This window comes from Rhodococcus sp. D-46, from assembly GCF_011290655.1.
In the GTDB taxonomy this organism is placed as follows: Bacteria; Actinomycetota; Actinomycetes; order Mycobacteriales; family Mycobacteriaceae; genus Rhodococcus_F; species Rhodococcus_F qingshengii.
Map to the genome: position 1 here is coordinate 346030 of NZ_JAANTF010000009.1, position 41737 is coordinate 387766.

The 41737-nt window shown below is 62.4% G+C and carries 40 protein-coding genes, 1 tRNA gene and 1 rRNA gene (1 of these 42 cut by a window edge); 14 read left to right on the forward strand and 28 right to left on the reverse strand.

The annotated features are described in order from the left end of the window. A protein-coding gene (locus G9U53_RS24440) for a CDP-alcohol phosphatidyltransferase family protein (RefSeq protein ID WP_030537518.1) crosses the window boundary here: on the reverse strand, nt 1-149 show its start. The gene continues 451 nt to the left of window position 1, outside the view; 149 of the gene's 600 nt are visible here — the first part of the coding sequence; it begins with the start codon at nt 147-149; its stop codon lies off the left edge, out of view. 109 nt (nt 150-258) lie between these two features. Next, entirely contained in the window at nt 259-873 is a 615-nt protein-coding gene (locus G9U53_RS24445) for a CoA pyrophosphatase (RefSeq protein WP_070161064.1), read from the reverse strand. A gap of 139 nt (nt 874-1012) precedes the next feature. Here G9U53_RS24445 and G9U53_RS24450 point away from each other — a divergent pair, with 139 nt between their 5' ends. Both G9U53_RS24450 and G9U53_RS24455 read left to right on the forward strand, forming a co-directional pair. Further along, complete coding sequence (locus G9U53_RS24450) at nt 1013-3148, forward strand: DUF2156 domain-containing protein (protein ID WP_165639293.1); 2136 nt, start codon at nt 1013-1015, stop codon at nt 3146-3148. Between the two features lie 4 nt (nt 3149-3152). Continuing rightward, the gene (locus tag G9U53_RS24455) at nt 3153-5420 is read left to right on the forward strand and encodes a DUF2254 family protein (protein WP_165639294.1); all 2268 of its coding nucleotides are present in this window, start codon (nt 3153-3155) and stop codon (nt 5418-5420) included. Here G9U53_RS24455 and G9U53_RS24460 read toward each other — a convergent pair. From G9U53_RS24460 to G9U53_RS24480, 5 genes are all read right to left on the reverse strand, one after another. Further along, nucleotides 5382-6671 (reverse strand): alpha/beta hydrolase-fold protein, encoded by a 1290-nt coding sequence (locus G9U53_RS24460; RefSeq protein WP_165639295.1) that lies wholly within the window; start codon nt 6669-6671, stop codon nt 5382-5384. The two genes, G9U53_RS24455 and G9U53_RS24460, sit on opposite strands and share 39 nt — an antisense overlap. Before the next feature lie 65 nt (nt 6672-6736). Beyond that, nucleotides 6737-9220 carry an aminopeptidase N gene (gene pepN, locus G9U53_RS24465; RefSeq protein ID WP_165639296.1) on the reverse strand — a complete coding sequence of 828 codons (2484 nt, stop codon included), beginning with the start codon at nt 9218-9220 and terminating at the stop codon, nt 6737-6739. Nucleotides 9221-9268: 48 nt separating this feature from the next. Next, nucleotides 9269-10069 carry a bifunctional hydroxymethylpyrimidine kinase/phosphomethylpyrimidine kinase gene (thiD, locus tag G9U53_RS24470; RefSeq protein WP_003946192.1) on the reverse strand — a complete coding sequence of 267 codons (801 nt, stop codon included), beginning with the start codon at nt 10067-10069 and terminating at the stop codon, nt 9269-9271. Between the two features lie 93 nt (nt 10070-10162). Continuing rightward, on the reverse strand, nt 10163-10777 hold the full coding sequence (locus G9U53_RS24475) for a class F sortase (RefSeq protein WP_347570824.1): 615 nt from the start codon (nt 10775-10777) through the stop codon (nt 10163-10165). Beyond that, nucleotides 10774-11502, reverse strand: coding sequence for a hypothetical protein (locus tag G9U53_RS24480; protein WP_165639297.1), 729 nt, complete (start codon nt 11500-11502; stop codon nt 10774-10776). The genes G9U53_RS24475 and G9U53_RS24480 overlap by 4 nt, the downstream gene beginning before the upstream one ends. Nucleotides 11503-11845: 343 nt before the next feature. On the opposite strand from G9U53_RS24480, the gene G9U53_RS24485 reads away from it, so the two are divergent. Then, the gene (locus tag G9U53_RS24485) at nt 11846-12289 is read left to right on the forward strand and encodes a hypothetical protein (RefSeq protein WP_165639298.1); all 444 of its coding nucleotides are present in this window, start codon (nt 11846-11848) and stop codon (nt 12287-12289) included. Between the two features lie 21 nt (nt 12290-12310). Then, nucleotides 12311-13132 carry a class II glutamine amidotransferase gene (locus G9U53_RS24490; protein ID WP_165639299.1) on the forward strand — a complete coding sequence of 274 codons (822 nt, stop codon included), beginning with the start codon at nt 12311-12313 and terminating at the stop codon, nt 13130-13132. Between the two features lie 85 nt (nt 13133-13217). Here G9U53_RS24490 and G9U53_RS24495 read toward each other — a convergent pair whose 3' ends face one another. Further along, on the reverse strand, nt 13218-13775 hold the full coding sequence (locus G9U53_RS24495; RefSeq protein ID WP_021333511.1) for a QsdR family transcriptional regulator: 558 nt from the start codon (nt 13773-13775) through the stop codon (nt 13218-13220). 275 nt (nt 13776-14050) lie between these two features. Between G9U53_RS24495 and G9U53_RS24500 the strand changes: the two genes are divergently transcribed. From G9U53_RS24500 to G9U53_RS24535, 8 genes are all read left to right on the forward strand, one after another. Next, nucleotides 14051-14962: an ABC transporter ATP-binding protein gene (locus G9U53_RS24500; RefSeq protein WP_253741446.1), complete on the forward strand. Its 912-nt coding sequence runs from the start codon at nt 14051-14053 to the stop codon at nt 14960-14962. Next, nucleotides 14962-15936, forward strand: coding sequence for an ABC transporter ATP-binding protein (locus G9U53_RS24505; RefSeq protein ID WP_165639300.1), 975 nt, complete (start codon nt 14962-14964; stop codon nt 15934-15936). The genes G9U53_RS24500 and G9U53_RS24505 overlap by 1 nt, the downstream gene beginning before the upstream one ends. A 130-nt stretch (nt 15937-16066) precedes the next feature. Then, a complete protein-coding gene (locus G9U53_RS24510) occupies nt 16067-17599 on the forward strand; it encodes an ABC transporter substrate-binding protein (RefSeq protein WP_058038827.1) in 1533 nt (510 codons plus the stop codon). 80 nt (nt 17600-17679) lie between these two features. Further along, a complete protein-coding gene (locus tag G9U53_RS24515) occupies nt 17680-18642 on the forward strand; it encodes an ABC transporter permease (protein ID WP_158171306.1) in 963 nt (320 codons plus the stop codon). Beyond that, nucleotides 18639-19499 carry an ABC transporter permease gene (locus G9U53_RS34240; protein WP_020969703.1) on the forward strand — a complete coding sequence of 287 codons (861 nt, stop codon included), beginning with the start codon at nt 18639-18641 and terminating at the stop codon, nt 19497-19499. Before G9U53_RS24515 ends, G9U53_RS34240 begins: the two co-directional genes overlap by 4 nt. Before the next feature lie 65 nt (nt 19500-19564). Beyond that, nucleotides 19565-20449, forward strand: a complete 885-nt coding sequence (locus G9U53_RS24525) for a hypothetical protein (RefSeq protein WP_030537506.1) — start codon at nt 19565-19567, stop codon at nt 20447-20449. A gap of 175 nt (nt 20450-20624) precedes the next feature. Next, a complete protein-coding gene (locus G9U53_RS24530; protein ID WP_030537505.1) occupies nt 20625-21305 on the forward strand; it encodes a hypothetical protein in 681 nt (226 codons plus the stop codon). Nucleotides 21306-21340: 35 nt separating this feature from the next. Beyond that, nucleotides 21341-21682, forward strand: a complete 342-nt coding sequence (locus G9U53_RS24535) for a hypothetical protein (RefSeq protein WP_030537504.1) — start codon at nt 21341-21343, stop codon at nt 21680-21682. Here the strand turns inward: G9U53_RS24535 and G9U53_RS24540 are convergent, their stop codons facing one another. Then, complete coding sequence (locus G9U53_RS24540) at nt 21683-22138, reverse strand: hypothetical protein (protein ID WP_165639301.1); 456 nt, start codon at nt 22136-22138, stop codon at nt 21683-21685. Nucleotides 22139-22605: 467 nt separating this feature from the next. Here G9U53_RS24540 and G9U53_RS24545 point away from each other — a divergent pair, with 467 nt between their 5' ends. Both G9U53_RS24545 and G9U53_RS24550 read left to right on the forward strand, forming a co-directional pair. Beyond that, on the forward strand, nt 22606-23031 hold the full coding sequence (locus tag G9U53_RS24545) for a hypothetical protein (RefSeq protein WP_054828053.1): 426 nt from the start codon (nt 22606-22608) through the stop codon (nt 23029-23031). A gap of 15 nt (nt 23032-23046) precedes the next feature. Beyond that, nucleotides 23047-23412, forward strand: a complete 366-nt coding sequence (locus tag G9U53_RS24550; RefSeq protein ID WP_058038830.1) for a hypothetical protein — start codon at nt 23047-23049, stop codon at nt 23410-23412. A gap of 61 nt (nt 23413-23473) precedes the next feature. On the opposite strand, the gene G9U53_RS24555 is transcribed toward G9U53_RS24550, so the two are convergent. From G9U53_RS24555 to rrf, 19 genes are all read right to left on the reverse strand, one after another. Continuing rightward, nucleotides 23474-23547 (reverse strand) — tRNA-Pro (locus tag G9U53_RS24555). A gap of 102 nt (nt 23548-23649) precedes the next feature. Next, a complete protein-coding gene (gene der, locus G9U53_RS24560) occupies nt 23650-25077 on the reverse strand; it encodes a ribosome biogenesis GTPase Der (RefSeq protein WP_003946199.1) in 1428 nt (475 codons plus the stop codon). After that, nucleotides 25074-25754 carry a (d)CMP kinase gene (gene cmk, locus G9U53_RS24565; RefSeq protein ID WP_172827088.1) on the reverse strand — a complete coding sequence of 227 codons (681 nt, stop codon included), beginning with the start codon at nt 25752-25754 and terminating at the stop codon, nt 25074-25076. Before cmk ends, der begins: the two co-directional genes overlap by 4 nt. Before the next feature lie 11 nt (nt 25755-25765). Beyond that, nucleotides 25766-27211 (reverse strand): pseudouridine synthase, encoded by a 1446-nt coding sequence (locus G9U53_RS24570; RefSeq protein WP_165639302.1) that lies wholly within the window; start codon nt 27209-27211, stop codon nt 25766-25768. A gap of 77 nt (nt 27212-27288) precedes the next feature. Beyond that, complete coding sequence (gene scpB / locus G9U53_RS24575) at nt 27289-27972, reverse strand: SMC-Scp complex subunit ScpB (RefSeq protein ID WP_037127047.1); 684 nt, start codon at nt 27970-27972, stop codon at nt 27289-27291. A gap of 41 nt (nt 27973-28013) precedes the next feature. After that, nucleotides 28014-28835 (reverse strand): segregation/condensation protein A, encoded by an 822-nt coding sequence (locus tag G9U53_RS24580; protein WP_046379919.1) that lies wholly within the window; start codon nt 28833-28835, stop codon nt 28014-28016. A gap of 50 nt (nt 28836-28885) precedes the next feature. Then, nucleotides 28886-29899 carry a ParA family protein gene (locus G9U53_RS24585; RefSeq protein ID WP_003946138.1) on the reverse strand — a complete coding sequence of 338 codons (1014 nt, stop codon included), beginning with the start codon at nt 29897-29899 and terminating at the stop codon, nt 28886-28888. A 143-nt stretch (nt 29900-30042) separates the two neighbouring features. Then, nucleotides 30043-30966: a site-specific tyrosine recombinase XerD gene (gene xerD / locus G9U53_RS24590; RefSeq protein ID WP_165639303.1), complete on the reverse strand. Its 924-nt coding sequence runs from the start codon at nt 30964-30966 to the stop codon at nt 30043-30045. 1 nt (nt 30967) lies between these two features. After that, nucleotides 30968-31600, reverse strand: coding sequence for an NUDIX hydrolase (locus G9U53_RS24595; RefSeq protein ID WP_019748589.1), 633 nt, complete (start codon nt 31598-31600; stop codon nt 30968-30970). 6 nt (nt 31601-31606) lie between these two features. Next, nucleotides 31607-33367, reverse strand: a complete 1761-nt coding sequence (locus G9U53_RS24600; protein WP_003946139.1) for a CTP synthase — start codon at nt 33365-33367, stop codon at nt 31607-31609. Between the two features lie 156 nt (nt 33368-33523). Beyond that, complete coding sequence (locus tag G9U53_RS24605; RefSeq protein ID WP_007731900.1) at nt 33524-34477, reverse strand: copper transporter; 954 nt, start codon at nt 34475-34477, stop codon at nt 33524-33526. Further along, the gene (gene steA, locus G9U53_RS24610) at nt 34474-35658 is read right to left on the reverse strand and encodes a putative cytokinetic ring protein SteA (protein WP_007731902.1); all 1185 of its coding nucleotides are present in this window, start codon (nt 35656-35658) and stop codon (nt 34474-34476) included. Before steA ends, G9U53_RS24605 begins: the two co-directional genes overlap by 4 nt. A gap of 86 nt (nt 35659-35744) precedes the next feature. Further along, the gene (gene recN / locus G9U53_RS24615) at nt 35745-37523 is read right to left on the reverse strand and encodes a DNA repair protein RecN (RefSeq protein WP_165639304.1); all 1779 of its coding nucleotides are present in this window, start codon (nt 37521-37523) and stop codon (nt 35745-35747) included. Nucleotides 37524-37525: 2 nt separating this feature from the next. Then, on the reverse strand, nt 37526-38473 hold the full coding sequence (locus G9U53_RS24620) for an NAD kinase (RefSeq protein ID WP_003946132.1): 948 nt from the start codon (nt 38471-38473) through the stop codon (nt 37526-37528). Further along, a complete protein-coding gene (locus G9U53_RS24625) occupies nt 38470-39309 on the reverse strand; it encodes a TlyA family RNA methyltransferase (RefSeq protein WP_003946142.1) in 840 nt (279 codons plus the stop codon). The genes G9U53_RS24620 and G9U53_RS24625 overlap by 4 nt, the downstream gene beginning before the upstream one ends. A gap of 1 nt (nt 39310) precedes the next feature. Further along, on the reverse strand, nt 39311-39553 hold the full coding sequence (locus tag G9U53_RS24630; RefSeq protein ID WP_003946140.1) for a hypothetical protein: 243 nt from the start codon (nt 39551-39553) through the stop codon (nt 39311-39313). A gap of 76 nt (nt 39554-39629) precedes the next feature. Beyond that, nucleotides 39630-40613, reverse strand: coding sequence for an HAD-IIA family hydrolase (locus G9U53_RS24635; protein ID WP_007731903.1), 984 nt, complete (start codon nt 40611-40613; stop codon nt 39630-39632). Further along, nucleotides 40610-41551, reverse strand: a complete 942-nt coding sequence (locus G9U53_RS24640) for a hypothetical protein (protein WP_080961175.1) — start codon at nt 41549-41551, stop codon at nt 40610-40612. Before G9U53_RS24640 ends, G9U53_RS24635 begins: the two co-directional genes overlap by 4 nt. A 61-nt stretch (nt 41552-41612) precedes the next feature. After that, nucleotides 41613-41729: ribosomal RNA gene (gene rrf / locus G9U53_RS24645) — 5S ribosomal RNA — on the reverse strand. Nucleotides 41730-41737: the final 8 nt, after the last annotated feature.

Here is a 41737-nt window from a genome sequence, read left to right on the forward strand (position 1 = left end):
ATCAGCAGCGCCAATGCCCAGCCGTCCGAGTGCGTGACGAGCAGCAGGTAGGCGAACAGTGGCAGAGCGAGTAGACGCACGATACTGAGCACGTTGGGAACAGTGAGAATCCGATCCGTGGGGATCGGTTCTTGTTCGCCAGAGTTCACTGCACACACCTCGCGTCGTTCGATTGCCGTGCGGCCAGCTTTCCACAGCACGACGGACTATTCGCCGAGGCGCCGTAGCCTGAACTGTCCCGAGCGTGTCGAGCTGCCCTTATCTCCAGGCGAACACCGGCTGCTCGAGCTTGTCGATGCGCGTGTGCCGTCCGTTCAGCACTTCGCGGAACTGATAGATGACGGCTCCGGTCGGCGCATGGATCAAGCTCGTTCGGAACGGCCATTGGATCACCGGGTTCGGTGACTCCTCGATGGTGACGAAGCGCGAGTCCACGTCGAGCTCCTCCGACGTGACGGCATACACCTGGGCCACCTCGTCGGGATTGGGTACCAGTCCCCCGATGTCGTCGCCCGACCACATGACGAACGGCCGGATCACGAATCCCGAACGAGTGACGTAGTCGTCGAGCCGGCCGATGATCTTCGACTCGGGAACGTCGACACCCAGCTCCTCGGAAAGTTCCCGAACCGCTGCCTGTTCGGACGACTCGCCCGGGTCGACGCTTCCGCCCGGCAACGCGAATTGACCGGGGTGGGCGCGCATCTTGCTCGGCCGCTTCGTCACCGGGAACACTGGTGTTCCGTCCGCAGTCCGCATGACGACGATGACCACCGACGCCGAGCGCCTTCCGTCCAATTCGACCGACCGAGGTTCGAAAGCGGCAAGTGAGGCGACCACGTGGTCCCGATTCAGTAAATCTCCGTTCACCATGGCTCGACAGTAGCGCCACGAGACTGAGACCCTCAGCCAGTCTGGTCCATTTTGGCCGCTTCGCCTGATTATCGGTCTGTATTCCTGTCATGCTGAACAGGCAGAATCCACCGTGCGGCATGGCGAGAAGAGAACCTCGATGGCTGAGCAGTCCCAGACCCCCACCCCGCAGACCGACCAGAGCGCGCCGGGCGCGTCGAATCGGGCCTCTCGCTTTGCCTCCGACACGCTGAGCGTCCTGCGGCGTGTGCCGTTCACCGCGAGCGTCGTGCTCACCATCACCGTCGTCGGGATCGCGACCGGCGCCCTGTGGAATCACGTCCGTACCTACTCGTGGTTCAACGACATCGCCTACGGAGTTCCTGCCTTGCAGGAAGGCAAGTGGTGGACTCTCGTCACGGGGTGGTTCTTCGGATTGACGCCGGGTCAGTATGTTTCGATCATCGTCGTTTTTGCCTTCGCGGTCGGCTGGTGCGAATGGCGCCTGGGAACCAAGAACGCGGCCATCGTCACGATCAGCGGTCAGTTGGCGGGCGAACTCGGTGCATCGCTCCTCCTCTGGGCGGGCAGCCACACCGACTGGGATTGGGCTCGCAACCTCGCCACCCACCGCGACGTCGGCGTGACCACCGCAATCATCGCCGCACTCGCCGCGACCACAGCAACACTCCGCTCGCCCTGGCGAATGCGAGTCCGCGCCATTCTGTGTGCGTACATTGCGATCGCGTTCCTCTTCGAAGGCCGCCTCGCCGACGTGCAGCACCTCATCGCGGTCGCGATATTCCTGCCGGTGGGCGAGAAGTTCTTCGGCGACGGAGCGCGCGGGTTCATCCCCCGAACGCGACGCGAGATCCGCCTGCTCGGATTCATCGGCCTGCTCCTGATCGGCGTGGTCGAGATCGCCGTCTGGCTGTTCCCCGGAAGCGGACCGTTCGGGCCGACGGAAGCCGAAACCGGTTCGGGCTGGACGGCATTGATCGACGTGGTCATCGTTGCCCTGATCGCGGACCAGTTGCGACGAGGTCGCCGCTGGGCCTGGTGGGTTGCCGTGGTGTTCGGTTCACTGACGGTCTTGGCCACCGCCCTCGTCCTCGTCTCGGTCATCTTCTTCGACTACGAGAGCGCCGGCGCCGTCACGGTCGGTACCGCGCTGCTCTGGCTTCTCGAACTCATCTTGTTGATCAAGGGCCGCCACGCTTTTCACGTACCGATGCGGCGCAAGATTCGAGGCGGGCCGTTGTCCGGGAACGATCCGCGCGCCGCCGCTCGGGAACTGCTCAAACGACACGGCGGCGGAACCATGTCGTGGATGACGACGTGGGACGGCAACAGTTACTACTTCGGCGAGTCGGGTGAGAGCGTCGTTGCATTCCAACGGCATGTCGGTGTCGTCGTGGTCCTGGCCGATCCGATAGCGAGCCCCGACCGACTTGCCGCAGCGGTCGACGAATTCACGACGATGTCCGAAGCCAACGGCCTCACTCCCTGCTTGTTCTCCGTGGGGAAGGAGACAGCCGACGCCGCCACCCGGCGTGGCTGGCGCACCGTTCAGGTCGCCGAAGACACGATCGTCGACCTACCAGAACTGCAGTTCACCGGTAAATCCTGGCAGGACATCCGCTCGGCGCTCAACAAGGCCAAGAAGGACGACATCACCTTCCGGATGACAACATTGGCCGACGAGCCGTTCTCCGTATTGGCTCAGGTGCGCGCCATCTCCGAGGAATGGGTGGGCGACAAGGGGCTACCCGAGATGGGGTTCACCCTCGGAAGCGTCGAGGAGGCGCTCGACCGCGACGTCCGGGTCGGCTTGGCCGTCGACCCGACCGGAAGCATTCACGGCGTCACCTCGTGGTTGCCGGTGTACGGCGAAGGCGGCGTGGTTCAGGGTTGGACACTCGACGTCATGCGTCGACGTCCCGACGGGTTCCGTCCGGTGGTCGAGTTCCTCATCGCATCGTCGGCCCTCGAGTTCAAAGAACAAGGTGCCCAATTCGTCTCACTGTCCGGAGCACCGCTCGCCCGCAGCGACGACGGCGCCGACGCCGCATCGATGGACCGCCTGCTGGACATGCTCGGAGCCGCGATGGAACCGCTCTACGGCTTCCGGTCTCTTCACGCGTTCAAGAAGAAGTTCAAGCCGAGGTACGAACCCGTTTTCCTGTGTTTCCGCGACGAGGCCGACCTGCCTCGGATCGGAATCGCACTGACGCGTGCCTACCTGCCCGACGCAACGGCTCCTCAGCTGATCAAGCTCGCCACCAGCAAGAGTTGACGCCGTGCGGTCCTGGTTCGAGCACACGGTCGTCGACACCGGCAGGCTCCCGCTGTTCTTCCTCCTACTCGCCTTTGTCCTGACGTTCCTGTTCATCCGCTTCAGCGTCCGGATGATCCGGGCCGAGGTCTCGTGGTGGCCAGGCAACGTCACGCCCGGTGGAATGCACATCCACCACATGGTTTTCGGTTTGATGATGATGCTCGTGTCCGGCTTCGCCTTCATCGCTCTGGCCGACTATCACACCCCGATCGCCAATTGTGTTCTCGCGTCGGTGTTCGGTATCGGCAGCGCGTTGGTCCTCGACGAGTACGCGCTCGTGTTGCATCTGCGCGATGTCTACTGGGCCGAGGAGGGTCGCTCGTCCATCGACGCGGTGTTCGTTGCCATCGCGATCTCGTTCCTTTTCCTTCTCGGGGTCCACCCGATCGGGTTCGCGGGAGAGTTCGACCCGTACGAGCAGGACCGTAGCCTGGCGACGTTGATCGGCGTTGTCGTCGCGATCGTCATCCAACTCGGACTCGCCGTGATCACGTTGATGAAGGGCAAACTCTGGACCGGCTCGATCGGGCTGTTCTTCACCCCACTTCTGTTGATCGGAGCAATTCGGTTGAGTCGCCCGGGTGCCCCGTGGGCGCGCTCGCGTTACCGCGACAAGCCGGCGAAGATGAGCCGGGCAGTGGCCCGTGAACAGCGTTATCGCGAGCCGATGATCCACGCGAAGATCTACGTTCAGGAAACGGTGTCGGGAAGTTTCGGTTCCACTCCCCCGCCCCCACCACCGCTCCCCGTCGTCGACACCACAACCCCCACGTCGAAGGTCGGATTGTCGCGGCGGCTCTCGGACAGAATTCGCTGGCGTCGAACTCGCCGACGACTACGAACAGTCCCCGTCTGGCGTCTCCCCGTGATCCTCGTCGTCCTGTCCGTCGTCACCGCGAACATCCTCGTCGGGATCGACGGAGACCTGGTCAGCGACGGCGACGTCGGTACCATTTCCGAGGGCGTCGACGCCGGGGCCACCGCGACGCTGCTCAGCGTCATCGCCGGCGGGATGATCACTCTCACCGGTCTGGTGTTCACCGCCATCACCCTCGCAATGCAGTTCGGCGCCTCGCAGATTTCGGTGCGGGTGGTCCCGATGCTTGCGCAACAGCGAGTGATGCGGTGGTCGATCGGCATGTTTCTGGCCACGTTCGTCTTCTCGTTGATCATTGCGCTCGATCTGGCGCTCGATTCGGAGAATTCCTCACCGACCATCTCCACGGCGATCGCACTGCTTCTGGCATTGGCCAGTGCGATCCTGTTCATCGCGTTGGTGGCGAAGGTCGGGTCGATTCTCAATTCCAGTCGGTTGCTGCGTTGGATAGCGGCCCAGGGCCGGAGCGCGACGATTCGTGCCTATCCGCTATACGAGGACCTGCCCTCTGGCGCACCGAAACCCAGTCAGCCGCTCCCCCTACCCCAACCGCGCGAGTCCGAGAACTCCGAGAGCGCCGACGCACTGGTGATTCGCCTGCGCCACCTCTCACCCGACGGCCGGATTCTGCTGGCGATCGATCTCGCACGACTGCAGCGGTTGGCCGGCCGCTGGGACGTCTCGGTCGAAGTCGTCCCCAGCATCGGCGAGTTCGTCGCCCAGAACGCGCCCCTCTTCGAGGTACGCGGACCCTCGCTGAAGGTACGCCCGGACACCTTGATGTCGTGCTTGATCTTCGGTGACACGCACAGCCCGGTCGTCAGCCCCGGTGCAGCGCTGCAGTCGATCGTGGACATCGCGCTCAAGGCACTGTCACCCGCCATCAACGACCCGGGCCGAGCCGTCCAGGCTCTCGACCACATCGAAGATCTTCTGGTACTTCTCGCCCCGCGGGTCCGCTTCGACACATCAACCTCGGATCTCACGCTGATCAGAGGGCAGCAACGCACCTGGACCGATTACGTGTCCGTCGCCACCGACGAGATCCGGCACTTCAGTACCAATTCCGCGCAGGTCCAGCGTCGTCTACGCGCGGTATTCGCAACCTTGCTCGAAGCCTGCCCGCCGGACCAGCACCCTCCGCTACTCGAGCGCGTCGACGCACTCGATGCGCAATTGACCCGAGAATGGACCGGCGCACTCGACCTTCGGCTCGCGAGTGTGGCGGATCCGCAGGGATTGGGCTCCGAAGCCGGGGCGACCGGAAGAATTCACCCGCTGATCATCGGGTCTTCGGAACTTCCGGACGATCGTTCATCCGGGCAGGCCGAGTCGCGTTCCCAGCCAACCTAATTGACTCGCCAATCCAGCCGACCACACCTGGAAGCTGTGCCCTCCGTCGACCTCGGCGTACTGGACGTCCATCCCTGCGGCCTTTGCGGCTTCGTAGAGCGTTTGAAGACCTGGGCGGTAGTCGTTGTCCTGTTTGCCGACCACGAACACCCCGGCGCTGTCGGGGAACTTCTTCTCCCGGAGCAGATCCTGCGGATTCACTGCCACGAACGCGGCTTCATTGCCGCCGAACGCTGCATCGACCGTCTGCTTGCGATCGCCGAGTGTGGGTTCGATCTGACCGGACAGATCCAGGAACGTCGGATAGACCGCGGGGAAGTTAGTCGCCATCTGGAACGCGCAGGTACCGCCGTAGGAAAGTCCCCCGATCGCCCACTTCCTCGGGTCGGGATCCACCTGGAGGTTCCCGCGCACCCAGTCGGGAACATCGCGCGAAAGGTACGTCGCGACGTTCCCGAGTTGAGAATCGACGCAGAGCGGATTCGCCAGTTCCGACCCGGTCCCGTCAGCAACGACGACAACGGGAGCCAAGCCCGAATGCGCAGCGGCGTAGGCGTCCATGGTCTGGACGAGACGTCCGCCCTGTAGCCAGTCCTCGGGCGCGCCTGGTTGGCCGGCCAGCAGGACCAACACCGGCAACTCCGGTCGTGGGTTGGTGAAATACGCGGGCGGTAGGTAGATCTCGGCGTCGCGGGCGCTGAATCCGGAGACCGTCCCCGCAATCGTGACCGTGCTGACCTTGCCCGCCGACGGCATGTCCGCGGGATCCTTCCATTGCGAAACCGGTACCGCCCCGTCCTTGCCGTCGTCCAGGTCGGCGAGTGAAACCTTCTCCGCGTCCGAGAGTCCCAGCGCTGTTCCCAACGTCGGATACGACTGGAACTGCAGATTCACGTGAGCCGCGCTCGACACGACCACCAGGAGCACCGAGACCACGGTGAGCACGCGACCGTCGATCCGCGTCGCCGCAAATACCCGCGAAACACCCAGCAGCACGCCGAGAATGCCCAACCCGATCCACACGTAGACCGGACGGGCAATCGGATCGGGGAACGGGTGCCACACCTTCTCGATCAGCCAGTACAGCACGAGAGTGATCGCGATTGCCGCGACGATGCAGACCGGAATCGAGATCAGCACGTGACGCCTCGATCTCGAGAAGATCAGCCAGAGAAGTGCCAGAATTCCGAGCACCGTCACCGCGGGCGGAACCGGGCCCGTGACCAGCGACAGATCCGTGATCGTGTGCACGTCGTCTCCCGTCGCAGCCCTGTTTAGACAATATCCAAGAACAGGACATTTCGGAGCTGATGGCGTCAGATCACTGCGTTCGATGCCTGGGCACGTAGGTCTCGGGCCAGGTGATCCCGGCGCTCGAGAACAAGCCTCCGCAGCGACGCGGGCGCCTCCGCATTGGCCTGGATCCAGGAATCGGCAGCAGAGGTGTCTTCAGCTGCCGGGAAGAGCCCGTTCACCAACCGTCGCGCGATCTCGATGCTGCGTTCGGACCACCACTTCCCCAGGGACGAGAAGTACTCTGCCGCATATCCCTCGATCAACGACGGGTCCGTGCCCGAACGGAATCCGGCGATCGTCGCATCCAGGCGGTCGTTCGAGAGTGAGCCGTCAGTGGTCGCCGACGCCCAGGCAGCCGCCTTGGTCTCGACATCGGGAATCGACGCCGCGGCGCGGACGTACGCCGTTCGACCCGCTGACGTGCTGTCCTTGCTCAGCTCACCATCGAAGTCGCTCACACTCGCATGGCCGGTCGCCGACAGGGCGATCCACAATGCCCACCGCAGATCAGGATCGAGAGCCAGTCCGACCGGCCCCGGGCAGGTGCCGTCGAGTATCGACCGCACCTCGTCGGCGCGAGCATCGTTGACCGCTGCAGCGGCCGACAGAGCCCGTGCCCATGCCAGCTGTCTTCCGGACTCCGGTTCGGCTTCGAACACCGCCTTCCAGGTCGTTTCCAACCAGCCTGCACTTACATTGGGCCGCAAGCTTTTCGGAACGTAGTGAAGAACCGCGTATTGGGCATCGGTCAGGATCGAGCTGAGAATCGCAAGATCTGTCTCCGCGGGAGCGAATCGTTCCACCATGTCGAGGTACCGGAACACCGAGAGCTGCGCATCACGCACCGAGTTCCACAGCGACGACCAGATCACCCCGCGCGCAAGCGGATCGCTCACGCGGTCCAGGGATGCCTCGACAGTGGACAGAGATTCCGCGTCCAATCGCACCTTGGCGTAGGTGAGGTCTTCGTCGTTGAGCAGTGTGAGTGCTCCGGGCGGAAGGTCGACCGACGTGCGTGATTCGGTGATGTCGAGTTCGACACGTTCGGTGCGAACAAGGTCTCCGGACTCGTTGTAGTCGTAGATTCCGACTGCGAGCCGATGCGGCCTCGGGTCCGTCTGGACCAGGTCTGTTCCGTCGAGCGACAGCGTGGACACTCCGGTGGTCTGCAACCAGATTCGGGCCCATTCGCGCACATCACGTCCGGAAGTCTCCGCGAGCACGTCGAGCAGATCAACCAGCGTGGTGTTCCCGAAGGCGTGGGCCTTGAAGTACCGTCGTGCCGCTTCGAAGAACGCGTCACGGCCGACGAACGCCACGAGTTGCTTGAGGACACTGGCGCCCTTGGCGTAGGTGATTCCGTCGAAGTTCAGCTTCGCAGCTTCGAGATCGACGATGTCGGCGACGATAGGATGCGTGGTCTGCAGCTGATCTTGGAGGTACGCCCACGCCTTCCGCTTGATGGCGAATGCCACCCAGGCATCGGTGAAGCGAGTAGCTTCGGCGCTGACCAGCGATCCCATGAAGTCGGCGAAGGATTCCTTGAGCCACAGGTCGTCCCACCAGACCATGGTCACGAGATCGCCGAACCACATGTGCGCCATTTCGTGCAGGATCGTGTTGGCGCGGCGCTGATGCTGCTCGTCGGTTGCGGTGCCGCGGAACACGTATGCCTCGGTGAAGGTCACCAGTCCCGGGTTCTCCATGGCGCCGAGGTTGTACTCGGGGACAAAGATCTGGTCGTACTTGCCGAACGGATACGGATAGTCGAAGTACTCGGCGTAGAAGTCCAACCCCTGACGGGTGATGTCGAAAACGTTCTCCGCATCGAGGTACGGAGCCAACGACGCCCGGCACAGCGCACCCAACTCGACAGTGAGTTCGCCGCGACTCCACGACGACGCCACGCGGTGATACGGCCCGGCCGCGATCGCGGTGATGTAGGTCGAGATCGGCAGCGTCGGGGCGAAAGTGACGCGTTGTGCACCGTCCACGGAGAGAGTCTGGGTCGCGGGCTGATTCGACAGGACTTCCCAGCCGTCAGGTACTGTCACCTCGAATGTGAAGGGCGCCTTGAGGTCCGGCTGCTCGAAGCAGGCGAAAACACGCCTGGCATCGGCAGGCTCGTATTGCGTGTACAGATACGTCTGATCGTCAGCGTCGTCGACAAATCGGTGCAGCCCTTCACCGGAACGGCTGTAGTTGCCGTGAGCTGCCACCCGAACGACGTTCGATCCGCCGAGTCCGCGCAGCACGATCCGGGATCCGTCGTACTCCACCGGAATCGACGCACCGTCGACGTCCACGGAATCGACTGCAGCACCGATGAAATCGAGCCACGTGGACTCCACCGAGGACGTCAGATCAATTGTCGTGACCGTCGAAAAGGTCTTCACGGCGGAGTCGACCGCCGATCGCAGATCCAACTCCACCCGGTAACCGGCGACGGAGATGGCTCGAGATCGTTCGGCGACTTCGCTTCGATTCAGGTTCGCAGTACTCACGCACTCGATCCTGCCAGGCCGCGCGCGGCGATGTGAGCCGCCGTGCGCCTATCCCTTGAACGCGCCCTGCCAGACGGTGTCGAACGGCGTGTGTGCCGAGACGCGGCCTTCGATGCCCGCCGTGACGAACTTCTTTGCCAGAGCGACGGCTTCTCCCACGTCGGCGCCTTTTGCCAGCTCCGCGGTCACTGCGGCGGCCAGCGTGCAACCGGCACCCGAGACGCGCTCTTCGCCGACCTTGGGGGCGGAGAGAACAGTCACGTCGGTCCCGTCGAACAACACGTCGACGGCGTCGCCACCGGCGAGTTCGACACCGCCCTTTGCGAGCACGTACTTGGGTCCGAGGTCGTGGATACGACGTGCGGCCTCGATGAGGTCGTCGACGCTTTCGATGCTGTCCATTCCGGCGAGGGTGCGTGCCTCGAACAGGTTGGGTGTGACGACTGTGGCGAGCGGGAGGATCGAATCACGAAGTGCTGTATCGGTATCGAGAGCCGCGCCGGGCTCCTGGCCCTTGCAGATCAGGACCGGGTCGAGGACGACGTGGCGCCAGGACTGCCGACGCAGGCCCTCTGCCACAACCTCGATGGTGGCGGGCGTGCCCAACATGCCGATCTTGACGACGTCCAGATCGTGAGCCGCAGTCGCAGCCTCGATCTGATCAGCGATCACGTCAGGAGCGATCGGTACGAAGCGATGACCCCAGTTGTTCTTGGGATCGAACGAGACGATACATGTGGTGGTCGCTACGCCGTAGACGTCCAATGCCTGGAACGTCTTCAGGTCGACCTGCAGGCCGGCACCGCCAGTCGCTTCGGACCCAGCGATGACATAGGCGAGGTCAACCACAGCACAATCTCCTTCTTCGGACTTTCGAAACGTGCGTGGATGGCCACGAACGCGGGACCCAGTTTATCAACCGTTCCGACGTCTGGTTTTCGGCTATGCGGGCACCGGACTTCCCCACGCGACGTCGTTGTCCTCGTATCCGAACGGCGGACCGACGAACTCGCCGCCGCAGGTGATCAGCGCGAGGGTTTCGGGTCCGTCGAGGCTGTTCAATCGCTCGACCGGCAGCTCGCCGTCCTTGCCGTAGTGATCGACCGCATCGATACGGTAGTTCCAGGTCTGTCCCCCGGCGCCCGCCACGGTCACGACCGAGCCGATTTCCAGTGTCGAGAACTTCTTTCCGAAACCGTCACCCTGATAGATGTCGTTGATGTGTCCGGTGATCACCACGGTGCCCGCGCCGGAGCCGGGAAATGCCGAATCTGCCCACCATCCGATCTCACTGACATCCTCGGGCGGAATGAGCGAGCCGTCCGTCGTCGTCTTGATCGGCAGGATGTCAGCGGTGCTGTTGCCTGTGCGCAGCGTGGTCGGGACATCCGGACCGTCGACCACCGCGCGAATCTCTGGCGGTAAATCTTGTTGGCCGGTCGCGAGGACGCGGGTCGGCGAGTCACCGTCGTCGGAACATCCGCCGATCAAGAGCATTGTCGCCACTACTGCAGTGGCCCACGTTCGGCTGGCCGTGGATCCAGGTGCCGCTGTCACGGACGAGAAGTCGGGCCGGACGGAATCTGGGAAATTGGTACTCGGTTTCCTACGTCACGACCGGGAAGTGGGTCACCGGAATCCCCACCGTTCCCACCGGAACCGTCACCACCGCTGCCGTTTCCGCCACCGCTTCCATTCCCCCCGCCGCCGGGGCCGGGGCCGGGGCACTCACCTCCCGGATCGGTGGTGTCGCCTGCCAAGACAATCTTGACTGCCGAGAGGTTGACCGTCTGGTTCTGCGCGACTTGTCCAGGAGTTGTGACGTCGAATGCGAGCTTGGCACGTACGGGGATGACCGAACCGTCGTCAGCGTCGGTGACCGTTGACCCTGACCGGCCGAGATCTTGGGTCAACGTCATTCTGGAGATCAAATCCTGATCTCCGGTCAAGCCGGCGCCGTCGATCCGAAGGGTCCCTCGGACGGGACTTCCGTGGGCTCTGATCGTCACCGATGCGCGAAACTCGAGGATGTCTCCCGGCACTGTCCGCCACGCCTCGATCGAGTTGATTTTCGTTCCAGGCGATCCAGTCGAGATGTCGTACCAACCGTCGATCACGGCCGGATCGAGTGACATCGAATTTTCGTTGATTTCCGAGTTGCACGCGCGGGTGAGCGAAACGGGGGCAGCCGATCCCACTGCGGGGAGTGCTGTCGACACAACGGTCGCCAAGACGAAGGCCGTCGCGGTGATGCCCGCGGTACGCCTGCCGAAGATCGTCATTCTCTCGCTACCTTTTTCCGCGGACCGTAGCTTCCGGTCAATTCAGTCAAAATACCAGTACAGCTGGACAAATAGGTCGAATTCCGTGCCGAATTCTTCTTGTTTTCTGTGAACTTCGGTTACGAGCAATTTCTCCGCACACGCGTTCCGGCAAGGGGTACATCGGATCAACTGGGGTCAGAAGTTACATTTCGCCCGCACATCGGAGCAGATCGCACTGATTTCTCACCGCATTGGACAGGTATTTCCGTTTCATAGCGGTCAGCCGGTGGAACAACGATCACTACAACGAGCGTGCCGGGCACGTGTCCGGTCGCCCCCCACCGAATCAAGGGAAACCGTCATGTCGGATACAACATCAGTCAAGCAGGGTTTCGCGGTAGGAACATCGATCGGGGCAGCCGTCATCTTGGTGACGGTCGGCATCGTGCAGTTCTTCCAAGGACTCGCTGCCGTCGCCGAAAACGAAGTGTTCGTAGTCGGGATCGACTACGTCTATCAGTTCGACCTGACGACGTGGGGTTGGATCCATCTCGTGTTGGGCGCGCTCGTCGCACTCGTCGGGCTCGCACTGTTCACCGGAGCGGCCTGGGCACGGGTGTCGGCCGTCGTGATCTGCGCGATCTCGATCATCGCGAACTTCTTGTGGCTGCCGTACTACCCCTGGTGGTCGACTCTCATCATCGCGCTGAACATCGTCGTGATCTGGGCGGTGTCGACATGGAAGCCCACCCAGACGACGAACGCCACGGCGCACGCATCGTCAACGCCGACTCGATCAGCTTGAGTTGAAAGTATGTGTAGGTGGATGGCGTATTCGGGAGAACCGATACTCGCCCATGACCTGCTGTTCCGACCACAGCACTCGCTGATCGACCAGAGCCTGCATTCTCAACTCGGGGCGACGACGACAAATGGCGACGGCTTCGGAATCGGCTGGTACGGGGAAGGCCCACAACCGGCAGTGTTCAAGAGCATCGAACCCGCGTGGAACGACTCGAACCTGCGCGAGGTCACCTCCCAATTGCGTACCCCTCTGCTGTTCGCCCACATCCGCGCCTCGACGGGAACTGCAGTGCAGCGCAGCAACTGCCACCCGTTCCGGCACCGGCAGTGGTTGTGGATGCACAACGGTTCACTACACGGATTCCACGATATGAAACGGGAATTGGTGACTGCCATTGATCCGTCGCTCTTTCCGGATCTCGAAGGATCGACGGACTCGGAAACTCTGTTCTTCCTCGCGCTGACGTTCGGCCTGACCAACGATCCGTTCGAAGGTGTCGCGAGGGCCGTCGGATTCGTCGAGCACACGGCTCACTCGCAGGGAATCGACAATCCGGTTCAGATGACCGTCGCCACGTCGGATGGCATCTCCACCTGGATCTTTCGCTATTCCAGCGAGCACCAGTCGAGGTCGTTGTTCTTCTCCACCGAGATTTCCACGCTGCGCAAGCTCCATCCAGAGGTGGAAGCCCTGCACCATCTGAGCGAGGAGACCCGAATCGTCGTCTCCGAGCCTCTGCGCGACCTTCCTGGCGCCTGGAACGAGGTTCCCGAATCCGCCGCAGGCGTCATCCGGCCCGGACGGGACGAGATGCGGAACTTTGTGCCGATCCCACCAGCCTGATTGGGTCATACAACCAGGCGTAGCTATGAAATAGCTTGCATTCGAAGCGCTTTCACGAAAACTGAGAAAACGGAAACTCGGCACACTAGTCACGCGAGAGGATGAGCCGGAACGCCAAGCGAGCCTTCTCCGTATCCGGAGTGCCACCAGTGAGCAAATCGTTGTAGATGAACGACTCACCCACGCGAACCAGCAGATATGCCATGTCCTCGACGGGCAGGTCTGGCCGAATCTGCTCCGGTATTTCAGCTTCGATCAGCCTTCGCACGGATTCGACCATCGTGCCCTGAATCGGCCCCAGTCCAGTTGTGAGTATGCACAACGCCTTTTGCGGTTCCCGAGTCAAATACGTCCGGAAGAATTCGGTCTCGATTGTCGCCCGTGCATGGTAAGTGAGGACGTCGACAACCCTTGACGCTCCGCTTCCACCGCACTCCTCGAGGCCCATTCGCCACGTTCGGCGCGCCAGCGAATCGAGCACGTCACCGGTAATTGTGTCGCGATTCCCTGCACGCCGGAACAAGGTGGTCCGATCCACCCCCAACTCGGTGGCCAAAGCGTTCACATCGAGCGGTTTTCCGGCTGCGAACTGTCGTCGGGCGGCACTCAACGCTTCCGCGCGGATGTCACGTGTCTCGGCCATGGAGTGAATGTATCGCTGACGACGTGCTGGTCGGTAGCCGGAGGCGATCAGACGGCGCCATCGACGGCAATCGTTGCAACATTCATTGACTTTGTTGCAGGTGAGTGTTTATTGTTCCCCGGTACGTGATTCCAGTCACAACAATTCAGTTGTTTACGGAGGAATGCGATGAACGATCACACGTGGACGACCCGACGATGAGCCCACTTCTGCAAGTACGAGACCTCACGGTTGACATTGGGACAGAATCGATTTCGAACAGACTCCTCGACCGAGTGAGCTTCGAGTTGGGGTCGGGCGAAATCACCGGCCTCGTAGGAGAGAGCGGGAGCGGAAAGACACTGACCGGACTCGCTCTGCTCGGTCTCTTGCCCCGTACGGCAACAACCAGCGGAAGCATCCGTTTGGAAGGACAGGAACTTGTGGGTCTGCCCGCCGCCAAGTTGAGGAAAATACGCGGTCGCGACGTCAGTATGGTCTTCCAGGACCCGAGTTCGGCTCTCAACCCCTCCGTCAGCATCGGTCGCCAGATCGTCGATGTGTTGAAGGCCCACCGCGACATCACGAAAGTCGATGCGGAGGACGTGGCTACAGATCTTCTCCACCAGGTCGGACTGGCCGACCCGAGCAGAACCTTGAAGTCGTACGGGTACGAGCTTTCCGGCGGGATGTGTCAGCGGGTGATGATCGCGATGGCCCTGGCATGCGGTCCGAAGTTGCTGATCGCGGACGAACCGACAACAGCGCTCGACGTCACCATCCAAGCTCAGATTGTCGATCTCCTTCGAGAACTGGCCGAACAGCGCGATCTTGCCGTGTTGTTGATCAGTCACGACCTCGCGGTTGTCGCCGAGGTCGCGGATCGAGTCATCACCATGTTTCGCGGCGAGATCGTCGACGTCGCGCCACGAGACGTGCTGCTTCGGCGGCCCGCGCATCCCTACACGTTCAGCCTTCTCGAGGCGGCACGCTCGACATTCGAAGAAGTCTCCTCCCAATCACCCAAGGCGCGAGGCGATTTCACCAGCAAAGCCCCTGCTGACGGCGTGGGTTGCCGATACGTCGCCCGGTGCAACTACTCCGAGGAGCTCTGCATATCCGATCATCCACTTCTGATCGGATCACCGGAATCGGCAACAAGATGTCACCGCAGCGACGAACTCGAGTTGCTCGGACTGGTGAGCTGATGAGCAACACCGACGTCATCGTCAACGTTCGGAATCTGGCAGTCGAGTACGGACGCGGACGCAAAGCTCTTCGCGCGGTCGACGACGTCAGCTTCTCCGTACAGAGGGGCGAAACCCTTGCGATAATCGGTGAATCAGGATCGGGAAAATCCTCGACGGCTCACGCTCTCGCGGGTCTGGTGGCTACGGCCGCAGGCTCCATCACTATGAATCTCGACGACCCGGCGTTCGGCAAGGGTGGATCTTCCCATCTCATTTTTCAAAACCCTACGTCGGCCTTGAACAATCGGATGGCCTCATGGGCTTGCGTAGCCGAGCCGATGGCGCCAGGGCGTCTGCGCATTCCACAGTCCTTGCGGCCGAAAGCCGTCGAGCTGTTGCGTCGGGTCGGTCTCGGCGCTGAGCTTGCCGACCGCCTCCCGACCCAGCTCTCCGGTGGCCAACGCCAACGCGTGACCATCGCTCGTGCACTTGCCTCCAAGGCGCCACTGATTCTCTGCGACGAACCTGTTGCCTCCCTGGATGTTTCGCTTCAGGAAGAGGTGTTGCAACTTCTTGCCGATCTCCGAGAAGAACATGACCTCACGTACATCTTCATTTCGCACGATTTGGGTTCGGTGGCACGGATCGCCGATCGCGTCGCGGTGATGTACCTCGGCCGAATCGTCGAGATCGGACCGGCTGCCACGGTCCTGAGGACTCCATCGCACCCCTACACGCAGGCGCTTCTCGCCGCGGCCCCGCACATCGAACTCGAGCGGCGCAGTCGTCGGAAAGCATTGGTGCGGGGCGAGTTACCCGACCCACGGAATCCACCCTCGGGCTGTCGATTCCGCACCCGCTGCCCGTTTGCGATGGATCGCTGTGCGTCGGAAGCGCCGTCACTTCGCGCGGCCTCGAATTCCGCACACAGCTCCGCCTGCCATCTATCGTCCCCGGCCACATCGATCGGAATCTCCAACCCGCCGCAGTAAATGCGTGCCGCGTCAGTCTCCCCCTTCCGAGAAGACCAAAGCGAAAGTCCACCATATGAATCCGCGTCTGTCTTTGCGATCCCGATATCCGATCACACGCTTCCAGAATCATGGGAAAAGTGGCCCACGTGTGCTGGTAGCTGCGTTTGCACTTTCTGCTCTCGTGCTCAGCGGCTGTTCGAGCAGCGCCACCGGTACCGCCGGCGATACCGGACCTGCCGATCCGAACGCCGAACTCAAGGTCGCGACATCGCACGTGCCCGCCTCGCTCGACCCGTGTGCGGGAAACATCGGATACGACATCGACTACTTACAGTTGATGTATGCACCACTGATCGATGCGGAACCTGCCACCCAGAAGTTGCGGCCCGGAATCGCCAGCGAGTGGGGCTTCTCCGGACCGGACAACCTGACGTTCGAGATGACGTTGCAGAACGGCTTGACCTTTCACGACGGTACAACTCTCGATGCAGCAGCAGTCAAGGCAAGCATGGAACACTGCTTGAGTCTCGGAATCGTTTCCGTCCCGACGATCAAGAGCATCGAAGCAACGTCCCCAGATCACATCACGATCTCGTTGAGTTCACCTACCTCCGGCTTACCAGGGTGGCTCAACGGCAGATTGGGAATGGTGGTCTCCCCCACTGCGCTGGCAGCAGCAGGGGCAGACTTCGCCAACAAGCCTGTAGGCGCAGGGCCGTACACATTCACCAGCGCAGTCCCGAACAGTTCATACACATTCAGTCGATTCGACGACTACAAACCGGCGGGTCCACCCAGCCCTCAGCTCGCCAAGATCCAGATCCAGGTGATCTCCAATCCCACAGCGCTGACAAATGCCCTGACATCGAACGCTGCGGATTTTGCATACGGGCTCACACCGTCGAGTGCTCCGATCCTCGAACGCAACCCCAACCTGAACGTCAGTCACGATCCGAGACTCGGAGTTGCGCTCGTCGTGATCAACAACAAGAACCCCGTGGTCAACGATGTCCGCGTTCGTCTGGCGATGCAATACGCGCTCGACCGCAAGGCAATTGCGCGAGCCGCACTGGACAGCACGGAAGGAACTGCGGCGTTCGGTCAATATCCTCCCGGTTCGCAGTTCTACGACGAGGAAACCGAAGATGCATGGCCGTACGACCCGGAGAAGGCCAAATCGCTGCTAGCGGAGGCTGGGTATCCGAACGGGGTCACCGTGCGCGGATTAGCAGGCAATCTACCGCCGTACTCGACCAACGCGGTCCTTGTCGGAGAACAATGGGAGAAGGTCGGCATCAAGGTCGACTTCGTCGAAATGACTGGACCTCAGGCGATTACGGAGTTCGTCGCACACAACAGCGCGGACGTCTTCAGCGTGGGATGGCCCACGCGAGCATCCGCACCGCTCAATTTCGAAGCCTCGCTGGGTTCGCGGTCGTACTTCCGGCAGAATTCCGTCCCCAACGAGGATTTGGAGAAGTTGATCGCACTGTTGAACAACACGTATGACGAAACCGCTCAGCTCGACATCGTCAAACAGATCAATCAAGTCGTGATCAAGTCCGCTGAGTACGTACCGTTGTACTTCACTCCCGACGTGGTCGCCTACACCAAGAACGTCCACGGGGCCGTTCCTGCACTGAACGGCTCCCCCAATCTGACGTACCTCTCGAAGTCATGACGACGACCGTTGTATCGCAAGAGAATTCGTTGGCCCCCGAGCCTGAGAGCGTTCCGACCCGAAACCCTCACCGATCGCCGGTGAATCCTTACATACGGATGATCGGCGTCCGGTTCGCACAGATAATTCCTACCGCGATCATCGCTAGTTTCATAACCTTTGCCCTTATCCGGATAATCCCCGGTGGACCAGCCGAGGCCCTTCTCGGTCCGAACGGCAGCGATGAATCGATCGCCGCACTCAACGAGCGCCTCGGATTGAATCAACCTCTGCTGGTCCAGTACTGGAACTGGGTGGTGTCGGCTCTGCACGGAGATCTGGGAACGTCGCTACAGAACAGCGCCCCCGTCGGCCCACAGATCCTTGCGCGCCTGCCGGCGAGCGCCGAGCTCGTTGTACTCGCACTGTTACTGTCCGCCGTCGTCGCTATACCGCTCGGTGTGTGGACCGCGACGCGGCAGGGACGACGCAGCGATGGTCTGACCCGCACGGTTTCGGGGATCGGACTCGCGGTACCGGACTTCTTCCTCGCTATCGTGCTGGTCGATGTCTTCGCCCTCGGTTTGGGAGTTCTACCGGTGCTCGGCTGGGTTCCTCTCGAGAACAGTGTGATCGACAACCTGAGCCATTTGGTCCTACCAGCAACGGCGCTCGCTGCCGGCGCAGCATCGATTGCGGTTCGGCAGACCAGGGCTGCGATGATCGAGACACTGTCAAGTGACTACGTACGAACTGCGCGTGCGATGGGTATCGACGAGCGGAAGATCGTGTGGCGCTACGCGCTACGAAACATCGTTCCCACGATTGTCACTGTCTATGGATTGCTCGCCGTGGCGATGCTGGGTGCGACGGTCATTCTCGAGCAGATCTTCGTGCTGCCGGGCCTCGGGAGCGCTCTCGTCATTGCGATCGACACGCGAGATTATCCGATGCTTCAAGGCATTGTGTTGCTGTTCGTCGTGATCGTGCTTCTCGTGAACATCCTGGTCGACGTCGTCAACAACATGATCAGCCCACAATTGAGGAAGGGAACGATCTCGTGAGCCAACTCGCGTTGACCACCGCAGGCGAGACCCGCTCCAAGTGGGCTCTCCCTCGACTGCACCCCGGATTATGGCTCAGCTACTGCTTTCTCGGCACGCTGATAGCGGCGTCCGTCTTGGCCTCGTTCGTGGCTCCACACAGTCCGACCGATCAGAACCTGACCAACACGTTCGCCGGTCCGAGTGCACAGCACCTGCTTGGCACTGACGGCTTCGGTCGTGACGTGCTCAGTCGATTGATCTGGGGAGGACGCTCCGCCTTCTTCGGCGTCGCGATCGCTGTCGCCGTCAGTCTGCTGTTGGGAATTCCGTGGGGGTTGATCGCCGGATATTGGCCACGCTGGATCGGCGCGTCACTCCTCCGGGTGGCGGACGCATTGCTGGCATTCCCAGGTTTGGTTCTCGCAGTGGCTATTACCGGTGTTCTGGGGCCGAGCCTGATCACGTCGATGTCAGCGCTCGGAGTCGTCTATGCACCCACAATTGCAAGAATTCTGGCTGCCGGGGTCAGCGAAACGAGGAACCGAGACTTCGTTCTGAGCGCGCGACTCTCAGGATGCCCGCCGCACGTAGTGCTGCTGCGTCATCTTCTTCCGCACGCAATCGGGCCGGTTGTCGTTCAGGTGACCGTGCTCACCGGCCTGACCTTTCTCGCGCAGGCGGCACTCTCATTCCTGGGGTTGGGAATACAGCCCCCCACTCCGAGTTGGGGCGGTGACTTATCCGATGCGTACCTGCACATCTTGAGTGCACCACAACAGATTCTCCCCTCCGGCATTCTGATTTCATTGGTCGTCCTGGCCGTCTACCGAGTGGGTGATGCCGTCCGGGACCGCATGTATGTCAGAGGGAGATAGCCGGCGTAGAACAACCATCCGACTCGACTGTTCGAAGACCACACCACCAGCATGAAGGACTATCGATGACCTCGATCGCACCAGAAACCGCGCGCCGCGTCTTCCGTGGAGCCGAACCAATACACGGCATGATCTACTTCACCCCTTTCGGCGCGGAAGCATATGCCGCACTGGGCTTTACACACCCTCGAATGGGCTACTTCGCTTCGCGGTCTGCGCCCATGGGCGCAGTAGCGGCTGAAGTCACCATCGCTACGTTCTTCAACTTCAACCCCGAACTGGTACACGCGGTGCTGCCGGAAGCCTGGACAATCGCCACCCCCGAACAGATCCTCACCGCTCGACTCGACGCTGTCGACCGTTCGCTGCGCAAGGCCTGGGGAGAACATGTCGACGGCACCGAAGTTCGCGAAGCTGCCGAACTCGCACGTCGAGCCGCGGAACGCGCCTGCAACAGACCACAAGGGCGACCCCTGTTCGGTGGGCACGCATCATTGCCGTGGCCTGAGGAGCCTCATCTCGTGTTGTGGCATGCCCAATCCTTGCTCCGGGAGTTTCGCGGAGATTCTCATGTCGCACTTCTTCACGCCGAGGGACTCAACGGTGTCGAAGCGTTGGTAGTCCACGCCGCAACCGGTGATGTTCCTGCTGCTGCTCTGCAAATGAGCCGGGCATGGGACAACGATCAGTGGGCGGAAGGCGTCGAAAGTGTGCGGGCGCGTGGATGGCTCGAAGACGGCCCCGAGCTTCACCTGAACGAGGTGGGTCGCGATCGCCGAAAGCGGGTTGAGCATCAGACCGATGTGCTGGGGTCGTACCCGTACGAGGCGATCGGAGAGACCGGATGCAGTCGACTGATCGAAATCTCGGAACGTCTCTCCGGTGAAGTGATCGATGCAGATCTCGGATTTCCGGCAGCACTGGCAGCACGTCGCCGATTGCGTGCGTGACAGCAGGTCGTGAGTGTCGAACGTGGCTGGTGGTGATACGACGAGGGTGTCACCACCAGCCCCTTCACACAATTATCGCCGAAGTCGGCTGCGCCCCAATCTGCACAGTGAGAAGGCATCCGGATGAGACTGCCGTTGTGCCGAATTCTCCCGCGGGATGGGTCAAGATGGCTAGATGTGGAAACAGGCACTCGGGTTTGCTTTGTTCGGTGCGACCGTTGCCATCGTCACGGCGGCGCTGACACAGGGATCGGCACAGGCGTCCGCCACGATCACCCTCTTTTCGGGTGGCACCACAATCTCGGGCTTCGCGGGTGAATCGCAATGGACCTGGCCCATCGAGGCTGCGGTGATCGGCGCCCTTCTGGGCGCGCTGACCGGGTTCGTGCTCCGCCTCGCGGGCGTGCGAATCTCCGGAGGCCAGGACAATCGAATGGTTCCAACTGTGGTAGCAGGCCTCGCAGGCGTCACGCTTGGGTTGACGCCCCTGTTGGTCTTGATCGGCATGGCATTCACCGGGTCGGTTGATATCGGATGGTCCCCGCTCCTGGTCTATGCCGTCAGCGGTCTCCTGGCGTATGGCATTTCGGTCGCCGCCGTGTTCGGAGTCCTCCGCGCTGCCGGGGATCGACTTACTGTTCGCACGACGCGAGCGGTGGCGGCGATGCTTCCGGTCGGGGCGTTGGCGGCGACGACTGTAGGTGTCGGTACTGCGTGGAGGCTGGGCTTTTCCACCACCACTCCCACCTGGATCGCGGTCGTACTGCTGGTGGTGCTCGTATTGGCCGTGACGTTCGTTGCGGCCCGGGCGTGGGCTCTACGGATGCAGGCTCGTGACTTTCCAGAAGTGGCATAGGCGGTGGAACGATTGATTCCGACGGGCGCATCGAGATGAGGGGCGAGCGAATCTTCGCGGGACTCGTCGTCGGCCTTCTGCTCTGGCTGTTCGGCTATCTGCCGTTGGTACTCCTGTGGCAACATTTCGCAGATGTCCCGCAGCCGCAGCTGTATCCGAACCGTTCGTTCACGTCGTTCGGGCCCAACCCGCCACCGCTCACCTACTGGATAAGTTGGGCGGCGCCTGCCGCCGTGTTCGTCTTGCTCGGACTTATGACTATTCCCAGTCGTACCGGCCGGCAATTTGCATTGCCATTGGTGCTCGCGTTCCTGCCGGTCGCGGCAATGGTGGCGTGGTTCTGGATCTCGATGGAACTGTTCTTCAGCCCCGACTGATCACTCACTCGGCTGCGTATCGCGAACCCCATTGCGCGCACGCGCAATGGCGCCCTTGTTGCGCAATGCGATCCCCTGATGCACCGCAGCAAGTACCAATGCCAGCACTGCAGCAGGGAGGCTCCCCACCATCGACAGCAGAGAAGGCATATCAGAGCTGAAAGCGGTAAAGAAACCCAGTACTGCAGCGCAAAGCATTGTCGCCGAGACGATCCAGGAAACTAATGGTCGTGGGATCACGGCTGGAATAACGCACAGAGCCACCGGAAACGCCAGCACCAAGAAGAGCTCCCGCCCGAAATAGTCGTGAATCGAGCGGTAACAATCGGCAGAACTGAGCGGGCCGAGGCCTATTTCGCAATCGGTGATCTCGTACAGCGGCCACTGTGCCGTCGCGGATCCCAGAATCCCGGTGGCGACCGCCAATACAACCCACGCGATCCGAATCCCAATCATACGAAGAGATCATGCCAGTAGGCGAAATTGCGCTCCGGAGAAGAAAGCAATTACGACTCGAACTGCGTGGAAGGTCGATACCGTCAACGCTAATCAAAGAATGGATCAAACTATGTTGATCGCATGGGGAGCACTGGCGCTTGCCACTGGTGCCCATATCTATGGCGCTCGCCTCGCAACTCACGGCGACTACGGGCGGAGATTACCTCTCTCGGTAGGACCGACCTCCTCGCGAGCGGCACAACATGTCCGACGTGCTCAACTCACGGGCTGGGTATCGAGCTTGATCGGAGCATCTGCCATCGTCGACAACTATTGGGAGACAGCACCTCTCTTGAGTGCGGGTATCGCAGTCGCTGTACTCGGAGTAGTTAACGGCCTACCGAGTTTGATTGTCACCATGATGCACAATCGACGGCCGCAACAGGGTTGAAGTTTTCGATTATGTTTTGTGGAAGGGTGCTTGCATGGCAACACAACCGCATGGCCAGTCCATAACCCCGGCGTGGAAAGTATTCACGGCCATCGGTTTTGCAGGTGTTGTGGGCGCTGCCGTGACGTACTTCCGAGACGGGTGCACTTTGGCGATCATTGGCGGGATGGTCATCCTCGCGATTGGTCTGCCGCTTACTGTCTGGTCCATCCTGCGAATGCTGCGTGAGAATCGAGGACATCGCCTTCATTGGTGGAGAACACCGCCGGTCAATCCGAGGAACGTCGACCTGTCTCGTGCTGTCGGCATTCCGACTACAATTTTCGGTGCACTGACCATCTGGCTGAATACAGCAGGTTCGGCGCCGTGGTGGTTGGCAGCAATCTTTACCGCCATTCTGATCGCGCTCTTCGGAGTAACCGTTGCCGTTCACAATATTCGCCTCAGTCAGCGAACCTGAGCTAGCCTTCCGCGCATGCCGGTTTCCGCGAGTGTCCGTGCGCGCCTTCGCTCCCACTTGCATCCAGACGACGAGATCCACTACGCGTTTCCAGCAGACGTTCTGATGAGCGCGAAACCGAGTGTGTTTGTCGTGGTGAGCCGAAAGGCGATCACCGTCTTCTCGACGAGCTTTCGGTCCAGAAAAGTACCGAGGTCGATCCTCACCCAGTTTCCGAGAATGACCGTCCTCGGCCCGGTCGATACTGCGTCCACGCCGCACTTCACTGCGGCGGGCATAACGTACGAGATCGACGAAGAATATGTTGCAGTCGTGAACGCTGCCGACGCGGAGATCACGTCACCGCAGGACTTCCCGCATGATCCGTTGCCGAAACTTTGAAGGCACAAACAAAAAGGCAGTTTCTCATTTCTGAGAAACTGCCTTTTTGATCTAACTTCGGTCGGGCTGACAGGATTTGAACCTGCGACCACTTGACCCCCAGTCAAGTGCGCTACCAAGCTGCGCCACAGCCCGTCCCACGCCCTTGTTTCGGGCGCTTGGAAAGATTACATCAGGGACGGGCCGAAGTACCAATCGGCTGGTCAGAGCCGTTTCAGTACCGAATTGGACGCAGAATCAGCGGCCCTTACGATCACGCTTCTCGCGCACTCGGACGGATACGCGGATCGGGCTGCCGTCGAAGTTGAACTCTTCACGCAGACGCCGCTCGATGAAGCGGCGGTAGCCGGCCTCGAGGAAGCCCGTGGTGAAGAGAACGAATGTCGGCGGGCGTGTGCTTGCCTGCGTCGCGAACATGATGCGAGGAAGGCGACCACCACGCATCGGAGGCGGCGTTGCTGCCACAACTTCCTTGAGCCAGGTGTTCAGGCGACCCGTGGGGATGCGCTTGTCCCAGGACTCGAGAGCCGTGTCGAGAGCCGGCACGAGCTTCGCCACGGCGCGACCGGTGTGGGCGGAGATGTTGACTCGCTGAGCCCACGGAACGCGGACCAGATCGCGGTCCACTTCCTTGTCCAGCATGAGTCGACGGTCCTCGTCCACGAGGTCCCACTTGTTGAATGCGATCACCAATGCACGACCCGTGTCGGCCACCATGCTCAGAACACGCAGGTCCTGCTCGGTGATCGGCTCGTGTGCGTCGATGAGCAGGATCGCGACCTCAGCGGCCTCGATCGCGCTCTTCGTACGCAGCGACGCATAGAACTCGGCACCGCTGGCATGGCTGACACGCTTGCGCAGACCAGCCGTGTCGACGAAACGCCAAGGGCGCCCGCCGAGTTCGACGATGGAGTCGACGGGGTCGACGGTGGTGCCGGCAACATTGTGCACGACGGACCGCTCGTCACCGGACAGCTTGTTGAGCAAGCTGGACTTTCCGACATTCGGCTTTCCGACGAGAGCAACACGACGCGGACCGCCGCCGGGGATACCTTCACGCGGGGTTTCCGGCAGCTTCTCGAGAACCTCGTCGAGCAGGTCGCCGGTGCCGCGGCCGTGGGTCGCACTCACGGAGTACGGCTGACCGAGGCCCAAGGACCACAGTGCTGCAACCTCGGACTCGGTGCGTCCGTCGTCCACCTTGTTGGCAACGAGGATGACCGGAGTCTTCGAGCGGCGAAGCACGCGAGCCACAGCTTCGTCCGTCGCGGTAGCGCCGACAACGGCGTCGACGACCAGGAGAATGGCGTCAGCCGTTCCCATGGCCAACTCGGCCTGCCGGGCAACGGCCTGCTGAAGACCCTTTGCGTCGGGCTCCCATCCGCCGGTGTCCTGGACGAGGAAGCGTCGTCCGGCCCAGTTCGCCTCGTACGAGACACGGTCACGGGTAACGCCGGGGATGTCCTCGACTACCGCTTCACGACGGCCGATGATGCGGTTGACGAGTGTCGACTTGCCGACGTTCGGTCGACCGACAACAGCCAAGGTCGGGACGGCAATGTGCGCTTCGCCTTCGCCGTCCGCTTCGAGATCGGCGTAATCCCACTCCGATTCCTCGGACCAAGTTCCGTCACCGGCATATTCGGTTACCAGATCGTCGCTCACTGCACTGCTCCAGTTCTGTCGCTGACCACCAACAGCAACTTGGCGATCACATCTTCAATTCCCAATTCGCTCGTATCCACCAGAATGGAATCCTCGGCAGGGCGCAACGGCGACACTGCCCGAGTCGAATCGAGATGGTCACGGCGCTGCACATCAGCCAGCACCGCTTCATAATTGTCTTCACGGCCTTGGCCGATATTCTGCGTATTGCGCCGTGCCGCACGGGTTTCCGCCGATGCGGTCAAGAAGATCTTGACGTCTGCATCGGGGAGTACGACGGTTCCGATGTCGCGACCTTCCACGACGATCCGCTCCGCACCGGCCGCCAACTCACGCTGAGTGGCGACCAGCAGGTCGCGAACTTCGGGTACAGCCGACACCGCGGAGACAGCCTTGGTTACCGCGTCGCCGCGGATCTCCTCGCTGACGTCCGCGCCGTCGAGATGCACCTGCTCGCTGCTCGGATCGGTACCGATGGACCATGGCAACGCCGCAACGGCGGCCGTGATCGCGGCGGAATCCGCCAGATCGATTCCCTGACGCAGCACGTGCAGGGTCGCGATCCGGTAGATGGCTCCGGTGTCGAGGTAGCGAGCGCCCAAACGCTGCGCCAACGCGCGAGAGACGCTGGACTTGCCGGTTCCGGACGGTCCGTCCATAGCGACTACCAGCGGCATGGACGAATCGGTCACAGGCCGACCGCCTCGTACAGTCCACCGACCTCGCTACGTCCGAGGACGCGCTGCGTTCCCGGACGCTGATCGCCGAGAGCGACAACTCCGACGTTGGTGCGTACCAGGCGGACAACGGGGTGACCGACGGCATCGAGGAGGCGACGCACGATGTGCTTACGGCCCTCGTGCAGTACGAGCTTGACGAGCGTCTTGCCCTCGTTGATCTCGAGCACGGTGAACGCGTCCACCTTGGCCGGACCGTCATCGAGAGTGACACCGTCACGCAGCTGCTTGCCGGTGCTGCGCTCGACAACGCCGTGAACCGTGGCGAGGTACGTCTTCGGAACCTCGAACGACGGGTGCATCAGGCGGTGAGCCAAGTCACCGTCGTTGGTGAAGAGAAGCAAGCCTTCGGTGTCGGCGTCGAGACGGCCGACGTGGAAGAGCCGCTGACCCGACTGAACGCGCTCGGAGACGATGTCACCGACGCACGGACGACCGAGATCGTCGGACATGGTGCACTGCCAGCCACGCGGCTTGTTCATCGCGAGGTAGACGAGGTCCTTCTGCACGACGACGCGGACGCCGTCGACACGAACCACTGCGTTCTCGGGGTCGACACGCAGACCCTGTTCGACCACGATGCGGCCGTCGACCTCGACGCGACCCTGATCGATCAGTTCTTCAGCTGCACGGCGTGATGCGACGCCGGCCTGAGCCAGCACCTTCTGCAAGCGGACGCCGTCGCCCTTCGGCGGGCCGTCGTGCTTGGTGATCTCGGCATGCTGATGACGCGCCGGCTTGGCGTTGGAGACCAACGGGTTCTGAGAGACGACGCGCTGCGGCTTCTCGGTCTTCGGCTTGCCACGCTTGTTGGTCGCCGGCGGTGTCGGGGCTGCCGGGCGCTTGCGCGGAGGTCCGTCGAACTTGGACCCACGAGGTGCGTTCGACCATGCGCCGCCGCGAGGAGCGTCGGGGCGTGCGCCGCGCTGATCGTCACTACGACGGTCAGCGCCGCCACGCGGTGCGCGACGGGCGTCGACGTGGGGAGTACGACGGTCGTCGCTGCGGGGTCCGCGCCGATCGTCGTTGTAACCGCCACGGCGGTCGTCCATACGTGCGGGGCGACGGTCATCGCTGCGCGGCGGGCGACGGTCATCGCTGCGCGGCGGGCGACGGTCATCGCTGCGCGGCGGGCGACGGTCATCGCTGCGCGGCGGGCGACGGTCATCATTGAATCCACCGCGACGGTCGTCCATGCGGGGACGGTCGGATCCGGCGTTGCGGTCGTATCCAGAGGTACTGCGGGAAGTGTTGCTGCGTCCACCACGGGGCGCTTCGCTACGTGCGCCGCGGGGGGCGTCGCTGCGACCACCACGGGGGGCATCGCTGCGTGCGCCGCGGTTGTCGCGGGAGTTGTTACGGTCCGGTGTGCCATCTCGGCGAGCGGGATTGTTCACTTTTTTCCTGTCAGTTTTCTACTGTTTCCCGAGCGTGGTCGGGTCTTTCTCGGTGCTGACGAGCGCCGGAATTCCGGTCAGTCGTCGACTTCGGTGTCCACTACGTCAGCGGGCACGTCTGCCTTGTTCATTCTCGCAAATCGCGGATCGGATTCCAGGCTTTCGCTGATGTCGTCGATGAGATCGACATCAGGCAAGAGCGGGGCCAACTCCGGGAGCTCGCTGAGCGAGGCCAGGCCGAGCCGTTCGAGGAACAGTTCGGTCGTGGAGTACCGTGTCGCGTTGGTGTCCGGGTCAGGCCCGGCTTCCGCGATCAGTCCGCGGGCAAGGAGGGTGCGTACCACCCCGTCCACGTTGACGCCTCGTACCGCACTGATCCGCGCACGAGTCAACGGTTGACGGTATGCGACTACGGCCAAAGTTTCCAATGCCGCCCTGGTCAATTTGGTGCGTGCGCCGTCCAATAGCAGCTTTTCCACGTACGGGGCAAACTCTTGTCGCGTGTACAGACGCCATCCGTCGCCCGCGTAGCGAAGGTCCATTCCGCTGCCGCGAGCGGTCAATGCGGCCGACATCGACGTCAGGCGTTCTTCGACTCGTTCCGGCGCGGTTCCGGTGACAGATGCGAGTTGGTTCACTTCGGCCGGCGAATCCACGACAAGCAGAAGCGACTCCAGCACTGCGTCGAGTTGATCGTCGTCGAGTTCGAAATCGGGGGCGGAATCTTCGGACTCCGAGGCGTGTTCGGTAGGCTCGATCATCTCGTCTAGCTGCGAAGACTCTGGTTCCGTCGGCTCGGCGTTCATCCGTAGTCCTCCTCTGTGACCGGCGCGGCCGGGTCGTCTCCGGTCCAACTCACCATCAGCGGTCCGAGTGCTTCGGGTTGCTCGAACACAATGACCTGCCGGCGATACAACTCGAGCAACGCGAGAAATCTTGCGACTATCTCGACGGTGATCTCACACTCGGCAACGAGGTCCCCGAAGGGTGTCCACTCCCCTATGCCTCGCTCGCGCAGCAACTCGAGAATTCGCTCGGCCTGCTCGGGTATCGAGATATTGGACACATGGAGGTGATCGAGGCCCACCGTCGGCACCGGACGTGGTGTGAACACAGTCGCCGCGATCTCCGCAAAACGCTGAGGGTCGACGCCCAACAACACCTCGGGCAGGAGTTCGGTGAACTGATCCTCGACGGCAACCGAGCGCGGATAGCGCCGCAGCGCTGCTTCCTCCAACTCACCGAACAGCGCCGCAACTTGTTTGTACGCCCGGTACTGCAGCAGTCGCGCGAAGAGAAGGTCGCGGGCTTCGAGAAGCGCCAGATCCTCCGCGTCCTCGACCTGCCCGGCGGGCAACAGCCTGGCCGCTTTCAGGTCCAGAAGCGTAGCTGCGACGACCAGAAACTCTGTTGTCTGATCGAGGCCCATCGCACTGCCAAGTTCCTTGGTGTATGCGATGAAATCGTCAGTGACGGTGTGCAGGGCGACTTCGGTGACATCGAGCTGTCGTTGATTGATCAGGTTCAACAGCAGATCGAACGGGCCTTCGAAGTTCCGGAGAGTGACTCGGAAACCGGCAGCCTTGGCTGCGGTCTGAGCGTCGGTCGGCACGTTCGGGTCGATCGAATCCGGCTCGACTTCGACCGAATCTTCTTGCGATGCAATCAGTTCCACTAACGACCAGACCGGTGAATGACCTCGCGGGCCAATGCTCGATATGCCTCGGCCCCAGCCGATTTCGGCGCCCACGTCGTGATCGGCTCACCGGCGACGCTGGTTTCGGGGAATCGGACGGTGCGGTTGATCACCGTGTCGTAGACGACGTCGCCGAACACCTCGACGACTCGCGCCATCACCTCACGAGCGTGCAGAGTCCGGGCGTCGAACATCGTGACGACGATACCGGCCAACTCGAGCTTGGGATTGAGACGATCGTGCACCTTTTCGACGGTGTCGTTGAGGAGTGCCAGGCCGCGCAGGCTGAAGTACTCGCATTCCATCGGAATGATGACCGAATCGGCGCAGGCCAGTGCATTCACCGTGAGCAGGCCAAGCGACGGCTGGCAGTCGATGAGCACGTAGTCGTACCGATCGAGAACAGGGTGCAACACGCGTCCCAAGGTCTGCTCACGTCCGACCTCGGTGACCAATTGGATCTCGGCGGCCGAAAGGTCGATGTTGCTGGGCAGCAGGTCGAGGCCGTCGACCCGAGTTCGCATCAACACATCGTCGATGGACACACGCGGTTCGACCAGAAGGTTATGGACGGTCAGTTCCAGGTCGTGATGCTGGACGCCCAGTCCAGCAGACAACGCGCCTTGGGGATCGAGATCCACCAGGAGCACTCGGCGACCGTATTCGGCCAACGACGCACCCAGGTTGATGGTCGACGTCGTCTTGCCGACGCCGCCCTTCTGGTTGCACATCGCGATGATCATCGCGGGTCCGTGGTGCGCCAACGGTGTCGGTTGGGGTACCTCGCGGACCGGCCGGCCCGTCGGACCGAGTTCTTCCGCGGAAACGGTGAGGGTTTCCGCAGGTGGAGAGGCTACTGGCGTCGTATCTATTTCGAACATCGCCTCTGGTTCGGAGGGTACAGCTGGTGCTGATTCGTTCACGCGCTCGAAGAGTTGGGCATTGACATGCGGCGGCGCGGACTCCGCCGCTGGTGGCTGCGATGTCGACACGGTCCGATGCTCCCCTACTCTTTCGGCGGTTGCTCTCGGCGCCGGCAAACCCCCGAAACTGCGGTGGAGGCCGCTCGCGCTCCTTGAACGCTACCGCTTACATCACCGAATGGTCTCGCAGACACGCATGAGCCAACCAACCCCTAACGGGCACGCGGGTGTGCCTGAGCCCACACTTCGCGCAACGCGGTGACGGTGACCAGTGTGTAGATCTGCGTCGTGGTTACCGAAGCGTGACCGAGAAGTTCCTGCACGACGCGTACGTCCGCGCCGCCGTCGAGCAGGTGTGTGGCAAACGAGTGCCTGAGCGTATGGGGTGAGACGTCCGCCTTGATCCCGGCGGACGCGGCCGCGTCCTGAAGAATCTGCCATGCACTCTGACGCGAGAGGCGTCCACCGCGAGCGTTGAGAAAGAGGGCAGGAACACCGCGCGTCGCCAGGCTGGGGCGCCCGCGGACGAGATACGCGTCGACGGCGGCGATCGCCGGCCTGCCGACGGGGACGATCCGCTGCTTGCCGCCCTTGCCCTTGAGCAGCACGGAACGAGTTTCGGTATCGATGTCGTCGACGTCCAGATCGATCGCCTCGGTGATTCGCGCTCCGGTCGAGTACAGGAGCTCGAGCAGAGCGCGATCCCGCAGGTCGCGGGGCCCGTCACCGGCCGCACCGCCACCCGAAGCGTCGAGCAGGGCGATCACGTCGTCGAGAGGCAGGGCCTTGGGCAGCTTGCGTCCGGGCGTCGGCGGCTTGACCGTTCGGGCCACGTCGACGCTGAACAGACCTTCGGCGGCGGAAAACTTGTGGAATCCGCGAACCGCGATCAGGGTGCGTGCTGCCGAACTGGCCGCCAATGGTACGACGCCGGAATCTTTGTCACCCAGGCGCAGATGTGTCACGAATTCGGTGACGTCGTTCTCCGTCACGCCCGCGACGTCGTCGATGCCGCGTCCGTGCAGGTACTCCGCGTACCGATTCAGGTCGCGGCGATAGGAAAGTAGAGTATTGCGCGCAGATCCTCGCTCGACCGCTAGATGGTCGAGATACGAGTCCACCTGTCGGGCAAGCACTTCAGGCTCGCGACTTGCGTTCTCCGAATGCGCGAGGACGATCGGGCCACGGTGCGTCGGCGGGGCGTAGCGGCTTTCCCGTCGCGCGTGCGGTGGCGATCGCGAGAATGCCTGATACCGCTGTGGCATTGACGATGTCGCCGCGTAGCGCCATGTCGACGGCGTCGGCGAGCGGAACCCGCGAAATCTCGAGATCGGCTTCTTCGTGTTCGGGATCGTCGCGCTCCACCTCGTGCAACCCCTCGGCGAGGAAGACGCGAACCGCCTCGTCCGTGAACCCGGGTGAGAGAGCGACATCGACCAGCACCGACCACCGATCGGCGCCGAGTCCGGTTTCTTCGCCCAGCTCGCGCGCTGCCGCCTCGACCGGGCTCTCCCCCGCAGCGTCGAGCAGACCGGCAGGGATTTCCCACAACCGGTGCCCGAGCGGGTGACGGTACTGGTGAATCAGCACCAGGTTGTCGTGCTCGTCCAGTGCCACGACGGCAACGGCGCCGTGGTGTTCGACGACTTCCCGATCGGCACGCTGACCACCAGGCATCGCAACGGTGTCGACGCGCAACGCGATGATCGCGCCGGTGTAGACCGTCTTGGAGCCGAGGGTGTCGAATTCGTGCCGACCGGGATCGCTCATGTGTGGCTAGACCTTTTCCACGTTCTCGACTGCAGCGTCGAGCGCCGTCTCGGTGGCGGCGGTGTCGATCTTCTCGTCACCGTGGACGTCGACGGGCAGGCGCTCTTCGAGCTTGTACGTCAACGCTGCTTCGACGAAGGCGGCGAACAGCGGATGCGGGCGTGTCGGGCGGCTCTTGAGCTCCGGGTGTGCCTGGGTGGCAACGAAGAACGGATGCTGCTCACGCGGGTACTCGACGAACTCGACCAGGTGGCCGTCCGGTGAGGTTCCGCTGAACTGCAAGCCGGACTTGGCAATCCGGTCGCGGTAGGTGTTGTTGACCTCGTAACGGTGACGGTGACGCTCGGAGACGTCCTCGGTTCCGTAGGCCTGAGCGACGACGGAACCCTTGGTCAGCACGGCCGGGTAAGCACCCAGACGCATGGTGCCACCGAGGTCGGCGTCACCGGCGATGACGTCTTCCTGATCAGCCATCGTCGAGATGACCGGATGCTTGGTGTCCGGCTCGAACTCGGCCGAGTTGGCATCGTCGAGGCCGACGCTACGAGCAGCTTCGATGACGACGCACTGCAGACCCAGGCACAGACCCAGCAGCGGCAGCTTGCGCGAACGTGCGAAACGGATCGCGCCGAGCTTGCCTTCGATGCCGCGGATGCCGAAGCCGCCGGGGATCAGAACACCGTCGACGTCACCGAGAGCGGCCTGCGCTCCGGCTTCGGTCTCACAGGCGTCCGACGGGACCCAGGAGATCTCGACCTTGGACCGGTTCGCGAATCCACCGGCGCGCAGTGCCTCGGTGACGGATAGGTATGCGTCGGGCAGGTCGACATACTTGCCGACCAACGCGACCCGCACGGTCTCACGCGGCTGGTGAACACGATCGAGGAGGTTGCCCCACACGGTCCAGTCGACGTCGCGGAACGGGAGACCGAGCTGGCGAACGACGTAGGCGTCGAGGCCCTCACGGTGCAGAACCTTCGGGATGTCGTAGATCGAGGGAGCGTCGGGCGTCGAGATGCAGGCGTCGACGTCCACGTCGCACATCAGGGCGATCTTGTTCTTGAGGCCCTGCGGAACGTCACGATCGCAACGAAGGATCAGCGCGTCGGGCTGAATGCCGATGCTGCGCAACGACGCAACCGAGTGCTGCGTGGGCTTGGTCTTGAGCTCTCCGGAGGGGCCGAGGTACGGCACGAGGGAGACGTGTAGGAAGAAGACGTTGTCGCGGCCGACGTCGTGGCGGACCTGGCGAGCGGCTTCGAGGAAGGGCTGCGATTCGATGTCGCCGACTGTTCCACCGATTTCGGTGATCACGACGTCCGGGCGGTGTCCCTGCAGATCCGGACCGCTCATCTCGAGGATGCGACGCTTGATCTCGTCGGTGATGTGCGGGATGACCTGAACGGTGTCGCCGAGGTACTCGCCGCGGCGTTCCTTGGCGATGACCGTCGAGTAGACCTGGCCGGTGGTGACGTTCGCCTGGCCGGAGAGGTCACGGTCGAGGAACCGCTCGTAGTGTCCGACGTCGAGGTCGGTCTCGGCACCGTCTTCGGTGACGAAGACCTCGCCGTGCTGGAAGGGGTTCATGGTGCCCGGATCCACATTGAGATAGGGATCGAGCTTCTGCATGGTCACGCGCATTCCCCGCGCGGTCAACAACTGTCCCAGGCTCGAGGCGGTCAAACCTTTGCCGAGCGAGGAAGCTACACCTCCGCTGACGAAGATGTGCTTGGTGGCGGTACGCGTGTTAGTGCGTGACTGTGGCAAAGGGGCTCCCGTGACGACTGTGCAGGGCTTGGTCTGATGAAGCATGCTGGGGCCTGCCGACCCACGGGATTTCACGGTAACACCTATCGGGGGTCGGTGCCTACAACGCGCCGACTTTCCGCCCCCGATGTGACCGGCGTATCAATACCGAGGTGTTCAGTTGGTGGGTGCGCCGACGGTAACCGCCGCCGCTCCCGGTCCCGTGCCGTAGCGGCCGGCGCCGCCGTTCAACTGTTCCTGCAGCGCCAACGGCGTCGTGATCTTGCCCGATTCCCGGTCGATGTTGTCGATGGTCGTCAAGCCCGCTGAGAGCGCCGCGTCCGCACGCGCGACGGCAACCGGACCACTGCCCTCGGCCGAGCCAGGCCGGCCCGCGAGAATCGTTCCTGCGCCGCGTCCGTCGAGAGCACCGGCGAACCGGGCGATGACGGCGCCGCGGTTACCCGTGGCTGCGTCGGATTCACTCTTGTTGTCGCCGGTGAGAACCACGGCGAGTTGAGCCGGCTTGACCGCTCCGTCGTCGTAGCTGATGAAACCGGCGCTACGCAGCGAGTCGAGCGCGAGATTCATCTCGTCCGGAGTGCTCTGCGGTTCGCTGTTCTGCCCGTTGAGAAGCAGAACCGAACCGAGCAGATCACCCGCGAGACTGCCCTGATCGACCGCACCGGTCTTGAGGGTGATCCCCGCAGGGATGACATTGGTGACGACGGTCCGCAAGCGGTCACCACCGGTGGCGTCGACAAACGAATCGGTGAGCGAGACGCGTCCGGTCACGGCACCGCCGGCGGCAGTGACGAGTCGGTTGACACCGTCGAGATCACCGGGATCGGCGTCCGGTGCCGTGATGACGACGACGGTGCGACCAGCGAGACTGTCACGCACGACGCGACCGCCGACAGCGGCATCGAAGCCGTCCGCGGAATTGAGTTGCTGCTGAAGCTGATTGGACTGTTGATTGAGGTCTTCGATCTCGTTCTGCAGGTCCGCCTTGTCGTCGCGCAGACCCGAAAGCAATCCACTGGACAGCATTCCGGAACCGAGCACCACGCCGATCGCGAGTGCCAGGAAGATTGCCGCTATGGAAATTGCATGTTGACGCATCGAAATCACTTGAAGAGCCCCTGAACCCACAGCGCGAAGCTGTTCCACGTTGCGATTGCCCAGTCGAGAACTTCACTACCGGCATTGGACACGACCAGGGCGACGATCACTGCCACCAGGGCGGCGAGCACCAGGAGCGCGATCGCGCCGCCGGACACTCGACTTCGATACAGCGTTGCCACAGCCTTGGCGTCGACCAGTTTCGGTCCCACCTTGAGCCGTGTCATGAACGCCGACGGATTGCTTTCACGACGCCCACGGTCGAAGAACTCGTCCAAGGACACCACGTTGCCGACCGTCACGATCAGTGAAGCTCCGTGGTGATCGGCGAGCAGCAGCGCAAGGTCGGTCGGTGAGCAGGTCGCCGGGAACGTCATCGCCCCGATCCCGAGATCCTGGATTCGGGAAAGCCCCGCCGCATGACCGTCCTGGTCTGCGGGCAGAACAACTTCCGCGCCGGACTTGAGGGTGGAACTGGTGATCTCTTCCGGGTCGCCCACGATCAGATCGGGGCGGTATCCGGCCTTGCTCAACACGTCCGCACCTGCGCCGACACCGATCAGGATCGGCGAATACTCCTTGATGAAGGGCTTGAGGTTCTTCAGATCGGCCTCGTGTTCGGGTCCGTCGGAGACGACCACGACGTGGCGATCCTTCAAGTCGATGTCGATGTCCGGAACACCGATTCCGTCGATCAGCAAAGGACTTTCGGTGCGGATGAACTCGATGGTGTTACCCGAGAACGCTTCCAGGTGATCGACCAGGCCGGTCTTGGCCTCGATCATCCGATCGGAGATCTCGGCCTCGGTCTGCTCTTCGCCCTTGACGAGGCTCTTCTCGCCGTTGAAGATCTCGCCCTCGTGCAGGCGGATCTTGCTGCCGTCCTTGACGTTCTTGAAGACGTCACCGTCTACGGCATCGATCAGAACGATGTCGTTGGCGACGATCACTTCCGGTCCGAGGTTGGGGTACCGCCCCGAAATCGACGGCGACGCGTTGACCACGGCCATGACTCCGGCTTTCACCAGAGCATCGGCGGTCCGGCGATCGATGTCGACTTCGTCGAGGATCACGATGTCTCCAGGACCGACGCGGCGTAGAAGCTTCGCCGTGTTCCGATCGGCCCTGGCGATGCCACTGATCCCAGGCAAGGATTCGGTGTTACGTGAGAGCAATCCGGGCATCTTCATGGCTTCGATGATGAACCTGAAACCGCGTTGACCGGTGGAGGCGCGCCGACAACTACCACATCAGTCACACCAACACCACAGAACCTTCAATCTGTGACGCGGGCCGCATTCGCGATCTCGAGCAGTTCTTCGGCGTGCGCACGACCGGTCTCGGTGTCGTCCAGCCCTGCCAACATACGGGCCAATTCGACCACCCGATCCGAATCCGACAAGGTCCGCACGCCACTGCTCACCACTCCGCCTTTGTCGTCGACCTTGTCCACCACGAGGTGGGTGTCGGCAAACGCAGCAACCTGCGGAAGGTGGGTGACGACGATAACCTGATGCGTACGAGCAAGTTTCGCCAATCGGCGGCCGATCTCGACAGCAGCGCGACCACCGACCCCCGCGTCCACTTCGTCGAAAACCATCGTCGCGCCGGTGTCGCTACCAGCGAGAACAACCTCGAGCGCCAGCATGACGCGTGACAGCTCGCCACCGGAAGCGCTCTTACTGATCGGAAGTGACGGTGCCCCGCTGTGCGCAGACAGACGAAATTCCACCTCGTCGACGCCGGCAGACCCGGCATGAAGGTCTACTCCCCCGACGCTGAGCGGCGCCGAGTCCTGCGGGCCGGCAGGCTGCGAACGCACAGTCACCTCGAGACCCGCACGTCCCATCGCCAGACCGGCGAGTTCCGCGCTGACGGCTTTGGCGAGCTTTGCCGCTGCCTTGACTCGCGCGGCGCTCAGCTTTGTGGCGGCTTCCGCGGTGAGGCCAGCCGTCTCCTCGACCTGCTTGGCCAACAGCGACAACGCATCCGAGGACACGTCGAGTTTGGACAGACGAGCGCGAGCGGTATCTGCCCATTCGAGAACCCCCTCGACATCGGCGGCGTACTTGCGAGTCAGAGTCTTCAGTTCCGATTGCCGCGACAGCAAAGAGTCCAGCGCACCCGGGTCTGCGGGCAGCCCGGACAGATAGGTGTTCAGGTCACCGGCAACATCGGTGACGACGGCAATAGCGTCGGCCAACCGGGAACCGAGGCCGTCCAGATCTGCGTCGGTGACCGACTCGATACGCGCCCGCGCTTCGGACATCAGGTCTAGCGCCGGCATGACCCCGACGTCGCCGCTGGCCATGTCGTCACTACCGGCGAGCGCAGCGTGCGCCTCTTCCGCAGCCGAGCGGAGCGAATCGAGTTCACTGAGTCGACGAACTTCGGCAACGATTGCCGTGTCCTCGCCTGGCTCGGGTGCCACGCCGTCGATTTCGTTGAGCGCGAAGGTCAACTGATCTGCTTCTTGCGCCAGTTCACGAGCCTTCGACGTGCGTTCGATCAACTCCGAACGAGCATCGAGCCATTCACGACGGTGTTTGCGGTACCTCGTCAGCAGCGTTCCGATTGCCTTGTCCCCGAAGCGGTCCAGCGCATTGCGTTGCTGGTCGGGACGAAGCAATCGCAGCTGATCGTTCTGTCCGTGGACAGTCAGAAGTGGATCCGTGAATTCGGAGAGAACTCCCGCCGGCACGCTTCGTCCGCCGAGATGAGCCCGTGAGCGGCCGTCGCTGCCGACTGTCCGGACGGCGATGATGGTCCCGTCCTCGTCGCGCTCGGCGCCGGACGATTCCAGGATTCGGACGATCTCACGCTCGGTGGCCGGTGAGACGTCGTCGGCGATGAATCGTCCTTCGACGACGGCTCGCGACGCGCCCAACCGCACCCGCCCGGCATCGGCTCGCGCTCCGCTGAGGAGGTGCAAGCTGGTGACGACCATCGTTTTACCTGCGCCGGTTTCACCGGTCAGGACGGTCAGGCCCTCGTGGAACTGGGCGCTGGCCTCGGAGATCACACCAAGACTGTCGATACGGATCTCTGCGAGCACGATTAAGGCTTCCTTCCTCGCCATCCGGTAACCGGAAGCTCGAACTTGCGAACCATCCGATCTGCGAAGGGCGCAGAGTCCAACCGGACCCACTTGACGGGAGTGGCGCCGCGAACGATCTCGACGCGAGCGCCGGCAGGCAGTTCCAACGTACGACGCCCGTCGCAGAAGACCAGGCCGTCGTGGCTACCGGCGACGGTCTCCACCGCGATGATCGAATTCGGGCTGGTGACCAACGGCCGCGCGAACAGCGCATGCGCGTTGCTGGGTACGACGAGCAATGCTTCGAGTTCGGGCCACACGACGGGGCCGCCTGCGGAAAATGCATAAGCGGTCGAGCCGGTGGGAGTGGACACGAGAACACCATCGCAACCGAAGGCAGATACCGGTCTGCCGTCGACCTCGAGGACAACTTCGAGAACTCCCAAACGCGAACGGTTCTCGATGCTGGCCTCGTTGAGCGCCCACCCGCGATCGATGATCTCGTCGTCCACCCGAATCACAACGTCGAGTGTCATACGGGACTCGACGCGATATTCCTTGCGAACTACCTGTGCGAGCGCCTCGTCGAGATGCTCGGCCTCGGTTTCTGCCAGAAATCCGATCCGTCCGAGGTTGATGCCCAGTACCGGAATGGACGCTTCTTGAGCGAGTTCGGCGGCGCGCAGAAATGTGCCGTCACCACCGAGAACCAGAACTAACTCGCATCCGACGGCAGCATCAGGGCCGGGATGAACAACCGTGACGTCGAGACCCGGCGCAGAGAAGCCCGCGGGTTCCGTCATTGCTTCGATGCGCGAGCTGTCTGCTTCGTCGACGAGGACTCGCAGCCCGATTCCCGCCCGTTCGAAAATCTTCCCGACTCGTTTGGCGGTTTCCGTGATGTCACGTCGACCAGGGTGTGCGACAAGAAGGATCTCGCGCGACTCGCCGTTCGTGACCGCGTTCACTGGGGCCCTTCCTCTACAGCCTTGCGAATCATGTCCTCCACCGAAGGAATTCCCTCGGTGTCCGGCTCGTGATCACCGGGCGAACCTGTCTTTCGAAGCCACAGGAAATACTCGACATTTCCCGACGGACCGGGCAATGGGCTGGCCACAACACCTAACGTCCGCAGACCTACCTTTGCAGCAGCCTCCGACACGTCGAGCACAGCCGAGATTCGCAATTCCGGATCTCGTACGACGCCACCGGCACCGACGCGGTCCTTGCCCACCTCGAACTGAGGCTTGACCATCGGAACCAGGTCCGCGCCGTCAGCAGTACAGGCGACAAACGCCCCGAGTACAAGTTTGAGAGAAATGAACGACAAGTCCGCGACAACGAGATCGACAGTTCCGCCGATGGTCTCTGCATCAATTGCACGAACATTGGTTCGGTCGATGACGTGCACCCGGTCATCGGACTGCAGGCGCCACACCAGTTGTCCGTAGCCGACGTCGACTGCGACAACTTCCTTCGCACCACGCGTCAGCAGAACATCGGTGAACCCACCGGTGGATGCGCCGGCGTCGAGGCAACGGCGACCTTCGACCGTCAATCCTTCGGCACCGAAGGCGTCGAGTGCGCCGATCAGTTTGTGAGCACCTCGCGACGCCCACGAAACTTCCTGCTCCACCTCGACGACCCGAAGTGGCGTTCCGGCTTCGATCGCCGTCGCAGGCTTGGTCGCAACGGCTCCCGAGATGAGAACTCGCCCGGCGGAAATCAGTTCTTGCGCATGATCTCGTGACCGTGCGAGTCCGCGACGGACAAGTTCGGCGTCCACCCGTGCTCTACGTGCCACGTCAAGCCCTGTCCACAGAGGCGAGTGCCTGGACGAGCACCTCGTGTGCCTGTTCCAAAATATGTGCCTTCTGCGGAATCACACCTGCTCCGTGCTGATCGTTCGGATCCTGTTCGATGCCACCGAGGCGCGCCAGCAAACCGTCGACGTCAGAACGTATGCGTTCCGGATCGACGGAAGGGCGTGGCCCGGGCAACGGAGATCCGTTACTCGTGTTTCCGGGGTGCGGTGTCGGCGTGCTCATCGGGCACAACGTTAGTGCATGACTCTCGGTTACGCATACACCCGCACCCCCGCGAGTCGAACACATTTGCGAGAGATCAGACGAGCCAGGATGCAAACAGATCCGCCACGCCGGCATCCGACGCTTCCAGGGTCCGGAACGACGGATTAGCCCATGCGACAGGCGCAACCGCGCGTAGAAGCGACATCTCGTCCCCGACAACCGGGCCGTCGACAACCAGCGCCGACCCGTTCACGGAGACAGACCACTTGGAGTCCGCACCGACCAGCGATTCGACGGCCGGCTGATTGAGCGAATCCAGAGTTGCTGCAATGTAGGTGGGGCGCTGCTCAACCGGAGCCCGCAGTACGTCACCCGGCGTGCTCACACCGGTGAGAACCAACAACGAGTCGATCGAAACAGCTTGTGCGCCTTCGATATCGGTGTCCAAACGATCACCGACCACCAGAGGACGCGAACACCCGCTGCGAGCGAGCGCATCCTCCATCAGCGGTGCAGCAGGCTTCCCTGCCACCAACGGTTCCTGCTTGGTCGCAGCGCGCAGAGCTGCCACCATCGAGCCGTTGCCCAGCACCAAACCCCGCTCCGACGGCAGTGTTGTGTCCAGGTTTGCCGCTACCCACAGCGCACCGGCCCGGATCGCCAAGCACGCCTCGGCAAGGATTGACCAGTTGGTCTCCGTCGAATGTCCTTGAACGACAGCAACCGGAGAATCCGCGAATTCGCGCACCGGAAGCAACCCGACGCGCGTCACCTCGTCGGCCAATGCGTCGGTACCGACGACGAGCACAGCGGCACCGGGTTCGAGACGCTCCGACAGCAGACGCACTGCCGTCTGAGAACTGGTGACGACACGATCGTCTTCGGAATCGAAACCGAGTTCGGTCAGATGCGCCGACACTGCCGAAGGCGAGCGACTCGCATTGTTGGTCACGTAGTACAAGGCCTGCGTGCCCTGACCGAGAGCTGCCTGGGTGCCGGGAATCGCATGAGCTCCGGCGTACAGCGTGCCGTCGAGATCGAGCAAAAGTACGTCGTACTGAGTACGAAGCACGGTCACTGATCTTCTCCGGTCAACTCGGCCACCCGTTCTTCAGCATCCGTGTCACCCTCGAGGTCAGCAGCTGCAGCGTTGAGGAACCACTTCAGTCCGTCTTCGACACGACCAGCTGAAACGAGGGCATCGGCGTAGGCGTAGAACAGCCGAGCCGCAGCTTCACCGGTACGCGCTGCGTCCAGATCCTTGGTCTGCAGTGTGACAACTGCCTGATCGAACTGACCGAGATCCATGCGGGCGCCCGCGACGACGATCCTCAACTCAGACGCCTCGTCGCCCGAAAGCAGGGCAGCCTCGTCGCTACGGCCGAGCTCGATCGCGCGTTCGGGTCGACCCAAACCGCGTTCGCAGTCGGCCATGACAGCGATCAGACCCGGTCCGCCAGCCATTCGACGGGCAGCACGAAGCTCGGAGAGAGCTTCAGCCCATTCACCGGCGTGGTACGCGGTGATTCCGGCAGCTTCACGAACGACCGCAATTCGGCCGGCGCGCTGACGGGCAGCGCGAGCGTGGAGCAGTGCGAGTTCCGGATCTTCGTCGACGAGCTTGCCCGCCATGACGAGGTGACGCGCAACTGTGTTGGCGTTGTCCTTGTCGAGGCTGAGCAGATCCCGACGAACGGCCGGGTCCAACTCCGTGGGCTCTACGTTGTCGGGCAAATCCGGTTCGTCAGGTCGTGCTTGCTGACGGTTGCGGTCGCCGTCGCGTCCACGAGGGGTGAACCCACCCTCGCCGCCGCGACGCTGTCCGCCGTTGAATCCGCCGCCGCGGTTACTGTTTCCAGCACCGCCACGGTTGTTGTCTCCGGCACCACCGCGGCGGTCTCCGCCTGCAGCGCCGCGTGATCCACGCCCGTCGTTGTCACGACGGGGGCCACCTGATCGAGGCGCTCCTCCCCCACGGAAGGACCGACGCTCGTCGCCATTCTCCGACACAGTCATTCCTCTCATACAACGCACGAAAGGGGACCCAATATGTTGGGTCCCCTTTCGGTTAACGGGTGTTCGGCGGTGTCCTACTCTCCCACACCCTGTCGAGTGCAGTACCATCGGCGCTGAAGGGCTTAGCTTCCGGGTTCGGAATGGGACCGGGCGTTTCCCCTTCGCTATGACCGCCGTAACTCTATG

Bases quoted from the DNA above. Each gene is read 5' to 3' on its own strand.
- G9U53_RS24490 (WP_165639299.1), top strand. From the start codon at position 12,311: ATGGCGTATTCGGGAGAACCGATACTCGCCCATGACCTGCTGTTCCGA.
- G9U53_RS24480 (WP_165639297.1), bottom strand. From the start codon at position 11,502: ATGACGATCTTCGGCAGGCGTACCGCGGGCATCACCGCGACGGCCTTC.
- G9U53_RS24530 (WP_030537505.1), top strand. From the start codon at position 20,625: ATGTGGAAACAGGCACTCGGGTTTGCTTTGTTCGGTGCGACCGTTGCC.
- G9U53_RS24495 (WP_021333511.1), bottom strand. From the start codon at position 13,775: ATGGCCGAGACACGTGACATCCGCGCGGAAGCGTTGAGTGCCGCCCGA.
- G9U53_RS24545 (WP_054828053.1), top strand. From the start codon at position 22,606: ATGGCAACACAACCGCATGGCCAGTCCATAACCCCGGCGTGGAAAGTA.
- G9U53_RS24485 (WP_165639298.1), top strand. From the start codon at position 11,846: ATGTCGGATACAACATCAGTCAAGCAGGGTTTCGCGGTAGGAACATCG.
- scpB (WP_037127047.1), bottom strand. From the start codon at position 27,972: ATGATCGAGCCTACCGAACACGCCTCGGAGTCCGAAGATTCCGCCCCC.
- G9U53_RS24525 (WP_030537506.1), top strand. From the start codon at position 19,565: ATGACCTCGATCGCACCAGAAACCGCGCGCCGCGTCTTCCGTGGAGCC.
- G9U53_RS24535 (WP_030537504.1), top strand. From the start codon at position 21,341: ATGAGGGGCGAGCGAATCTTCGCGGGACTCGTCGTCGGCCTTCTGCTC.
- G9U53_RS24640 (WP_080961175.1), bottom strand. From the start codon at position 41,551: ATGACTGTGTCGGAGAATGGCGACGAGCGTCGGTCCTTCCGTGGGGGA.
- steA (WP_007731902.1), bottom strand. From the start codon at position 35,658: ATGAAGATGCCCGGATTGCTCTCACGTAACACCGAATCCTTGCCTGGG.
- G9U53_RS24450 (WP_165639293.1), top strand. From the start codon at position 1,013: ATGGCTGAGCAGTCCCAGACCCCCACCCCGCAGACCGACCAGAGCGCG.
- G9U53_RS24550 (WP_058038830.1), top strand. From the start codon at position 23,047: ATGCCGGTTTCCGCGAGTGTCCGTGCGCGCCTTCGCTCCCACTTGCAT.
- G9U53_RS24630 (WP_003946140.1), bottom strand. From the start codon at position 39,553: ATGAGCACGCCGACACCGCACCCCGGAAACACGAGTAACGGATCTCCG.
- G9U53_RS24505 (WP_165639300.1), top strand. From the start codon at position 14,962: ATGAGCAACACCGACGTCATCGTCAACGTTCGGAATCTGGCAGTCGAG.
- G9U53_RS24540 (WP_165639301.1), bottom strand. From the start codon at position 22,138: ATGATTGGGATTCGGATCGCGTGGGTTGTATTGGCGGTCGCCACCGGG.
- G9U53_RS24445 (WP_070161064.1), bottom strand. From the start codon at position 873: ATGGTGAACGGAGATTTACTGAATCGGGACCACGTGGTCGCCTCACTT.
- G9U53_RS24595 (WP_019748589.1), bottom strand. From the start codon at position 31,600: ATGAGCGATCCCGGTCGGCACGAATTCGACACCCTCGGCTCCAAGACG.
- cmk (WP_172827088.1), bottom strand. From the start codon at position 25,754: ATGCCGCTGGTAGTCGCTATGGACGGACCGTCCGGAACCGGCAAGTCC.